The organism is Pseudoalteromonas sp. Of7M-16 (genome assembly GCF_022347805.1).
GTDB classification, from domain to species: Bacteria; Pseudomonadota; Gammaproteobacteria; order Enterobacterales; family Alteromonadaceae; genus Pseudoalteromonas; species Pseudoalteromonas luteoviolacea_F.
In genome coordinates this window covers 1-42,603 of the sequence record NZ_JAKRFY010000040.1, presented here as the reverse complement: position 1 = coordinate 42,603, position 42,603 = coordinate 1, and the positions used below count along the sequence as shown (strand labels likewise).

Genomic DNA, 42,603 nt, shown 5'->3' with positions numbered 1-42,603 from the left:
CCGTAATACCGTAATACCGTAATACCGTAATACCGTAATACCGTAATACCGTAATACCGTAATACCGTAATACCGTAATACCGTAATACCGTAATACCGGAGTCTAAAAATTTCAACTTCGCAGTTCCGTTATGCTTGCAGCCGTAATAATATGTCTTGGCGGAAACTTCGCTAAATTATCTGTGAACAAGATCGCACTACCGTTAGAGAACTATTTAAAATTGAAAGGTTAATTTTTAACAGGAGCATACATGAAGTTTGCAATTTTTATTCTTTTATTATGTTGTATCTCTACTCCCGTATTGGCCTGTGAACCGACAGCTGCTGAATTTGCACAAGAGCTCAAAGCCTCTAGAGAGCTAGAAGAACAATTTGCGTTAAGGGTGGCGAAAGAAGCAGACTTTATCGCAATTGGTCGCGCCGTTAATGTGAGTGATGTGGATGAGTCAACTGGATATTACTACCGGGTGCACTTCGATGTAGAGCGAGTATTAAAAGGGGAACACCGCAAAACAACATCAGCACTAAAGAATAAAATTGAAACGCGCCCGGTTGATGAGATCATAGAAGAGATTTATGTTTGCGGTCAGCCAGTTGAACCGCGCATCGATGACGCGGATGCGGTTAAAACCTATAAATACCTTTTTTATATAAAAAATGATATTTTGCTCAGAACATCAACCTACCCAGAAGCGCCATTTCCCATGAGACCGCAAGAAGAAATAGACTTATTAATACGCGAAGAACACGTAGCAAGTTATTAAAGCACAGGCGTATATTTAGTGGTAGTGATAAACGTATATGCTAAAAAGCGCCTTTCAAGACAAGCTTAGGGTTTGCTGCGCTACTTGCCATGCACTTTTATTATTCAGGCGCAGATTGCCAATAACCTTGGCTGGAATTTGACCATGCCAAAGGATTTTAGAGCAGAGCTTTATGATGCTTTGGCTTTTTTATTTTTGGATATCGCAGCGATTTAAATGGCTTGAGTACGAGCCAGCGCCAGAGTGGGGTTTAACACGACGATGATTTATCTTGGAGTCTAATAAAGAACTATGAAAATAGCAGTAGCGCAAAGCAGCTCAGTTAAAGGTGATATAAAATTAAACATCGAGAATCACCTTAGGTATATTGAAAAGGCAAGTTCTCTAGGCGTAAATTACTTAGTTTTTCCTGAGTTGTCACTGTCAGGGTACGAGCCTCAATTGGCTGCTGAGATGGCTATGGCGGTAGATGATACTCGTCTTGACCCTCTTATCGCAGCTGCAAAAAAATATAATATATCGGTTGGTGTTGGTGCTCCGTTGCTCTCAAATGGGCTACCAAAAATTGGTTTAATCATTATTCATGATAATGGCAATATTGAAACTTACGAAAAAATATACCTTCATGCAGGCGAAGAACAATATTTTAGCAGCGGCGATAAATATCATTTATTGGAAATAGAGCAAACACTGATCGCCAATGCAATTTGCGCGGACACCATCAATCCACAGCATGCAAAAACTTGTGCTGAATCTGGTGCAATAATTTATGTAGCCGGTGTTCTGATAACACCACAAGGGTATGGGAATGATGCAAAAAAATGGTCTACCTATGCGTCGGAATACAGCATGCTGGTCGCCATCGCCAATTATAACAAGCCTAGTGGCGGTTTGCCTTCGGTGGGTAAAAGCGCCATTTGGCATGAAAATAAACTATTGGCCCAAGCTGGGATCTCTGAAGATGCGCTGGTAGTTGCAGAAAGTTGCAGTGGTGTTTGGATTGCTAACGTGTACCAGCTTTAAAGCTTTTTCATTGATTTACACGTATTTTCGAGTTGGTTGAAAAAATAACAAAAGGAGTGGCCGTGTCTTCGATTCAAATTGCCCGCTATGTCATTAGTTTTGCTTGGTTATATCATGGTATTTTTCCAAAGCTAGTCCATGTCGCACCAATAGAGCAATTGATTATGTCTAGTGCTGGCTTCCCAGACGACATATCGACGCTGATCACGAAGATAGCCGGAGTGGGCGAGGTCATGTTTGGTGTTTTGTTTTTTGTGTTTTATAAATACAAAGTCATGAACATACTCAATGTCATTGGGCTAACACTATTGTTGATTGCAGTTGCTGTTTTGCAGCCGCAACTATTGATTGAAGCTTTTAATCCTGTAACGACGAATATTCCTCTTATCGCGTTTAGTTATTTGCTGCTCAAAGATAGCCAAAGAGGTTAAAATGCGCAGGTTTGTTGCTGGCTTACTCGTTATACTAATCACATATAGTATTGGCAGTTTGGCTGATTCAAGGAGTGAGTCTTCGGCGCTAAAATCAGCACAAGGTTGGGTTAAAGACCAAGGATTTGTGCATAAAGAGCTGGCTTTCGATGCAAATTGCGACCATACAAGTTGTCAGATCCATATTTACCCACAGGCATTCGCGGCAAGTTTGCGCAATATGTATAGAGGCTGTCCGTCAACATTATGTGTCACCTTGACGTACGATATTAAGAGTCAAAGTATTACAAAACATGTTTTTTGGCGGTAGGGGTATATTTGAAAAGTGTGTTTGTTTTAATTGATGATTTCTATTTATTTCCATTCCCTTGTATTGGTAATTACACCATGGTGACCATATGAAACTTATCTACAGTGCGGTGTTCTTATTGCTTATTGGGTGCAACCAGCATGAAAATGCTGATGATGAAATTGATCGAGCGATAGCAGAGTTCTCGTCTAAAAATAGTTATGTAGGTTTGGCTATTTCGGCGGTTAAAGGTGAGCGGACGATAGCGAGTAGACAATATGGGTTTGCGGACAAAGCACTTGGCTTACCATTCAGTCAAAGTAGCCTTATATCGCTCGGCTCTAACGCCAAAACAGTGATCGCAGCAGCGATTCTACTGTTGGAGGAGCGTGGTTTATTAAAAACAACGGACACAATACAACAGCATTTTCCTTTTGAATTAAAGCACTTTGAGCAAGTTACCGTAGAAGACCTACTATGTCATACATCTGGAATACCAGATGTATTTAATGAAGAACAATTCCAAAACTACCAATGGCAAAAGTCTGTATCTCAAAAAGAGTTTGTAGACAAACTCAACGAAAAGCCAGTCGTGATTCAGTCGGGAACAAGATATAGCTACAACAATACTGGTTTTTTTCTATTGGGCATGGTTATTGAACACTTATCCAATCAACCTATCGGTGACTTCTTAAGGGAGAAGATATTCCCACAGGCTAACGACCCTAATTTGTATTATTTAGGCGATTCGTTTTACCAACCTGCATTGGTTACAGCTTATGAGCAAGGTATATTCGGCAGTGCTGTATATGAGGATCCCGTTGAATACCGTGTAGTAGGTGGCGCGGGAGCGTTGGGAGGGAATTTAACGTCTTATATCAAGCTGTTCAGAGCTATATTTTCTGGGAAAGTGCTCACTACAGCATCGCTTAATAAAATGACTACGCCTTGCCGTTACAAGAACAAAGATATTGTTCGTAATGACCAAGGTCAACAAGTGGGACTTGGCATAGAAATTACCCAATTAGGAGGTCAACTTGCTTTCACAAGAGGTGGAGCTTTAAATGGCTATGTTTCCACTATCTATCATATCCCGTCAAGTGATACGACATATGGTATCACGGGGAATACTTGGTCCCCTTTAGCGCCACTATTGGAAGAAGTCATTCTCATACAAAAAGCAGAGTGAGCGGGTTTCCTAGGCGTCAAAATGTTACTTGGCACCTGAAGTTCAGGTGTGATGAACAAGAAAAGTACAAAAATACATGCTTTTAGGAAAAATCAGCGTTGTATCATACTCGCGCAAAGTATTTCAAAGCTGCGCTATCTACAGTCATAGCTCATTGACATCAAAAAAGTAGTTTATTAGCCGCACTTATCACCCCATTTGTGTTGTATTGGCAATGGTCAGTGAGGGTTGCAATAGTAAAGCAGGCCCCCAGCAAAAAGCCGTGATTACTTTGAAGTGATGGTAGCAATATGATATATGGGGGTCGACTCTACAGGCTACGAACACAGAGAGGTTGGTCGAAATCAATTGACTAAGGCGCATTTTGAAAGAGAAATTATGCGTTATTAAATATCTGATATTAAAGCTTATAATCGAACTATTGAGATTCAAGAAGGTTAATTGTCGCAATCAGAACTCACTTTCAGGAAAAATCATTTAGAAGTCATAAGGACGTAAGGTAATTAAAGGTCGGTTGGATTAATTTGGTTGTAAATTAGCTCAAACTAAATCGAATAAATTGTCGATTGAATAACTAAGGAATAAACACCATGAAATCCACTTACCTATCAAAAACCATATTGCTTTCTGTGCTGATGATCGGTGGCGTAAGTCATGCTCAAGATGGCTTAGCAGGATTAAAGGGGCCTTATATTGGACAAACGCCGCCAGGCTCTACACCGGAAGTTTTTGCTCCGGGTATCGTTTCCAAACAGCATCATGATTGGACAGGTCGATTTACTCCAGATATGAAAGAGTACTACTTTACGCGATATAACCGTAAAAAGAGAACAAATACTGCGATTGTTTTCAGGCATGAAAATAACCGCTGGAAAGAGGTGGTGTTAGCACCTCAAATGGGCGGCTCGATTTCCCCAGATGGTAAAACAATGCATGATGGCAATAAATATAGAGAGCGCACAGCAAAGGGGTGGTCGGAACTAAAAAGCTTAGGCGCACCATTTAGCGAAATTCCCATTATGGTGTTAACCGCATCTGCGAATGGAACATATGTATTTGATGAGCGGGAAGAAATTGGCACCATTCGCTATTCAAAGGTCATTGATGGTAAACGACAAGCGCCTAAAGCGTTTGGTAAACAAATTAATTCAGGTAAGTGGACAGCACACCCTTTTGTCGCGCCGGATGAAAGCTACATTATTTGGGACAGTGAACGGGAGGGCGGTTTTGGTGCAACTGACCTGTATATTAGTTTTCAAATGGACGATGGTTCATGGAGTAATGCAATTAATTTAGGGGACAAGATAAATACAGCTGGTCCTGATACTGGTGGAGTTGTGTCGCCTGACGGCAAGTTCTTTTTCTTTAATCGAAAGTTTGGTGATGGAGACTCCGACGTCATGTGGGTAGATGCACAGTTTATTGCAGAGCTTAAAGCCAAGCTTTGAGCAAAGTTACTGTCAATGCACTGTTGGTGAGCGATGGCTATATAGCTTAGCTCACATTGTTTTAAGACGTATTAATTTCAGGTGGTAAATATGAAACGTGCTTATTGTTTGGTATCCCTGCTTATTACATTCGCTGTTAGCCAAAAAAGCCTTGGTCATCAAAGTACGGCTATCCTAGAAGGGCCCTACCTCGGTCAAAAACCGCCGGGCTTAACGCCAGAAGTATTTGCTCCAGGTGTTGTTACGACACAAGGGTGGGAATACGGGGGGGTTTTTACCCCAGATTTAAAGGAGTTCTACTTTTTACGAGAGGGAAAAATAAATAAAAGCCAAGAGCTTGTTGTTTTTCAATATAAGAATAACCGCTGGCATGAGTCGGTTGTTTCCAAAAGAGTAGGGCAACCATTTATCTCGCCAGATGGAAAAAAGATGCATTTGGGGAAACGATATAAGGAACGAACAAACAGTGGGTGGTCTGAAATAAAACAGCTAGCGCCATCTTTTAAGGATATTCCTATCATGCGCCTGACCGCATCAGCAAAGGGCACTTATGTATTTGACGATGCAGATAGAAGTGGTAACGGCGTTTTGCGCTATTCACGCTTGGTGGACGGAAAGCGCGAAGCGCCCAAACCATTGAGTAAAGTGATCAATACAGGGAAATGGAACGCACATCCCTTTATTGCACCCGATGAGTCTTATATTCTTTGGGATGGAGAGAGACCCGGTGGATATGGTGATGCCGATATTTACATTAGCTTCAAGCAACCAAATGGAGCTTGGGGAGCTGCAATTAACTTAGGGGATAAAGTAAACACAAAGGCTTGGGAAGCGGCGGCTGGCGTGACATCTGACGGTAAATATATGCTGTTCAATAGAAACTCGGGAACAGAAGCAAATACCAATATAGACATATATTGGGTTGACGCAAAAATTATCGAGGATCTTAGGCCTAAGCTTTAATTTATTCTAGCTTAGTTTGCGACATCCATTTTAGCCTATATACACACCTAACTGGTTAACTTACAGCTTAAAATGGATGTTTTATCGCTTTCATTATCATGCTTTAAACAAGGCAAGTTTTGAATTAGGGGTTCAGGTGGTTGGCTGCTAGATTTTCGCTCTCCTAGCAGGGTTTTTTGCTGGAAAGGAGCGACTTTAGTCTCCTTTTTATAAATTTGCGTGACAGTCGTGGCACTGTCGGGGAAAATGAGCGCTCAACCCTCCTAATGACTCTATCAACAATCGAGTTCAAGTGAATTAGGGTGACGTGTATGCAAATAATTTGAGCGAGGAGAAGAGTTTGGCAAAAAAGTACTATGTTGTTTGGAAAGGTCGAGAGACAGGTATCTTTACGACTTGGGCGAAGTGCCAGTCGCTCGTTGATGGTTTTGCTGGTGCGAAATTTAAGTCATTTCCAACACTAGAAGAAGCTGAATTGGCATTTGGGAAAAAATCTCAACTCAAAGAGTCACAGGCGAGAAAGACTGCTTCTAAATATAGCAAACCAAAGCCTCAACCTCTTTCACAAATGCAAATTGACGCTATGCCTTATAATGTCAAAATATTTACCGACGGCGCATGTGAGCCTAACCCGGGAGAAGCAGGCACAGGATTGGCCGTATATGAAAACAACCAACTCAGTGCACTTTGGTATGGGTTATATCAACCTGTTGGGACAAATAATACCGCAGAACTCCATGGCTTGAATCAGGCCTTGCGTATTGCTAAAGAGGTGCTCGCAAGTGGTAAAAGTGTGGGCATATTTTGTGACTCGAAATATTCCATCGACTGTATTACCAAGTGGGCAATGGGTTGGCAGAAAAAAGGTTGGACTAAATCGGATGGCGAAATCAAAAACTTGGATATCATCAAACCCACCTATGAACTGTATCAAGACATAGCTGCGCAAATTTCAATTCACCATGTTAACGGTCATGTTGGTATTGAGGGGAATGAATTGGCTGATAGGATGTCAATTGTGGCAATTGACTCAAAAGATAAAGATCTTGTTCAATTTCAAGAGACAAATAATATTTCGGAAATTTTAGCGTTACGAACAGGTTGATATGTCATTATTTAACGGCGTAATAGTCGAGCAAATGGAGCACTAATACGAGGCTCCATTAGGCACTAAAAACGAGTATAGTCAGTGTGTTAGCCTTTTTTATGTGAAAGCAGTGACTTCATCCCCAAAGCGGTGATCCGCAACACTTCTTCTGTATCAGGTGTCGGATGAATTTGCTGCATCCCCAGAAAATTAGCATACGCCATCATGGCATGATCAGCAGCGGCTTGTTCCTCGAGCCCGAGTCCTAAGTAACATTCAGCTAAGTAGGCAATACGTTGTTGATCTATTTTTTCTAGGTGAACTTTTATGCTGGGGGTTTTTAATGCCCATGCACGGATATGTAACTCGGCCTCTGTATTATGGCTCGCAATGACCTTATCTAGCTTTTCAAGTCGCTCAATAGGGGTAGCGGCTTGATTGGCTTGCTGAATAAAGTTAACCGTCATCGATTGATACCAGTACTCCATCAACTGCTCGATAAAGTCCGACCTTGACGCAAAGTGATGATAAAAAGAACCCTTTGATACCCCTTTTTTATCACACAAAGGTTGTATTTTTAGCTGCTCAGGCCCATTTTTCATTAATACTTTGAGCGCAAATTCTAACCAGTCCTTTTTGGTCTCAGAAATGTGATAGTTTGTCATATTCTGCCTGCTTTACGAGCACTATTTATCACTACCCGAGCAATGACATAATGAAAAGGTAAGATGGCATTGACATAGGCTTTACCAAGTAAGGTTTTTTTATTCACTAGCGTAGATACGATGATGTTGTTTGTGTCTAACCTAACCGAGATATAAAAGTGCATATGTCTATCTTCGGCACCACAAATAATCTCATCTGCAAACTTTTCTAGAACAGTTACAAAGCCAGCTTGATCACCAACTTCCAATTCTGTTTTGCTTGTTGTGAAGTTGGCTTGTCCAACTTTAAAGCCGAGCAGTTTTACTAGTCTATTTCGCAAACGCATGAGCATTGTGATCCAACTAGGCATGTAATTGAAAATGGCGTGTTGTGTTTCGCTTGGCGAAAGGGCGTGTTGCTTTCTTGAAATAACCAGTGCATCTCTAAAATGGTTACTCTGTGCCTTGTTAGCTAACCGATCATTAAAGGGGGCAACGAGGGAGGAAATTGCTGAAAACATATGTTTTACCTAAATGTGATTAAACAATACACAAACCATACCATGCGGTATGGTTTGTTGTGAAGCACTTTTGGTTAGTGATTTGGAAGTTAGTACGAGAGTATGACTAGATTTGTGAAAGGGTTCATTACTGGTTTTGACTAATACATGAAGTTATTAGTTATCAATACAGCTAGTGTTGAAGGTTTTACATTAGTTTACACGACTGTGCCGCCTGACCTGATATATTAGTGTCAGTTTGTTAAACGCATTAGGTGCGGAAATTATTATATGTTACATTGCTAAATTAATACTGAATGCCTCAATGAAAAGCATTGAAAATTAATAGCAAACAACGAAAGTGATTAACTGTTTGATGATGAAATTCAAAAGGTGTTACTTTCCAAAAATGCTTTTATATTGAGAATTATAATAATTATAACTTTTTAAGTATTTAGGGCTGAGACCCAGTTTATTGAGAATTAAAGGACAAAATCATGAAAAAAATAAAGTCACTTGTTAATGCTGTATGTGTTGCCATTACACTGGCAGCCAGTGCCAGTGCCAGTGCCAGTGCCAGTGCCAGTGCCAGTGCCAGTGCCAGTGCTACAGAAACTTTTCCTGTGTTAAAGGGATATTGGTTTGGGCAACAAGCACCAGGGTTGACTCCAGAACTTTTTGCACCAGATACCGTTTCAGTGAATGGCCGATATGAATTTGGCTTAACGTTTTCACCAAATCTGGATGAAATGTATTTTACAGCACTGGATGTAATTGAAGGGGTAGATACACGTCCAAAAATTTTATACTCAAAAATTGAAGATGGTCGATGGACAGAGCCCAAAACAGTGAATTTTACCAACGGAAAAATGAGCTATGAGTTAGTACCCTACGCGAGTCTAAATGAAGATCGAGTATATTTTACAGCTCGCTCGCCTCATGAAAAAGGCTCAGGTATCTGGTATGTATCGCGAGAAAATGGAGAATTAACAAAGGCTAAAAGGTTTGATTCGCCGATAAACAATGGCAAGTTGTCCGATCTAAACCAAGGTAAAAGTGGAGATCTCGTTTTTACCAATATGTCTGAACGCCAAATGTATTATGCAAAAAACGAAAATGGCCAATATTTAGAGGCTAAACCAATGGATATCGATTTTGGTATTCATGGTTTTATCTCGCCATCTGAGGACTATTTGTTGGTAAACTCTCGAACAAGAAGTGGTAAAAACAGAAGAGATAGTGACCTATTTGTTTATTTTAAAGAGCAAGATGGTTCGTGGTCAGATCCTATCAATTTAGGCGACACAATAAATACGACTTACTCCGAGACTGTTGCAAGGGTATCACCAGACGGAAAATACTTATTCTTTGCAAGATATAATGAGCCAGACAGCGTATCGAATATTTACTGGGTAAGTACTGATGTAATCGCCAAGCTAAAAAAAGATTATTTCAATAAATAAGTCCCAAGTTAGTGCCATCCATAAGCGTTCTTTTTGAACGTTAAATAACCAGAATGCTACTCAAGCGTAGATAAAAGACATGAATGTCGCTTATCTACGCTCAGTTGGGATAAAAACTGTGTAGGATCGAGCCGGTGTTTATTTTATTTCAATAAAGTCAATCCAAGCTAAATACCAGCTCTCAAAGCCTTCACGTTTAACACTGACTTCTAGATGGTGATAGCCGGCCTCTAAAAACACTTTTTGGTGGCTGGCTGTGGTTTCATCAATTTCTGGGTCATAGCTGATTTCTCCAGCCAACTTGTTTCCTTGCCATAGCCTGATAAATTTTCCTTTTTGTCGTACTTGAGCTCGGTAATTTACGCTGTACCAGCCCGTTTTCTGTATTTTGACGTCGAATGTCGCTGTCACCTTTGGCTGCACCAATCCATGACTAAATGCAGATAAGTAGTACAGCTCAGGTTTTTCAGGCGTTGCAGCCCTGTGTCCCAACAAAGCGTTTTCAAGTTTTATGGCCTCTTGCATGTTTAGCCGCCCCGGTATATTTACCACCTTCGGCGTATAATTGGCAGCAGCTACGCTTGGCAGGCTGGTTAAATTGGCGGATTTAGCGACCACCCGAAAGCTGGCCCCACTTTTTGGTAACACAAGGGTAGTGGTGTTTTTAGTTGCCGCGACTGTTTTTAATTTATTGTAGTGATCTTGGTAAAATCCTCCTAATAAATGTGAATAGCGGCTTTTGGACTGGTATATATCATACTCAGTGACAGTAGGATCTATGGCTGAATGCCAGCTCAACTCATAGGTATCGGCGTTCATACGGCTAAGTTGCAGACCAACGGGTCTTTTAGGTAGGCGGTTGCGTTTGGCGAAGTGGGCACTTTGGGCTTTAGCCAAGTCTGCTTCGAACTGTGTTGTCGAGCCGTCTGTGTGGGCTAACTTGTCATCAGCAGCTAAGCGAAAGCTCATTGAGGCACCAGGAGAGTCATCTTTTTTAGCGACACGCCACCCATAGGCATGCGATTGAGGCGGGTAGTGCCAACTTGGACCTTTGTGTGCGATATATTCACATTTTTCGATGTCGTTATCTTCTTTGCTGCGAGTTTGATAGCCGTGGCTAAAGCAGCTCGCAGTTATTTCTGATGTATTGCCAGACATGTCATAAAGCCCAAATGGATTTGGTCGATATAGACCTGCGATTGCAATATAGGCTTCGCCGTCATCACAATTCGCGTAACCTAAAAAGCCAACATAACTGGCACCGTATTGTTTAGATGCAATGTATTCTCCTGATTCGTCTGCAAAATTGCCGTACAAACATGCTTGAGTCATGTTTAGATCATCACCCCAAAAAAAACGGCTTGTGGTATTAGCTTTTGCAGCATATTCGAATTCTTGTAGGGTAGGTAGTCGATAAGTCCCGCCTGTTTTTTGGTTAAGCCATGTTATGTATGCGACAGCGTCGCGGTAGGTAACACATGAAACAGGCTGATATTCGCTTTGATAAAATCTGTGGTTATCCCACCGTGCTGTACCAATACTATCTGGTCCAGAAAGCCAGTTTTTACCTATATAGTCATTACAATTGGCTTTTGGGGTATACCCAGAGTCTTCAACAAATTTTCTGAATTCAGCGACTGTGACTGGATATTTCGCCATCTGAAAAGCTTTAATAGACACCTTGTGTGCGGGTTTAAAAGCGGGGTCACCGCTATTACTGCCCATTATGAAATCACCGGCGGGGATGCTAGCCATGGGAGGCGCGATATAGTCTGTTGCCATAACTGAGCTTGGAATACTCAAAAGTAAATAGGTGAATACTTGAAAAGTGGGGGCTTGTTGAATCTTCATTGTTTTACCTCTTAGTTAATTCGTGACTAAGTTAAAAAATGAAATTGGTTGCGTCCTCAAAACCGACTATTGTATTTCTATTTTCTTATCTATTAATTTTATATCCAGTTTATTCAATGTCTTGTAGGGTATCGTGAGCTGGGAACCGAACGCGTTTTTAGCGTTTTAAAGTATTGTTTGCTGATGAGTAGGTTTATTACTCAAGAAAAAGTTGTACCTATATCAGTTGTAAAATGAACTTTATCATAATTTAAAAATTTATAATTGAGTGTTAAATAGCGTAAATAAAAATAATAAATCAAGGAGATAATTTGAAAGTGTTTAAAGTCGTGTTGTGGTTGTCACTCATATTAGTCGCTAGTGTCCAAGCGGGTGATGACTTTAGTATTGCCAAAAGTTACGAATTCAAATCAAAAACACTCAATGAAAATAGAAAAATTGTCGTTTCCCTTCCTGATGGTTATGCGTCTTCAGATGCTCGATATCCAGTCATTTACCTGTTGGATGGGGTGCAAAACCTCAAGCATGTGGTTGGTAGCGTTGATGTATTGACCCGCGTAGGTAACATGCCGCCAAGCATTATTGTTGGTATAAAAAGTGAAAACAGGATGAAAGACTTCACACCTTCTCATGTGGCTGAGATAGAAGAGAGTGGTGGTGCAAAGCAGTTTTTAAGTTTTCTAGAAAATGAATTAGTTCCTTTTATTGATAGTAAATATCGAACCAATAAATTTCGAGTTTTAGAGGGGCATTCGGTTGCGGGTCTGTTTACTGCCTATGCTTGGATGCAGTCACCTACGCTGTTTGATGCATATATTGTGATGGCCCCTGCGTTTTGGTGGAATAATGAACAGCTCACACGCGACGTTAAAGCATTTTTAGCTGATAACCCGACGCTAGAAAAGACATTATATTTTGGTGTCGGTAAAGAAGATGGAAATAGACATTCTCAAAAACGTTTTGTAGAAGAGATAGCAAGGGCGAGTCAACACAAGCTTCGCTTGGCGCATAAAGAGTTTGATGATGAAGGCCATATGTCGGGGCCTCTTTTAACCAATTACTTTGCTTTGAAGTTTATTTTTTCTGATATGAAACTACCCCAAGCAATTCGTGACAATTACAGTGACGCTAAATTTCTGGCCCATGAAACTACTATCATGGAAAAATACGGAGAATTAGCAAGGCAAGCTCAAGAAGTGTATGTGCCACTTGCAATGGAACTGATGAAACAGAAAAACTACCAAGGGGCAGTCACTGTTTTTAGGCGTAATGCACAAGCGTATGAAATGAATAACTACCCGCAAAATTATGTCTGGTTAGCCGAAGCACTAGAGAAAAATAACGAACTGGCGGCGGCAATGAAGGTCTATAAGCAGGCGTATGAATTATCGCAGAAAACAGGTTATGGTGAGTCAGAGAAGTATCTAATTAAAGCTAACGAACTAAAAGACGCATTGAAATCAAGCGACAATCAAGCGAACTAAATCCACCTGTCCCATTTGGCCATGCAAATGGGACACTCCTATTACGTGAGCCCACTACGGTGCAGCCACCGTCGATAAAAAATGCTCGGCGGAACAATCAGAGTAGCTGAGTTTAACTATATTGGGTACTTGGTTTATAATACCTGACTGTTGTAGTGAGAGTGACGAATATGGGTAACAAATGAATTTTGTTGTGTCTACCATTGTTGTGTTCTTTGTTTTAATTTTCAGTTCTAGTAGAGTTTGGGGTCGGATAAATTCATGTGTTGGTGAATGTGCCGAGGTGCTCAATGAGTTATCTGGCGGCAGCACAGAGGGGCTACTTTTTAAAACCATTATGTTCGTCTTTATCGGCTTATACCTCATTGTTAAAATCCACGATAAATGGTTTAAGTAATGACACTTTTATTAGATAGAAAGCTAAACCCTTAAAATTCAATATAAACAATGGGTTGGTTCATCCTGCTGAGGTGTCACTATGCTAAAGCTTTGGTGTTTTGAGTTGTTGAACACTTCTTGGCGCACGCAAATCAGCTTGGCGCCGAATAGTATTTTCTATCCAGCGCTCGGTGATAATGGTGTAAAACTCAGCTGATATTAATGATGTTTTGAAGTGCTGTAACATGGCTTTCAAATGCTGATTGGCCCTTATCAGTTAATGAAATCCAAGTTCGAGGCCGCCCATTTTGATTGCGTTTTTTGGTCTCTATATAGCCAACTTCTTCAAGGGCTTTCAGTTGCTTTGAGAGTACAGAGTCGCTCACATCTAGCTGTAATTTAATCAGTTTAAAATCTAACTCGGCACTGGTTACCAGCATGGCACAAATTCGCAACCTATTGGGAGCATGAATAACAGGGTCTAATTGTGACATACTATTTACCCTCAACCATCACTTCTCCTGTAGGCAGCTTCACAAGCAACCAAAACATTGCAATGCAGGCTGCTAACGCACAAAAGTAAGGGGCCCAGTTAATACCCAATTCGGTACGTAAAAAGCGGCTACAAAACCCAAGGCCAGCAAAGCCAAACGTGGCATAAAGGTTGATTTTTTCAGCGGTTTTGGAACGTGGGAAAAGTCGAATTTTAATGCCTTGAAGCCGATACAGGTAAAAATACAATGTGCAAGAAAGGGCAAACAGTAAGGTGCCGACAATAATTGCCAGCGCCCAATTGTTTTCATGCTCAGTCATACCATAGCCAAAGAAAATAGCTGCGTAGCTCACGCTCATTATGAACCGTAACCAAATGGGGGGCGCATATTCAACGAGTATACTCTGCTGAGAATTACGGACGGCATCCAATGCATCTTTAGCTTCGGATCCCGAGGGCATATTTTCATTCATTGTTTCATTCCTTAACTTTCCAGTATGGAAACTTAGTGTAGATTATAACTTTCCACTTTGGCAAGTTAAAACTTTCCATGATGGAAAGTTATCTGTGTGCTTTGTAATAAGCGTTTATAGAGCAATAACTCAGATAATTACCTGTGTGATCTTGTCAACTGGTAATACCACTTGTAAGCTAAAGTGAGTTTGCCTTCAATTCAGATACACTTATGCAGAGCTTTTCGAGTCAAGAAATAACAATAAATTGTGAAGATGGCTACCCTTTGGCCGCAACCTTGTATAAACCGAAAAATGTCACTAAAGGTGCTGTTTTACTGGGACCTGCGACGGGAATAAAACGTCAATTTTATACGTCGTTTGCCGAGTTTTTAGCCGAACATGGCTATGGTGTTTTGAGCTACGATAATCGTGGCATAGGTCAATCGTTGCACGACTCTATAGATAAGCACACCGCTAGCTTGCAGTGTTGGGGCCAGCTCGATCAACCAGCCGCCATTGAAGCGCTAGCGAGCGCGTTTCCTCAATCTAGTTACCACCTTGTAGGTCATAGTGCAGGAGGTCAGTTGATTGGCCTAGCCCCAAATGCAATAAAATTATCGTCGATGTTTAACTTTGCAAGTTCTTCTGGCCGACTTCTCAATATGAAGTTGAAGGATCAGTTTAAATCTCACTTTTTTATGAACATGTTCATTCCCTTTTCCAACTTTTTATTTGGTCATACGAAATCTCAATGGTTTGGTATGGGAGAGCCGCTGCCATCGGCGGTTGGTGCGCAGTGGCGGTCGTGGTGTAATGGCGGTGGTTATGTAAAAACGGCATTTGGAAAATCGGTTGAAAAGCACTATTTCGACGAGCTTACGTTTCCTGCTATGTGGGTCAATGCAGTGGACGATTTCATTGCGAATGATAAAAATGTCCAGGACATGATGGCGGTCAGTCCAAATATTAAAAGCCAAACTCTCACACTAGACCCAATAGAATATGGGCTAAAAGAAATTGGTCACATGAAGTTTTTTAGTCGAAAGTCCAGTGTGTTGTGGCAAATTCCTTTGCAGTGGTTAGATAAACACACTGGTAGTAAATAATATTGGTTATTGTTAGAGTGAGATGAAGGTAACCGGGTTATTTATTGCGCTTATATGCCTTGATAAATGACATCAATCGCTGGTACAAAGCAAAGTGAATGGGAGATAGATGAGCATGAGTGACTGTTATCTAGGTTCTTGTTTGTGTGGTGGTGTACGGTACTCTGTTACAGGTTTTAGCGATCAAGTAGCGAACTGTCATTGTTCGATGTGTCGTAAATTCCATGGCGCAGCATATGGCACTTTGGTAGGCGTCCAAGGCTTAAAGTGGCTATCTGGAACCGCGCTAATTAAAGAGTTTGTAGCACCTAATGGGACTATACGGACATTCTGTTCTAACTGTGGTTCAAGTCTGGGGTTTAGAGTCCATGGTGCGGTACTTGAAAACATTGAATTAGCAATATCAACATTTGATGTCGATATTCCAGTCGCAGTAGACGCTCAAATTTACACAGATTATAAAGCTAATTGGTGCGAGCTACAGCCTGGAGTACCCGCATTTTCTGAAGGGCGAAAAGGGTAATCGCGTATTAACGTTGCTTAATTTGTTTTGTAGACAGTACTCACATTTCTACACTCGTCACAAAAGGATATATAGATGGAACTAAAAAGTGATAATGAATCAGACAAAAAATTGCAGGGCAAGTATATTGGGCTAGGGGTTGCAATTGGCGCAGGTTTTGGATGTGTTGTGGGTATTTTAGTTGGGGTCTCCTTCGACTTGCTGCCATTCATGGGCGTCGCTACTGGCGCTGGAGTCGCCATTGGTGTTGCTGTAGGCCTTGCAATTTACCGCTCAAAGCTTGACTCATAAACTGACACTAAGCGGTTAATAGTATGGTTTTATATGAAATTCCGCTCATTTTTAAGCTTTGGAGTGTGTTATAAAGTTAGTGTTGATTAGACTTTGATATGCCTTGTAGTTTAAGTATGATGGATATTCGCCGTTGTCTTTTATGGTATAGAAGAATGTGCTAACTGCTGACCAAGCCATTATGAAAAAGACATTGTTCACATTGAAAAAAAGTGTTTAGTGGAGTTAATAATAAATTTCTTGGAGATGGAATATGGATTTTACAAGCGCAATAGATGGTCTGACCCTATTGTTAAGCGGTGTTATGATTGTTTTGTTTAGTAAAGGGGTAGTATTCTCTGGACTAACGCAACAAGAGCAGAGCTACGGTCTAGAAAAGCCCACGTTTATTGTTGGAGCAATTATGGCTGTTATTGGGTTTGTTGCAATAATTATGGGTGTTTTGTAGGTCTTTAGGCTGTTTTCTGCTGCTTCAGGTATTCGAGCATTGGGTCTTAAAGTGTAGTAGCGAGAAAACAGTGATATCTATGACAAAACTTTAAACAGGCGCTTTGAGCGCCTGACATTCACATCAATAATTATGCTTCATGAACTGTTTTTGTCGGATCACAAAGCGTTGTTGGTAGCGTAATTCTTACTGTCGCAACCGTACCCCATGCGCCATTTATTTTTTTTGTTTGTGTTGGGTTTAATTGATTGGTTGTAGAGAGTATTTTTAGATTAGTCTTTTTTAAATTCATTTTTATTTCCTTTGTCTTTTTTCGTTGTTAGCGGTATTGAAAGGTAACCTATTCTTCGGCCTTGTTTCAAATGGAATATATTTTCAGCTTATTTTGAATATTAATATGTCTAACAAATTTGAGAAGAATTTTTCCGGCCTGTATTTTTTTAATGCAATTCTTGGAATGGTTGAGTAAAAATCTACCCGCAGTGAGCGTTTGGGCTTGAATATTTTTCGGTATTCAAATGCTTTTTAGCGCGGTAAAAGCTGAATTATCAATTTATGTCTGTATGTAATTTGTTTGCCTGCTATGTTTGTGTCATATGCTGCGTGCGTTTTAATTGGTTTTTGGGCGAGTTGAAAGCGATGATCTTTAATATTTGCGTTAACTCAGGTTTATGTGACAAGTTTATTACCTTAATCTCTTTTAAGCGCCTGCTGATTTATGTAGTCTAGACGCGTTTTTATTTTTGGAGGCATTTCGCCATGTTGCGAGTTCTTTTATCTGCAAGCATAGGCCTTGCAGTGAGTACAGGTGTGTCAGCTCAAGAGGTGATGACCCCTGAAAAACTTTGGCAAGTAAAACGTGTGACAGCGTTGGGACTAAATAAAGAAAAAACACACGTCATCTACAGCGTCACAACACCAAGTGTTGCTAACAATGATTTTGCCAGTAAAGTGTACCAAGTTCCTGTGAAAGGTGGTAAATCTCAGTTACTAAACGCCTATCAAGGCCTATTAGTCGATAGTAATATCTCACCTGATGGCAGTAAGAAGTTATTTCATGAAAAAGTTAATGTGGAGTCTGTTTTAGCAACTCATCGACACAAAGACTTGTCACAAGCAAACGCCTATGTATTTGACGACTTAAACTATCGCCATTGGGATACATGGAATGACGGCGGCTTCAAGCATGTATTTTACCAAGATCTAGTGACTGAGAAAAAAGTCGATATCATGGAAGGCAAGCCATACTCTAGCCCGACTTCTCCTTTTGGTGGCTCTAGTGATTATATTTGGGGTCCTAAAGGCGAAAACATTTACTACGTGAGTAAAAAGCTAGAGGGCACTGAATACGTTACCAGTACCAATACTGATATCTATCGTTATAATCTAGCAAGTAAAAAAACCACTAACCTTACACAAAACAATTTGGGTTACGACAAAAGCCCTGCGTTTTCTGCAAAAGGTCATTTAGCTTGGTTGCAAATGGACAAGGCTGGCTATGAGGCTGATAAAAACGACATCATAGTTCGCATCAAAAATAAAGAAATCAATTTGACTGAACACTGGGATGGCACTGTAAACAGTTTTAAATGGAGCCCTGATGGCAAACGTATTTACTTTGTTGCCCCAACAGACGGCACCATTCAGCTGTTCCAAGTATCAGTAAGCGCCAAATCTAAACCAAAGATCAAACAGCTTACTAAAGGCCAATATGATGTAAATGGTATTGTGGCAGCACTAGACAAGCAGTTAGTAGTGACTCGCAGCAGTATGAATCGTGCGTCAGAGATCTTCCGTTTTGATTTGCGTAAGAAAAACCTGACTCCACTAACAAAGGTCAACGACGCGTTTTACGCTGAACTCGACCTGCCAACAGTGAAAAAACATATGGTGACCACTAAAGATGGTCAGGAAATGTTAACTTGGGTGATCTATCCTCCAAACTTTGATGAAAGTAAAAAGTACCCAACACTTCTTTACCTTCAAGGTGGACCTCAGTCTGCACTATCACAGTTTTATTCGTTCCGCTGGAATTTCCAGGTCATGGCATCACAAGGTTACATTGTTGTTGCGCCAAACCGTCGCGGGATGCCGGGTCACGGTGTGAAGTGGAATGAAGACATCACGCAAGATTGGGGCGGTAAGGCAATGCAAGATTACCTTGATGCCATTGATGATGTTGCAAAAGCGCCCTATGTAGACAAAAAGCGTATTGGTGCAATTGGCGCAAGCTTCGGTGGTTATTCAGCCTTTTACCTAGCGGGCAACCATGATGGGCGTTTTAAAACCTTTATTTCACACTGTGGTATTTTTGACCTTCGCAGCATGTATGGCACAACTGAAGAGCTATTTTTTGTAAACCATGAGTTTGGAGGCCCATATTGGGAGCAAAGTAATGCATCGATTAGCCAAACTTACAATGAGTTCAACCCGATAAACTTTGTAGACAAGTGGGATGCCCCAATGTTTGTGATCCATGGTGGTAAAGATTACCGAGTACCATTGGGCCAGGGCATCCAAGCGTTCCAAGCAGCAAAACTGCGAGGGCTAGAAAGCCGCTTCTTGTACTTCCCAGAAGAAAACCATTGGGTACTGACGCCACAAAACGGCATCGTGTGGCAGCGTGAGTTCTTTAAGTGGTTGGAAGATACGCTATAAACATTCGTTTAAGGTGATTTTAAAAAGATGCTAAAAAGACCTGAGTGCTTCACTGTACTCAGGTTTTTTTATATATAGCGCTGCATTATTAGCTTAATAGTTAACTTTGTTGTGCGCCAAGCTGGTTTTTATCCATTCAAGTATATGATTTATAGAAATTGATTCTATTTCGACTGTAGGGAAAACTGAGTGAAGTTTAACTGGGGTAAAAGGCACTAGGAAAAATGATAATAATGAGGTGCACTATGCAATTATCTCTTTCTCGAAACCCTTATTTAATTTGTATTGTGCTCGGTGCAGTTACTGCAATTGTGTTCAGTTTTTGGGTTATTGCCTACCATGCGATATCAGGGAAAACACATGACAGGGTTAAAAAGCAACAGAGCATTTGGTTGCACAAGCAGCCGGTGAGTTATAGTTATACAGCCTATGCAGGGTGTATGCACACGATTATTTCCAAAGTGCTAGTGATTGATGGCAACACTTTTTTTGAAAATGTCGCGCCAGAGGAGGATAGACTGGTGATAGACAAGCTATTTAAAGCTGCATCGAAAGGGCTCTATGAGGCGTCGAGTATCGAAATAAAGTACCATTCTGAGTATGGCTTCCCTGAGCTTATTGAAGTGGATTGGAATAAGCACGTTATTGATGATGAGTGCTTTTACAAGATTGAAAACTTTAAACTTATTGAATAGTAGTTAGCGTAATTTTTGTGAGTAAATTTAAATCTGCTGTTGTTATACCGTAAGTGGTTTATGCGATATATTGGCAATTGGATATAGTCACAGCGAATTTCTAAACTACGAAAAAAGGCCTGTGATCTCATTAGGGTAACATTGTGTTGACTTAAATGAGGTACAATTGCAAAAAGAGAACATACAAATAGATAGCGACATTGCCAAACATAATACGGTAGATTGGGTGTGTTGCTGGACAGAAAAATACTTACTAAAAACTTAAAGGAACCAATTATGCGCAGTGTCATTGCTATCTTTTTTATGCTTATTTTATTGCCAGGGTGCGATATAGGTGAGGGGATATCTGGTATGTTGGAAAAGCAGAAATTGGCAGAGCAACATATAAAATCAAAATATGGCTGGGAGTCTAACTTTGGCTATAGCATTGTCAATGGGGAGCTTCAACAAGTCACTTTAGTGGTGTTTTCAAATGAAGTACGTCAGACAACTGTGGAAGACTTGGAGCTGGCCGCTGCTGAAGCTGTTACTTTGGCTTTTGATGAAAAACCTCAGGCCATTTTTATCCAAATTGTTAGTCAACCAGAGCTCCTTAAATAGTTACATAGTTCACCCCAAGCGCATTTAATTATTTGCGGGGTTGAACGATCTTACGCTCAAATTGCAACTTTTTTGAATCATTCAATTAAGTTATTGCAATTTGAGTGGGTAAATAAACTTAAAGCCTTTCCCAAATGCAACTCATGTTGACTACCGTGCAGGACGATAATCGCCAGAAGGATTTAATGTCGTAAGTTTACATGACTAAACTTCTACTCAAAATTGTGTCATCGCATTTTGTTCATATACTAAATAAAGTGGTGTGTGCAAACGACACATGTAAATACCTAAAAGTATTGAATGGTGGAACGACAGCAGAGGCTGATGAGCAATGCAAATATCTGAAAGTATAGACATCAAGAGTTCTAAAATGAGAGTTTGGTCGGTGATCACAGATATAGAAAATGCGTCGACCTGGCTATCAAATATAATAAGCATAGAAATTATTGATAGTCCTGATAATGGGATCAATGGGTTGAAATGGAAAGAAGTCCGCAATTTTTGTGGTAAAGAAGCGTCCGAGGTTATGTGGATAACAGATTCCATCGAAAATGAACATTATCGCGTAAGGGCCGAAAGCCACGGGGCGGTGTATTTATCTCAATTAAGCCTTGCAGAATCAGACGGGACAACAACACTAACTATGTCATTTAGAGCTGAGCCACAAACATTTCTTGCAAAGTTACTTTCCAAAATTATGACCCGCTTCGTTCTAAACTCAATGATAAAAGAAATTCAAAAAGACCTCACAGATATAAAAGAGTATGTTGAAAGCGCAAGTGGTTAAAGGAAAGTGGTGATGTAATATCTAGCGCTTTGGCAAAAGAAAGCACTATGCGCTGCACTGTTGAGCACTAAAAAGGCTGCACAAGCTCAGCCTACTGTCAGCACTGTTGAATACCCTTGGCAGGGGTTTTATATCAATGAATATACCAACAGAGTGAAGAGTTTGCTTTGTTGGCAACTGAGTTAAAGAGCAGCGCCCGTGAAGGCACAATTTACAGGCTAAGCTCATAAATATCCTGATTCAGTTCAATCAACTGTTCAAGTAGTACTTGCTGGCCTTTGACATCCGATATTTTCCAAGCAAATGGCTTGAGCGGTTTTAGTCGATTGAGCAGCTCGCCGTTTAAGTCATACCTAGACAGGTATTCAGAGCGGCTGTCATAACTATAAAATAGGTCTTGGTGTAATACTAAGCTGTTGCCATTGAGTGTCGGTATCGGTGTCGGCTTTTGTGGATCTGAGTTCAGTGAGCGCTTTACAACACGACCTGCGAAGTTACTAATATAGAGGTTTTGCTCATTGACCCAAGCGGCTTTAACGTCTGAAATCGGGTATTGTGTGAGATCAGCGGTGTCAATATCGAGTTCCCACATTGTGCCTCTCGATGGTTGTGTGGACGTCACTAAAAGACGCGAGACATGATGCCAGCTCAGTACCTGTGTCAGTGGTATTTTTGTCTCAACTTCTAGGGCCTTGCCCTTTAAATCAATGATGCTAAGTGTTCCATCATTTACCACTGCGATTCTTTTTCCGTTAGGGGACCAGGTTAATTGCTCAATATCAATATGACCGGTAAATCGGCTTAGTTGCGTCGCTAGCTTGCCATCCCATAACCAGATCTGATCACGGCCACTGCGTGCCGAAATAAAGGCGATAAGTTCGCCCTGAGGTTGATACTTTGCAAACTTTTCCCGACTCTTAGAGCGCGCAAAGCTTGGGTAAGGTTGAACATGTTGGTTTATTCCACTCTGTGCAGGAACTGAGCGCTGCTCATGAAGAGGAATATGCGAAATATCAGTATCCTTATTGCCTGCAATCGTTAGAATATGGCTGTTTTTAGGATGATGTTGAGCACTGACAACCCCCTGAACTGTGGTGCTGTATGGAGTAAGCTTACCCTCTAAGCCTAATCGATAGAGTTTGCCTTGTTTTATTGCCAGAAGCGACTCTCCCGTTGATGAGAAACGTATAAAGAGTGGATCTTCGCCAGTTACGGTGCCATCTAATTCAACTGGATTTTGCTGTGTAATTTTGCCTGTTGAATCAAGAATGGCTAAAACGTGTTCGCGTTGCTGAGTATAGTAGAGTGCAGCAAAGTGATTGCGCTGTGGCGCGTAATCATAGGTGTAAATTGTGTCCGTTGATGACGTGAAGACTGCCGTGGTTTTTTGCTCTATGGCATTGTAGTTAACTAAGGCAGGTCGGTCTTGCACTGTACTTAAAAAGGTGTAGTTGTGATTCGCCAATGCGATGGGCCGTTCAATGGGTCGTTCTTGGCATTGATAGCGTACCGATGAGACCTGTGGTGCTACTAATGATTCAGCAAAATCTAACATGTTGATTTGCCAGCAATTGGCTTGGTGAGGCTCTGGGCTCTTTGTATCTTGTTGCGTGCAGTCTCGCTGTTTTGTATAGATCACACTGCGGCCATCCGGGGTAAATCGTGTGTCGCGATAAAACCCTGTGTCGGCGCTTAAACGTGTTTCAACACCAGTTTGAATATTTCTCGCCCAAATATGGCTTTGGCAGGATTGAACATGGCGATTAAACACGATGTATTGACCATCCGGGCTGTATGTTGCTTCACTTTCAAACGCGTCAGTAAAGGTTAATTGCTTTAAGGCTTTGATATTGAGCGCTTGCAGCGGAGAGTTTGTCAGGATAAACAGCCCTGTTAGTAATATGATGCAGCCCAATATGCCCCAGGTGACCTGTTTATTGTGTAACACTGAAAACGGTTTGCTCTGTGTGGCTAATGGAGGGGTGTCCATATCCCAGCGCACTTCGGTCATCAATCGGTAACCGATTTTGGGGTGTGTCGCAATGATCCTTGGTGACTTGGCGTCGTCACCAAGTACTTTACGTAGGCGTGCGATACAGCGCTGAAGCGCATTGGGGACTACCTCGGTGCCTTGCCAAACTTGCTCCATGATGTCTTGATGGCTCACCACTTGTTGTGCGTTTTGTGCAAGTAAGAGAAGCACTTGTAAAACCTTCGGTTCTACTTTAACGCTGTGGTCTGCACTAATTATTTCTGAACGTGATAAATCAATGAGGTGATCTTCAATAAAAAAACGCTGTGGTGATGGCATAAATCTAAGACTGCGGCTCTGAATATGCACGAGTATATGAATATAATTTGTTGCTGTCGAGCACGGTGTTTTTTATAACCTATTGTAAAGTATAGATATCAGTTATTCATCATGATTTCATCAGCGTGCCATTGTTGTACTCTTTGCTGCCCAACGCACAGTAGAGACTCTGATTTTACACAAGTTAAGGAGTCATGCTATGTGTTTACTTTCTTCGAATAAGTCGCTCAAAAAATTAGCCGCCTCTCAGTATATTGCCAGTGGTTTATTGGCTTTTTATAGTCAGTATTCTATTGCTGATGAAATCGCCAGCAAGGCAATTGAGAAAGCTATTTCGGCATATGGCGCTGAGGCATTGATTACAATGCCGCAGTTAAACATAAAAGAACAGCAGTTGCGCTATACCAAGGGTCAATCAGGTCACGCAGGGGAGGGCGCACATGGCATTGCGCTGCATAAGTACAATCAGCAACTAAACATCGACTTTGTTAAAAAGAACAAGGTATTTAGGCGAAGCGATCAGAACTTACTTGGTAACTATGGTTATCATACTCTGATCACCCTAGATAGGCGTTTTATCGAAGGTAAAGGCGCATACATTGATCACTGTTTGCAAACCTTTCAGCCGAGCGAACGAATACGTTGGAATTCGGTTGGACTGGACATGGAGCAAGGTGTCGATACGCTGATTGTCAAACAGATTGCAATGCTTAAAAAACATGTCAGCAGCGAGGGGGTGGCGTATATACATGGTCAGGCCCATGATGTTCTCAAGTATCAACAGGGTAATGAACTGTACACTGTGTTCATCAATACTGATTCGGGGTTGGTATCCAGAGTGGTCCGTAAAACAGGTGAACAGCCAACACGGTATGACTTTTTAGCACATACAAAAAATCGAATTGGTATTGCATGGGCGACTGAGGTTATGGTGAGTCGTGAACAGCATCCAATTGCGCATGTCACCGAGCGAAGCTTAACAATGGAGCAGCCCCTTTTTTCAGCTGAATTAATACCTGCCAACTACAAACGCCGACAGCCTGCGACATTCTTAGATTTTGAGCAACCCAGTGTTAATCAACTTGCAGACGACGTCTTTTTAGTTGGACAGGGCTGGAGCTTCACGCTATTTGTAGATATTGGCAAGTCATACGTATCAATGGGGGCGTGGCAAATGCCCGGAGATAAATTTACGTGGCGAAAACGCTTAGAAAAACTACATCAATTTACCGCAGAGCAAAAGCCAGTTTCACATTTTGTTGTCACTCACCACCATGACGACCACTTAATGGGGCTTTCAGAAGTGGTAGAGCATGGTGCAAAGCTATTGATGCTTCCCCAGCATGTCGATGCAGTAAAGGCGAGCCTGAGTATACCGATTGACTCCAGTAAGTTGACCTTGGTGCGAGATGCGTTAAAGGTCGCCAACGACAAGATACAGGTGTTTGATGTGCCAAGTAGCCATGCGGATCATAATTTGGTGGTATACCTGCCTGAGCAGGAGATTCTTTTTGCTGAAGATATGTTTGGCAGCAGCTTGGCACAGGGCTTTCACTCTCCCAATAGCTGGCCGAGTCGCGATGTATATTATCGCACCGAGACCTTAAACAAAAAGCTTCAATCGGCGGGGGTAGATGTGGCTCAATATGTATCGTCACATCATGGTCGGGTGCTATCAAAAAATGAATTCAATCAAGCTTTGACGTTAACTTGCCCAAGCGATGACGTTTTAAAACAACGACTATTCGGTAGTTAAGCGCCGCTTCGATATTTTTGTTAAAAGTGTATAAAGAGCCTTTACAAATGTTTGCCAAGATACATTTATCGCAGCGAACAAGTGAAAGGCTTTATATTGGCGTGTTTTCCTTCTTCGGCTGCTATTTGACAGGCGTTTCATTTGTTAAATAACAACCGAAGAGTTATTTTCTGAATAAAAGAACAGTTTGCTGGTTATATTTTCAATTGGTATGTTTATGACTTCCTAATCTTCTTTTAATTTCATGGTGTTGAAATATAATAAGCCCAACAATAACTAAAGCAAAAAATACTCGGAGAGCACGTGAAATACGTTTTTTCAATTCTGTTATTACTATCTCTAATCGGCTGTGACATGTCTGATGAAGTATCTTCACTGGATACGGTAGATGACGTGGAAAAGGTTTGGGTTTTTGCCCAATTTAATGTACCTCAAGAGAATGATGAAATTGAGTCGTACTATTACTATGGCGAAATATCCAAGCGGCTTTACACATCTATTTCTGGCAACAAAATTGAGTCGGGCTTCATTTTGATGTCACAGGTAAAGTATTGGGGAAATGATGACCTGATCCATGATTACAAAAATGTCGAAAGCTCAGGTGAGATAGTGTTTCGTATAGAAGATATTGCAACGCTCAATTTATTGAATATGGCACCTACCGTAGGCAAAGGGTATGAGCAATTTGACAACGAGGAGCAGACTAACCAGATAAGTGAACCGGCCCAAACAGAAATATCTAACCCTTAATTAAGGTGATTTTATGGCAGGTTTCTCGGTTAAGTTCATCATCAACTTGAGGAACCTACCGGTATTTTAAGTGAGTGGGTTAACAGTGTAAAAAAGGGAACCAATGAAAGTAGTTGTAGTTGAAGCGCATACTTCAGATTTTCCAGCGCCTTTTTATTTAAAACAAGGTGAACAAGTTACTATCGGGAAAAAGGACGAGGAGTTTCCTAACTGGGTGTTCATTACAACACCGTCGGGTGAGCAGGGGTGGGCACCTGTTCAGTATATTGATAGATCTCAAAAAGGCTCATTGGGCACTTTACTTCAAGACTACGATAACTGTGAATTTAATACTACAGTTGGTGAAAGGTTAACAGTACTTTTTGAACTTAACGCATGGTACCGTGTTGTAAGAAAAAATCAGTCGGTTGGCTGGGTTCCTGCCCATACGGTCAAAGTTACCCGTTAAGTTTAGATTGATGTCGAAGTGCGAGGTTGGGCGTTTGAAACTAGACAGCAATATAGAATTAATCATAGGAGATATCACTTCCTCTGAAGCTGATGCCATTGTCAATGCAGCTAATCCCAAAATGTTGGGTGGTGGCGGAGTTGATGGCGCAATTCACAGGGCCGCAGGCACTGGATTGCTTGATGCATGCCGAAAAGTGAAAGCAGTCAATGGTATTCGATGTCCGTTTGGTGAAGCTCGGATCACCAGTGCGGGAAATTTAAGGTCAAAATATGTGATCCACACAGCGGGACCCATATACAGAAACGAACAAAACCCGGCCAGTGTCCTCGAGTCTGCTTATCGCAGTGCATGTGAGTTGGCGATAAAAAATGATTGCCAATCGGTAGCTTTTCCTGCGATATCTTGTGGCGCATATGGTTACCCCTATGAAGAAGCTGCACAAATAGCAATTGATACCTGCCGCCAATATCCACAACTGAAAGTAGCATTTTATCTGGTTGATAAAGCGCTGGCGGACGTATTTCGAAGTATCATCTAAACCCAGAGATATGCGTTTTCATGAGCCATCGAGTAGGAAAGCTGGACATTGTTTTATACTTGGATTAGAAGTTTTTGCACCGGCTTTTAAGATGTGTTTGATGATAGGTTATTCACTAATTATGAGGGAGTGATGAATTTAAATTCCGCAAGTTTGCATTACTACATCATGAAGCACTTTGTTGAGTTTTCGACAGCACCACAGATAGAGAAGCTGTCCACTGTTTTTGGTGTTGCAAGGCAGGATGTGATTGATGCACTCAAAATGCTACAAGATGATCATGGTGTTGTATTGCATCCAGTGTCCAGTGAGGTATGGGTAATGCACCCTTTTTCAGCCGCGCCAACTAATTTTTGGATTCAATCTGGTCAACATGGCTGGTGGGGAAATTGTGCTTGGTGTTCATTGGGGGCCGCGGCACTGTTAGATCGCGACTTGACAATCACCACGACTTTGGGCAGTGAATCAAAGCAAGTGAACATCGAAATTAAAGATGGGAACATTAACAATGATAACTTATATATTCATTTTCCAATCCCAATGGAAAAAGCGTGGGACAATGTGATTTACACATGTAGCACTATGCTCATGTTTGAATCAAAATCCGATATCGAACAGTGGTGTGCGCGCCACGGATTGGTACAAGGTGATGTGCAGCCGATAAGTCATATCTGGGAGTTTTCCAAAGTGTGGTATGGTAATCACCTCAACCCTGATTGGGTAAAATGGTCAGTTGCTCAAGCGGCGGAGATATTTGAGCGGTTTAATCTTGCTGGCCCAATTTGGCATTTGCCTGTAGGCCCACAACGGTTTTAACTATTGTCGTTATAGGACAATAGAGAATACATGCAGCTGATTGGATTTTACCAATCAGCTGTTTGCAAAGTCTACTTTGAACAGATTGATGATAAAGCGATATCAACCCAAACTAATCGGTGGTCTGATGAAGCTGCTCTATCGGCAACAAGCTCAATGCCTTGTTCATCTTTTGCGGGCCAGAAAACCCCGCTATTGACCACTGCTAAATTGCTCGACGGCAACACATAATCAGCCCTCATTCCCCAGTGCGCAGTGTGTGTGGCTGCATTTGGATTTTGCGGTTTATTCAGTTGTCCGCCTCTAGATTCGGGGGCTGCATAATTGTTGACTCTCTGGTGTGTCAGCAATTGTCTTATGGCGTTTGGATGAGCGTCTCCATCTACATCACTGGCATTTAAGTCGCCCAAAATAACAAACGACTGATTGCTAATACCGCCGGTTATACCTGCGTCGTCATATATGTAGCTATTCCCTGAGTCAGAAATATAGTCTTTCCAAAGCCTAAGCTCATCGTGATTTCTTTTTCCATTTCTATCTTCCGGACCATCGAACACAGGCGGAGTAGGGTGGCTTGCTAACACGTTGAGTTGTTGATCGCATACTTTGACGGGGATATCCCAATGCGATTTAGAGGAAAGCCTCATGATGTCACTTTCTGACTTGGCGTACCAATGACTGCCGTCTTGGTTTGTAGGCATTAAGTTGTCAGGCATATCTTTCCATAAAAACTTTTGAAAAGTACGCACTTGGTTTGAGTTTATCGGATACTTTGACAGCACTACCATGCCGTATTGACCCGGATATTTCCCAAAACCATAGTGCGTTAATTTACTGTCTTTTCCAGTCAGCGGTGTTTTGACCCCCGTATTAACTGGCGCAAGGTATACGTATGGGTAGGTTATTGGCTCAAAACCATTTTGAGCGACTTCTAAATATTGCTGCTTAAACAAGTTAATACCAAGCTCGGCGTCGGCAATATAGTCGAACTCATTTAACAATATAATGTCAGGGCGAGTTTGTTGAATGATTTGTGCGATGTTGTTGATTTGTTGCACTTCACCACTTTTCAGAGCGTTAGTCAGCACATTTCCTGATGTATCTAGCTTGTCTTCAATCTGGTAATTGGTTGCTTCCATACTCACATTGAATGTTGCGACTCTAATGGTCTTCTGCTCGTCGGGCTGTATATTGCCCGGTTGGCTTGATGTTTGTTGACAGCCTGTACCCAGCAGGGTCGCTGTCAAAATAATAGATAATAGTGATGGTTTCATTACTAACCTAGTGAAATATGTTATTGCCCATAGTCTACAGCTTTGTGAATAAAAGAGGGTTTAAAAGTATGTTAATTATTTGATTTGATAAATTGTTCAGAATATTAGTGTAACTACTTCACAATTGCCCTTTGGCTTGTTAGTTTCTTTATGGGGACATAGGGTTTAATGGTCGATTTTGATTAAAACTTGGTTCCTTTTTTATGTGTTTTTGGTGCTATCAACAAGGAGAAAAATTGTGGTTAAACTCGAGGTAAGTTGTGGGTTAAGTGTTAAGTTACTTGATATTTCAGATGCGCAAACGCTGTTTTCTTTAGTCGAGGCAAATAGGTCTTACCTAAAAGAGTGGCTTCCTTGGCTCGATTTAACTAATTCTCACCTAGATTCAGAAGCATTTATACAATCAACACATCAACAGTATCATGATGGCCTCGGTATTATGGGCGGAATATATAGTAATAATTCGCTAGTAGGAATGTGTGGCTATCATCCGATTGATAAAATCAACCGCTGTGCCAATATCGGGTATTGGATAGCAGAAAAATCCCAAGGACAAGGCATAGCGACGAGGTGTGTTGCTTACCTTGTGGATTATGCTTTTACTGAATTGCAATTGGAGCAAGTCTCTTTGTCAATTGCGGAGCATAATTATAAAAGTCAGGCGATTGCGACACGCTTAGGGTTGGGCCGCAAAGATATCAAACGAGATGCAGAGTATTTGTACGACCATTTTGTGAACCATATTTGCTATTCAGTGAGCCGTACCAATTGGCTGGAGCGCAAGGTAATCGATTAAAAAAACGAGCAAATGGGATAAGTTTTTCTGTGTAAAGTAATTTAAGGTTACACTTGGCTTTTTAATATTGGACACTGTTATGTCAAAAATTACACAGCAGCAAATTGGCAACGTGGCCCTCGTTGTTGATAACTACGATGATGCTATTGATTTTTATACGCAAAAACTACAATTTACGCTGGTAGAAGATACAGACTTAGGGGGAGGGAAGCGCTGGGTGCAAATATCGCCTCCTAACTCGAATGGCACTAATTTACTCTTAGCCCAAGCAAGCTCTGATGAGCAAAAGTTGGCGGTGGGCAATCAAAGTGGCGGGCGTGTTTTTTTGTTTTTACACACCAACGACTTTTGGCGTGATTATGAGTTGATGAAAACAAATGGTGTTTTATTTAATGAAGAGCCGCGTGTGGAAGAGTACGGTACCGTGGTTGTTTTCCAAGATTTATACGGAAATAAATGGGATTTATTGCAATTGAATCAAAGCTAAATTTACGCAATAAAGATGAAGATGTAATGGCTATTCTGGTTACCAATAGGCCCGCATAGCCAATATCGCTGTCTATTTATAAAGGTGGGCTTAAGGGAGTATATCAGCCATTAAATAAATAGGTGCATTCACATTCAAGCTAAAAATCCGTTATTTATAAATTGAGCTTTAGCAAATTCAATGCTAGCATCAAAAAGAATTTAAACTTATCGTTCAACTAATGCGTAAACTTACTCTCATATTTATCATGTTTTGCGTTCTGAGTACTCAGGTATTCGGAAGCGTTGTGCATGAAGGAGAGCATAAGTCATTAGGAGATGAGCATAGTCTACTCCATGAAATTGGCCAACCACACAGTCATGAGCATGAAGACGACGGTGAATTTACCCTATCATTCACAAAAGAAGCTGTAGAGCACATTAACCAAGATCTGGAATGCTGTGTTACCGCTATTGTTGAAGTTTCTCAAACTACAGAACCTGAAATTAAACCAACTGGCCCGATTGCCTCGTTAGATGCCAATTGGTCTCCCCCTTTTATAAAACATACAACACCGCCCCCTAAGGTTTAATCCAAAATTACATTGTTACGGTCAGTGCATATTAGCTCTGGCTGGTTTTGTCGTTTATTGGATTTATTATGTTTTTAAAAATATTTTTGCTGCAAAATTGGCAGCGGACAGCGTATAGATTGCTATTTGCTGTGTTTTCATCGCTATTTTTTCTATCTGGTGCTTATGCTTCACCGGGAGCCCACGGTCCAAATGGAGAGCACTTGGATACCACAAAGCAAGTTTCGGTTTCCAACAAACCTAAGTTTGAAAGTTTCACCGAAACGTTTGAGCTTGCTGGAGAACTATCTGAGAACCAGCTGCTCATTTACCTTCATGATTTTAAATCAAATGCACCAATATCGGGGGCGTCGATAGAAATAGAACTTGGCGACCTAAGCGCCAGCGCCACGTATTCTGCGCAAATGAAAGCCTACACCCTAAGCAACGAGGCAATCGTCGCTTTACTGAATCAGCGCGGAACACATGAAATAGTGCTGACAATCATGACAGAAGATCTTGGTGATCTTTTGGTTGCATACCTTGCAAACGAAGCGCCTCAATTGGTGAAAGAAAATCACAACACAGCTCATCACCATGAAACGCCTTGGTGGGGTATTGCTATTGGGTTAATGGTGTTTGTCATCGGTTTTTGGATTGGTCGTCAATTTAAGGAGCGTAAATAATGAAACTAAAACACGCTTTATTGTGCGTATTTTTCTTGCAAGCTGGACATGTAATGGCTTCACCCGGTGCCCATGGCCCTAATGGCGAACACCTAGATCAGAAAGCTAATCGCGCAGAAGGTGGGCTTGGCCGACAATCAGATGGTTCAGTCATTATGCCAATGAAACATCAGGCTCTGCTCAATATTAGAACCCACTTTGCAACAGAATCTATGGCGGCCAAACACGTTCGTTTAGATGCGATTGTAAAGCCTCACCCAGCTGGTTATGCCAAAATTCAATCTAGCCGTGATGGTCGTTTGGATGCACCAGAAGCGGGGGTTTTGCCAAGTGGCAGCAAAGTAGTCGCAGGTGATGTGTTGGGGCTCATTCGATATCAAGATACCGATTACGAGCTTGCCAGCCAAACTAGTGAGTTAATCGCGATTCGAAATCGCATAGAGCAAACCAAGCGTGACGTGAGCCGTTTAAAGAAACTGGGTGAGCTGGCATCTAAACAAGCTTTAGAGCAACTTGAAACCGAGTTATTGAGCTTAAAGCAACAGGCACAAGCATTGCAAAAAGGCCTCGAAAAACCTGAAGTGTTAATTTCACCTGTTTCAGGCGTCTTGATCAACCACGCAGTCTCTCGCGGGCAATGGGTGGAAGCGGGACAAACTCTGTTTGAAGTAATCTCACCTGAGCAGCTCATTGTTGAGGCGAGCACTAATGACAGTCATCTACCTGCGAAGTTAACAACCGCTAAGGCAATAACGCAGCCATCACTTAACTTTAATTATATTGGTCACACCCCTCTGCGTGTAAACGGGCTGATCCATGTTAACTTTGAACTTGAAAAAACTATTGAAGCTCCGGCGCTGTTGGTTAACCAACGAATTACGATTCAAGCTCCTATAAATGAGCAACAGCGCGGCATAGTGTTACCTGCTGATGCCATTGTTCGCAGTCAAAACAACTTGCCTCAAGTGTGGATCAAACTCTCGGCTGAACGGTTTTTGCCTCAACTGGTTAAATATGAAAATTTGCAGCCGGGTTTTGTGTTGGTAACTCAAGGATTAGGTGCAGACAACCGGGTAGTGGTAACCGGTGCGTCGCTACTTAACCAAGTGAGGTGAGCCAATCATGTTTAATGTCTTAGTGAGAACTAGCTTAAAGCACCGACTGGTGGTTTTGCTTATCGCTTTTGTGATGATGGCTTATGGGGTCATACAAGGGCAAAAGCTGCCTGTCGATGTCTTTCCCAACCTGAACAAACCGGTTGTTACCGTGTTGACTGAAGCTGGAGGAATGGCACCTGAAGAAGTTGAGCAACTGGTTACATTCCCTTTGGAAAACTTACTCAATGGTGTCACAGGGGTTACGCGTATTCGCTCTACTTCAGGGATCGGGTTATCCATCATTTATGTCGAATTTGAGTGGGATACGGATATCTATCGAAATAGGCAATTGGTCTCGGAACGACTGGATTTGGCATCGGAACAACTTCCTAACGGGATCAATTCAGTTATGGGGCCCGTATCGTCTATCATGGGAGAAGTGATGTTAATTGCTTTACCCATTAACGATCCCGGCAGTATAAACGCAATGGCGGCGCGAGAATATGCTGATTTCGTATTGCGGCCAAGACTATTGTCGATCCCCGGTATTTCTCAAGTCATCCCCATTGGAGGGCAAGTTCGTCAGCTTAGAGTTGCACCAGACACCGTGAGAATGCGCCAATTTAATATCGATGTAGATACCCTCCAAGGTGCACTGGAAGACTTTGCTGCGAATTTTGGCGGCGGTTTTATCGACTTGAATAATCAGGAGTACTTGATCCGACATCAAGGGCGCACTCTCGATGAAAGTCACCTACAAAACCTGGCAGTTGGGTGGCAAGCAGGGCGTCCAATTGTGCTTTCACAAGTGGCAACGGTCAGTTACGTGGAAGCCGAAAAGCGAGGGGATGGCGGCTTCAATGGCAAACCCGCCGTGATCGTCAATATTCAAAAGCAACCTAGTGCTGATACTGTGCAGCTGACAACACAAATTGAATCAGCACTTGCGGAGCTAAACTCAGGATTACCTGCTGGTTTGGCTGCGCCACAAGTACTCTTTAGGCAAGCGGACTTTATCCAATCCTCAATTGATAACGTCACCGAAGCCCTGCGAGATGGTGCCATTATGGTGACCATCATCTTGTTTCTATTTTTACTCTCGGTAAAAACCACGGCCATATCGCTGCTTGCTATCCCATTGTCGTTGGCTTTAACAGTCCTTGTATTTCAGTGGATGGGGCAAAGCATTAATGTGATGACTTTGGGAGGGCTTGCGATTGCAATTGGTGAACTGGTGGATGACTCTGTTGTGGATGTGGAGAATATTCTCAGGCGTTTAAAGTTAAATGCACAATCACAAGAACCAAAGCCTATTTTTAATGTGGTTTGGCAAGCGAGTGTTGAGGTGCGTTCGGGTATTGTATATGCAACCGCGATAGTGATTTTGGTATTTCTTCCTCTATTTGCCCTACCGGGCATAGAGGGGCGGTTATTCTCCCCGCTTGGTTTAGCGTATATCGTTGCGATTCTCGGGTCATTACTGGTGTCAATGACAGTTACGCCAGTACTTTGCTACTACTTGCTGCCAAAATCCAAAGTGATCCATCAAGGAGATAGCTGGTTAGTGACGCAGCTGAAATATATGCAAAGCTTATGGATAGAGTGGGCAATACCTAAGTCAACCCAGTTCATTGCCATAGCAGGTTTAGTCGCGGTGATCTCAGCTGCCAGTATTACTCAGTTTCCACGCGCTTTTTTACCTAAATTTAATGAAGGGTCATTGGTGCTTGGTGTTATTTTTGAACCGGGTACTTCGCTCGAAGAATCAAACAAGATGGGACATTTGGCAGAGTCTATTTTGTTATCAGTACCCGAAGTTACACAAGTAGGTAGGCGTACAGGTCGGGCTGAGTTAGATGAGCATGCGGAAGGTGTACATTCTTCGGAAATTGATGTCGATCTTATTTCATCTGCGCGTAGCCGCGAAGAAGTACTGGCAGAAATTCGTGAGAAATTATCTGTATTGCCAGGGCAAGTTGCAATAGGTCAACCGATCTCGCACCGACTCGATCATTTACTATCAGGTGTTAGGGCACAACTGGCGATAAAGCTTTTTGGCGATGATTTAGAAGCTTTGCGAATTAGTGCGCAGGCTTTAAGCAAGAAGCTAGAATCAATCCCCGGCTTAGTGGACATTAATATTGAAAAACAAGTATTAATTCCTCAGCTTAGTGTGCGTATAAAGTATGAAGAATTGGCAAAGTATGGACTGACACCCGGGGCAGCACTGCGTCAGCTAAGTGTTTTAACCGAAGGCACGCACGTTACAGACGTGATTGATGGGGTAAAACGTTTTGCTTTGGTATTGCGCTTAGATGATACAGGTCGAACACCACAAGCGCTTGCGAACACTCTAATTGACTCGCCTGCGGGAGCCATTCCCATATCCTATATTGCTGATATTCAATTGCTTGATGGGCCCAACCAAGTGCTTAGAGAAAATGGCCGTCGTCGCCTTGTGCTCTACGCTAATAGTGAAAACGTGGATGTAAAAGCGCTAATGGTTGCTATACGTGAAGTTGTCGAAAATCATGCATTACCAGATGATAGTTTTGCGAGTTTAGAAGGGCAATTTTTGGCCCAAGAACAAGCAATGCGGCTGCTCATCGGTCTGTCAGCGTTGTCGTTTGTGCTGATTTTTTTAGTCTTGTATTTACGTTATCAGTCTTGGGCTTTTGCAGCCATTATCATGTGTAGTCTGCCTATGGCATTAATTGGTGCAGTAACAGCCATGTGGCTTACCTCTACGTCACTGTCGGTTGCGTCTGTGGTGGGCTTTATAACACTGACTGGCATTGCGGCACGTAATGGTATTTTAAAAATAAGCCATTACCTTAATTTAATTCGGTTTGAAGGAGAGTCATTTGATAAGGCACTGATTGTAAGAGGAGCAAAAGAACGTTTGTCTCCTGTCTTAATGACTTCCATGGTCACGGCATTTGCTCTAATTCCACTGTTGTGGGCGGCGGATCAACCGGGGAAGGAAATACTTCACCCAGTAGCCATTGTGATTTTTTCTGGGCTGATAAGCTCGACCTTGTTGGATACTTTACTGACCCCTTTGCTGTATTGGAAGTTTGGTAAAAAACCCACAAAAGCGTGGCTTAGAAAAAATTCAAACGAGTTGGTTTAAACAGGTTTGTGCAGCAACACCTATATAACCACCAAGTTTGCTGCTTTTAATTATTAATAAAACTATGAGAACTAAAATATGAAAACATCAATCATAATCGTTATTTTGCTTGCATTAAAAACCCTTGTTTTTGCACCATCGGTCAGCGCACACGGGAGTACTCAGCCACTTCACGGGGGCGTAGTTAAAGTAGAGCATGAAATGGTCTTTGAACTAGTCCGTGAGGAAGCGGGCACATGTCTGTACTTGCGCGATCACGGTAAGCCTTACCCTACAGCTAAGGTAACCGGATCGGTAACAGTGCTTGCTGGTGGCAAAAAATCTGACGCCACATTAACTTCAGCTGGAGACAATAAGTTGACAGCGGCGGTAAGTATTCCTGATGGGGCTAAAGTTCTGGTAAAAGTAAAAGAAGCTGGGCACCATTCTGTGACGGTGCGTTTTACTTTTTAAGTAAATAGGATTGGAATACCTAGAAGCTTCTTCTAGGTATTCCAAAACCATGTGGTGCACTAAAAACGGTTTTTTGTTTAAAACTTGTTCTACCTCAAATTAACTATCAATAAACACCACTTCTGTAACTTTCTGATTAATAACACAGTCTACGAAACGTATTCTATATGGGGCCACATTTTGTATCGCCGTTGAACTGGCGACTGGGTTTTTGGCAACGCATAGTGTAACAGCGTATTGGAGTGGCGGCGCAAAGGTAGTCAGACAGCTTCGGTATGCTGAGTTATTTTTTATCTAGATTTGAGTAAATTAATATGGATATACGCCTTTTCTCTCCTTATTTCCTTGGTTCTTATGGTGAAAATAATCATGAATTTGAGGATATTTTTTTAGAATTTTTCCGTGATCATGTTTATTGGCGGCGAAGCTTTCACCCAGAAGATTTGCCGCCGGTTTCTATTCTTGAAAAGCAATCTTCTCACTACCTTGAAACCATGGCTAAAACTAAACAGGAGCTGCATAAACTCAGTGCCGATCTAAAACAGTCAGTGCCATTTTCAAACCCTCGTTATATCGGTCATATGGCATCTGATGTTTTGTTACCAGGTATGTTGGGGCAATTTATCACAGCCTTATATAACCCAAACAATGTAACCGAAGAAGCCGCGCCCGTTACAGTTAAAATGGAGCTTGAAGTTGGTAATAACCTAGCAGCCATGTTTGGCTATAATTTAGACCATCGCAATGGCCCGGTTGCATGGGGACATCTGACCTCGGGTGGCACTGTGGCCAATTATCAGAGCCTTTGGATGTTTCGCTCTGTTAAGTATTATCCGCTTGCCGTAAAACGCTGTGGCGAGCTGGCTGATATTGACTTTGTTGATGGAAAAGGTCGCTCATTGCATCATATGTCAACATGGGATTTGATGAACCTCTCAATAGATGAAGTGATACAAGTACGCGTTAACTGTTTGAACCAACTCAAAGCGATGGGGGATGACAAGTACGATGAACTGATCCAACTACTGAGAGAGCAGCGCATTGAACATCAAGGACATATCGACTTCTTTGAGCAGCATAAAGAGTTAAAACAACCTGTTGTGTTAGTTCCTGCTACAGCCCATTACTCTTGGGTAAAAGCAATGAAAATTCTAGGGTTCGGCAGTAAAAATTTATGGCATGTACCAACTGACGATAAAATGCGACTTGATCCTGAAGCGCTGAGATTACTGTTACTCAAAGCAAAGTCTGAAAATCGAACGGTATTAGCAGTAATAGGTGTCTTGGGAACAACAGAATTCGGCACAGTAGATCCGATTTCCGATATTGTTACCTTACGTGAGCAGATGATCCGTGATGAGTCGCTTAATTATTACATTCATATAGACGCTGCATGGGGTGGGTATTTATCCTCTGTTTTTAAAAATGAAGACAACAATCTGCGTTCACATGATGAAGTAAAAGCCGGATTTGAACATTTTCCATCAGTCAAAGTGTACGATGCTTTTGCGGCACTCAAAGATACAGATTCAATTACCGTTGATCCACATAAGCTAGGTTATATGCCTTATGGTAGTGGTGCATTTATTGCCAGAAATAAGAATATGTGTGGATTTGTTGTGCAAGAGGCCGCTTATGTATTTGATAAAAAGAACCGCTTTGTTGAGCCTGAGCCAAAGCTAAACCAGCTTGGACAGTACATAATGGAAGGCTCTAAACCAGGAGCGGCCGCAGCTGCGAGTTATGTCGCGCAAAACGTTTTGCCATTAAATGCTGAGCAGTTTGGCAAATTACCCGCCAGCACAATTCGGACTACCGAATTGTTTTACCATAAAATATCTACATTGAGTGATAAGCTAAAGGGCAAGGCAACGCTCATCACACCGATGGAGCCTGACACGAATCTGATTTGTTTGGCGATAAACCCAGCTGGAAATGCCAGTACTCGGGTTCTAAATGATTTTACCCGTAAGGTATTCGAGCATATAAAAATTGAGAAAACGACTCCCTTGTTTAACAAGGAGTTTATTGGTTCATATACCTCTATTTTCAGGAAAAATATCGATGACTCAGTTGCACAAAGTTTGTGTAGTAAATTGGGGTTAGACTCAGGCTCTTTTGTAACTGATATTGAAAAGGCTGAATATCAAGACAACGCGTTGTTTGTATTGCGTCATACACTAATGAATCCTTGGTTGTCAGATGATAAAAATGGTGAAACCTATTTAGATATGTATCTAAATTATCTGGAGGAAACAATTGTAAGTTTGATTGAGCAGTAAATAAGAATGGCCTTTGTCGGACTGTGGTCTTTTACCCAAACAAGGGCACAGCCCTAAAAAATGTGCGTTTGACACGCTTATATGGGGGTTATCTGTTTTTCGCTCTTGGTATTTCAAGAGTGTATAAATTGATTGGTGTACCCAGTTTTATATTTTTCATAAGGAGAAAAAATGAAAAAAATATGTTTTGGAATATTACTTTTAATTTTGTCTGGTGATGCTTTTGCAAAAAACATAGCGTACTTGTGCGCTGATCCAGACTTCAAAAAAGGGCATGAGTACAGAGAAGTTGCCTTAAGAAAACTGATTGCTGATAGAAGTGTTGATGCGATACAAATTTGCTGGGCGCAAATAGGTCTAACAGAACCGCTTTGGATCAATCGACCCCTAGAGATCATGGGGGTAGGTGAAAACACACGCATATATGCCAAAACTAAATTTGCAGATAATGCGGCGATGATTAAATTCACACACAATGCCGGTGGCAGCAAAGTTTACAATATGCTTATTGATGGTAGGTCGCGCGCTGCGAAAGGAATTGAAGCCATTGGCTTAAATGGTTTTACGGTGGAGAGGGCCTCTATTCGAAACTTCTTAGGCACAAATTTTAAAAACGGATCTGTTGGGCATTACACGGAGATTTACCCAGCACGTGCGATCCAAATCAAAAATAGCGGGAATATTGATATTCTATTCAATACCATAGAAAACATTGGAGGATATGATACAAGCGCTGATAAGTATTTCAATGGCACGAGTTTGGTTGGAAAAATTCATTTGGCACATAGAGGGATTGTGATTTACGGTTCTTTCATAGGATCAGTCAATGTAACTGGCAATACCATTAATAATGTATTTGGTTATTTAGATGCTGATGCGATTCATTTACAGGATATACATTGCAACACGGCTTGTTATCCCGGCGTTGTGAGCAACAATACGATTAACAACTTTGGAAAAAGAGCCATAAAAATCCAAACAGGAAATACTACCGTTAATCGTAACAAGATTACTTCGAGTGGGTTGAGTGACTCTGTAAACAATAAAACAATTGGTACAACTGGGGCAGCGATATCTTCATATTGTCTTATTTACCCTTGCGAAGGGAATGTTATTTCTAACAATACCATTGATTTGCAAAGAGCCTTTAGAGGGATACAGGCGAGAGGTCCTCATTTTATAGGCAATAATCAAGTAACGATCCGCAGTAGCCACAAAACTGGTAGAGGTCACCCGACCTACGAGTTTTCGATGCAGCTATATGGTGGCATGACGCATTTTGCATCTAACCGTATTGTTGGAAGTGCAAAGAATCCGCACTTCGGTACGACGAACTACGCCGATGGTTATTGTGTGAAAAGTGTACCGCTAACCGACATCGGGGATATTAAATACGACTGTGATGCTCGCTTACCTGCTTCGGTAATTATTAGGTAGTTACTCATACCGCTCATTGTGAGCCTCTTTGGGGCTCACACCTGTGGAGTATCATTTTCAAATTTATCTGTGCTCCATGTTTATTAATAGGCGCAACAAGCATTTTTTTACGATAGCCTTAAGGGCATACTACTAGACTTATCCATTCACTTTTGATTAAATTTCCGGCTTGGTTATGCGTTGGTTGTGATTGCGGAGAAAGCTGTGCATCTATTCATATTGCTTATATTAATTGCGAGTATCTATTTATACATTGTCTATCTAAATAGGTCTAACAAGCCAACCGATGATAGAAGTGTTACTGAACTTTTTAGCATCGAACCAGGTAGTGTTGATGTCGTGAATATCGATAAAGTATTTATTACAGATCCTCAAGCTGAGTACATTTATCACGCAGAAATTGATACCAATGCTGTTAATCGAGATGGGATTGGTGAGTTGTACAAGGCGCGTTATTTCGCCCAAGTCAGTGTGAGTTTTGAAGACGACTTTCGAGAGGTTGCTTTGCACAGGCTGGAATACAACCAAGAAAATGAGTTCTACGCAGAAGATGAATCTGTGTTAAAAAGTTTCTACCCATTGAGCCCAAGCGCATTGATTGAACAAGCGGCTAGTTCTGGGCCTTGGTTGTTATATGTTGATGATGATTGGTTTATTGAGCTACATATCAATTTGGACGTAAATAACGTTTACTTTATATATACTGAAATTAATGGTGAACGATGCACGTCAATCAAAGTGTGGGCTGAAGGGGACTTTTTAACGATTGGCGATATGCACAGCAAGCTAAATCAGCTGATCCGTAAATACGAAGATATGCCATACCAGCATTTCAAAGGTGCAGTGCGTGTGTAAAGTTCAACCTACAAATTAGCGTGTTCACCCGCCTCTAAATTCATTTTTATTGCTCAAATAATATTCGTTTAGGCCGATAACCTATGCGCATGGATGGGCTTGGAGGAGCTATGAAAATTGAAAATGCACAAATCGAAATGGCCAATAAACATGAAAGTCGGCTTCATGTTGTTGAAAAGCGGACAGATATATCTCAGCCTGTAGAGGCACGAGCACAAATGGCAGAAGAGAAAGTTCAGTTGTATCAAACTGAGGCTGAGAAAGCGGATATTGATATAAACAGTGATGCCAAGATGTATATCCTTAAGTTGTTGGTTCAAAAGTTAACTGGCGAAGAGGTCGATTGGTATGACGATACTATTGGAAAAGATATTGCTGATTCAGAAGCGAATATAAACGGCGTAGAAAATGTAGCAGAGCAGACCGAGCAGCCAACCCACGTTATTGTTGAGCGCTTAACTCATGAACAGCAATCTAATAGCTTTAAAGCTGGCGGGCAAATCCAACTTGAAAGCGGTGAACAGATCACCTTTGCATTTAAGTCTGTTTTCGCGCAATCACACACTAGTTATCAACGCACAATTGAAGACGTTAATATGAAAGACCCGCTAATTATCAGTTTTACAAACAAGGCAGTAGAACTTGATAAAGAGCATATGAACTTTGATATTGACGCTGACGGGAAAGCGGACAGTGTGGCCCATTTAAAAAAAGGCTATGGATTTTTGGCGCTTGATTTAAATGACAACAATAAAATCGACGATGGTAAAGAGCTGTTTGGTGCTTTGAGCGGTAACGGTTTTGCCGACCTAGCGAAGTATGACGAGGATGGTAACGGGTTTATTGATGAAAATGACGCAGTATTTGAAAGCTTAAAAGTTTGGGTGAAAAACAAAAGTGAAGATAAGCTTGTGTCTTTGTCTGAGGCGAATATTGGGGCGATTGCACTGCAAAATGTCGACACGCCACTCAATATCAGAGAGGAAGGCGAGTTAAAAGGTGTCATTCGCAAGTCAGGCTTTTATCTGGATGAGCAGGGTAAGCCAAAGTTAGTACAGCAGATAGACTACGTTGTTTAATGTTTAAGTGTTTTTTTGGGGAACCACGACTAGGTATACAAGTATTGAAGACAGGGTGCAACCTTAAGCGTTAATACGTCACCCTGAACCTAAACCCGTCACCCTGAACTTGTTTCAGGGTCCACAACATTCATCACAAAACATGGATTGCAGGGCAAGCCCACAATGACGGATAGGCAGGGGTGTGTATAGTTAGTTTGAACTTAAACTCGCCACCCTGAGCTTAAACTCGTGATCCTGAATCCAAACCCGTAGCCCTGAACCTAAACTCGTCACCCTGAA

Annotated in this window: 43 protein-coding genes; 35 read left to right on the top strand and 8 right to left on the bottom strand. The window is 41.6% G+C overall.

What is annotated here, in order from left to right; genetic code table 11:
• Nucleotides 1-251 precede the first annotated feature (251 nt).
• From MHN81_RS26695 to MHN81_RS26660, 8 genes are all read left to right on the top strand, one after another.
• Complete coding sequence (locus tag MHN81_RS26695) at nucleotides 252-764, top strand: hypothetical protein (protein WP_023401038.1); 513 nt, start codon at nucleotides 252-254, stop codon at nucleotides 762-764.
• Between the two features lie 291 nt (nucleotides 765-1,055).
• On the top strand, nucleotides 1,056-1,787 hold the full coding sequence (locus MHN81_RS26690) for a carbon-nitrogen hydrolase family protein (protein ID WP_023401037.1): 732 nt from the start codon (nucleotides 1,056-1,058) through the stop codon (nucleotides 1,785-1,787).
• A 62-nt stretch (nucleotides 1,788-1,849) separates the two neighbouring features.
• Nucleotides 1,850-2,218: a DoxX-like family protein gene (locus MHN81_RS26685; RefSeq protein WP_239427216.1), complete on the top strand. Its 369-nt coding sequence runs from the start codon at nucleotides 1,850-1,852 to the stop codon at nucleotides 2,216-2,218.
• 1 nt (nucleotide 2,219) lies between these two features.
• Entirely contained in the window at nucleotides 2,220-2,528 is a 309-nt protein-coding gene (locus MHN81_RS26680; protein ID WP_239427215.1) for a hypothetical protein, read from the top strand.
• Between the two features lie 88 nt (nucleotides 2,529-2,616).
• Nucleotides 2,617-3,696: a serine hydrolase domain-containing protein gene (locus MHN81_RS26675; protein ID WP_239427214.1), complete on the top strand. Its 1,080-nt coding sequence runs from the start codon at nucleotides 2,617-2,619 to the stop codon at nucleotides 3,694-3,696.
• 590 nt (nucleotides 3,697-4,286) lie between these two features.
• On the top strand, nucleotides 4,287-5,144 hold the full coding sequence (locus MHN81_RS26670) for a hypothetical protein (RefSeq protein ID WP_239427213.1): 858 nt from the start codon (nucleotides 4,287-4,289) through the stop codon (nucleotides 5,142-5,144).
• A 90-nt stretch (nucleotides 5,145-5,234) separates the two neighbouring features.
• A complete protein-coding gene (locus tag MHN81_RS26665) occupies nucleotides 5,235-6,107 on the top strand; it encodes a hypothetical protein (protein ID WP_239427212.1) in 873 nt (290 codons plus the stop codon).
• Nucleotides 6,108-6,447: 340 nt separating this feature from the next.
• Nucleotides 6,448-7,212 carry a ribonuclease H family protein gene (locus MHN81_RS26660; protein ID WP_239427211.1) on the top strand — a complete coding sequence of 255 codons (765 nt, stop codon included), beginning with the start codon at nucleotides 6,448-6,450 and terminating at the stop codon, nucleotides 7,210-7,212.
• A gap of 89 nt (nucleotides 7,213-7,301) precedes the next feature.
• On the opposite strand, the gene MHN81_RS26655 is transcribed toward MHN81_RS26660, so the two are convergent.
• Both MHN81_RS26655 and MHN81_RS26650 read right to left on the bottom strand, forming a co-directional pair.
• Nucleotides 7,302-7,859 carry a TetR/AcrR family transcriptional regulator gene (locus MHN81_RS26655; protein WP_239427210.1) on the bottom strand — a complete coding sequence of 186 codons (558 nt, stop codon included), beginning with the start codon at nucleotides 7,857-7,859 and terminating at the stop codon, nucleotides 7,302-7,304.
• Nucleotides 7,856-8,359 (bottom strand): DUF2867 domain-containing protein, encoded by a 504-nt coding sequence (locus MHN81_RS26650; protein ID WP_023401029.1) that lies wholly within the window; start codon nucleotides 8,357-8,359, stop codon nucleotides 7,856-7,858. The genes MHN81_RS26655 and MHN81_RS26650 overlap by 4 nt, the downstream gene beginning before the upstream one ends.
• 476 nt (nucleotides 8,360-8,835) lie before the next feature.
• Here MHN81_RS26650 and MHN81_RS26645 point away from each other — a divergent pair, with 476 nt between their 5' ends.
• Nucleotides 8,836-9,801 (top strand): hypothetical protein, encoded by a 966-nt coding sequence (locus tag MHN81_RS26645; RefSeq protein ID WP_239427209.1) that lies wholly within the window; start codon nucleotides 8,836-8,838, stop codon nucleotides 9,799-9,801.
• A 138-nt stretch (nucleotides 9,802-9,939) separates the two neighbouring features.
• Here the strand turns inward: MHN81_RS26645 and MHN81_RS26640 are convergent, their stop codons facing one another.
• Entirely contained in the window at nucleotides 9,940-11,652 is a 1,713-nt protein-coding gene (locus tag MHN81_RS26640) for an SUMF1/EgtB/PvdO family nonheme iron enzyme (RefSeq protein WP_239427208.1), read from the bottom strand.
• Between the two features lie 317 nt (nucleotides 11,653-11,969).
• Here MHN81_RS26640 and MHN81_RS26635 point away from each other — a divergent pair, with 317 nt between their 5' ends.
• Both MHN81_RS26635 and MHN81_RS26630 read left to right on the top strand, forming a co-directional pair.
• The gene (locus tag MHN81_RS26635) at nucleotides 11,970-13,136 is read left to right on the top strand and encodes an alpha/beta hydrolase-fold protein (RefSeq protein ID WP_239427217.1); all 1,167 of its coding nucleotides are present in this window, start codon (nucleotides 11,970-11,972) and stop codon (nucleotides 13,134-13,136) included.
• Nucleotides 13,137-13,317: 181 nt separating this feature from the next.
• On the top strand, nucleotides 13,318-13,533 hold the full coding sequence (locus tag MHN81_RS26630) for a hypothetical protein (RefSeq protein WP_036976979.1): 216 nt from the start codon (nucleotides 13,318-13,320) through the stop codon (nucleotides 13,531-13,533).
• A gap of 190 nt (nucleotides 13,534-13,723) precedes the next feature.
• On the opposite strand, the gene MHN81_RS26625 is transcribed toward MHN81_RS26630, so the two are convergent.
• On the bottom strand, nucleotides 13,724-14,008 hold the full coding sequence (locus tag MHN81_RS26625) for a transcriptional regulator (RefSeq protein ID WP_023401024.1): 285 nt from the start codon (nucleotides 14,006-14,008) through the stop codon (nucleotides 13,724-13,726).
• 1 nt (nucleotide 14,009) lies between these two features.
• A complete protein-coding gene (locus MHN81_RS26620; protein ID WP_023401023.1) occupies nucleotides 14,010-14,480 on the bottom strand; it encodes a hypothetical protein in 471 nt (156 codons plus the stop codon).
• Between the two features lie 212 nt (nucleotides 14,481-14,692).
• On the opposite strand from MHN81_RS26620, the gene MHN81_RS26615 reads away from it, so the two are divergent.
• The 4 genes from MHN81_RS26615 (at nucleotide 14,693) to MHN81_RS26600 (ending at nucleotide 16,830) form a co-directional block, all read left to right on the top strand.
• Nucleotides 14,693-15,568 carry an alpha/beta fold hydrolase gene (locus MHN81_RS26615; protein WP_239427207.1) on the top strand — a complete coding sequence of 292 codons (876 nt, stop codon included), beginning with the start codon at nucleotides 14,693-14,695 and terminating at the stop codon, nucleotides 15,566-15,568.
• Nucleotides 15,569-15,683: 115 nt separating this feature from the next.
• The gene (locus tag MHN81_RS26610) at nucleotides 15,684-16,091 is read left to right on the top strand and encodes a GFA family protein (protein ID WP_023401021.1); all 408 of its coding nucleotides are present in this window, start codon (nucleotides 15,684-15,686) and stop codon (nucleotides 16,089-16,091) included.
• Between the two features lie 75 nt (nucleotides 16,092-16,166).
• Nucleotides 16,167-16,382: a hypothetical protein gene (locus tag MHN81_RS26605; RefSeq protein ID WP_023401020.1), complete on the top strand. Its 216-nt coding sequence runs from the start codon at nucleotides 16,167-16,169 to the stop codon at nucleotides 16,380-16,382.
• 253 nt (nucleotides 16,383-16,635) lie between these two features.
• Complete coding sequence (locus MHN81_RS26600; RefSeq protein ID WP_239427206.1) at nucleotides 16,636-16,830, top strand: hypothetical protein; 195 nt, start codon at nucleotides 16,636-16,638, stop codon at nucleotides 16,828-16,830.
• A 130-nt stretch (nucleotides 16,831-16,960) separates the two neighbouring features.
• Here MHN81_RS26600 and MHN81_RS26595 read toward each other — a convergent pair whose 3' ends face one another.
• On the bottom strand, nucleotides 16,961-17,122 hold the full coding sequence (locus MHN81_RS26595; RefSeq protein ID WP_023401018.1) for a hypothetical protein: 162 nt from the start codon (nucleotides 17,120-17,122) through the stop codon (nucleotides 16,961-16,963).
• Between the two features lie 467 nt (nucleotides 17,123-17,589).
• On the opposite strand from MHN81_RS26595, the gene MHN81_RS26590 reads away from it, so the two are divergent.
• The 4 genes from MHN81_RS26590 to MHN81_RS26575 all read left to right on the top strand — a co-directional run bounded on the left by MHN81_RS26590 (nucleotide 17,590) and on the right by MHN81_RS26575 (nucleotide 21,570).
• Complete coding sequence (locus MHN81_RS26590; protein ID WP_023401017.1) at nucleotides 17,590-19,488, top strand: S9 family peptidase; 1,899 nt, start codon at nucleotides 17,590-17,592, stop codon at nucleotides 19,486-19,488.
• Nucleotides 19,489-19,733: 245 nt separating this feature from the next.
• Nucleotides 19,734-20,183, top strand: a complete 450-nt coding sequence (locus MHN81_RS26585; RefSeq protein ID WP_239427205.1) for a DUF6174 domain-containing protein — start codon at nucleotides 19,734-19,736, stop codon at nucleotides 20,181-20,183.
• 276 nt (nucleotides 20,184-20,459) lie between these two features.
• Nucleotides 20,460-20,783, top strand: a complete 324-nt coding sequence (locus MHN81_RS26580) for a hypothetical protein (protein WP_023401015.1) — start codon at nucleotides 20,460-20,462, stop codon at nucleotides 20,781-20,783.
• A 331-nt stretch (nucleotides 20,784-21,114) separates the two neighbouring features.
• Nucleotides 21,115-21,570 carry an SRPBCC family protein gene (locus MHN81_RS26575; RefSeq protein WP_023401014.1) on the top strand — a complete coding sequence of 152 codons (456 nt, stop codon included), beginning with the start codon at nucleotides 21,115-21,117 and terminating at the stop codon, nucleotides 21,568-21,570.
• A gap of 211 nt (nucleotides 21,571-21,781) precedes the next feature.
• Here MHN81_RS26575 and MHN81_RS26570 read toward each other — a convergent pair whose 3' ends face one another.
• Nucleotides 21,782-23,881, bottom strand: coding sequence for a winged helix-turn-helix domain-containing protein (locus tag MHN81_RS26570; RefSeq protein WP_239427203.1), 2,100 nt, complete (start codon nucleotides 23,879-23,881; stop codon nucleotides 21,782-21,784).
• 199 nt (nucleotides 23,882-24,080) lie between these two features.
• Between MHN81_RS26570 and MHN81_RS26565 the strand changes: the two genes are divergently transcribed.
• The 5 genes from MHN81_RS26565 to MHN81_RS26545 all read left to right on the top strand — a co-directional run bounded on the left by MHN81_RS26565 (nucleotide 24,081) and on the right by MHN81_RS26545 (nucleotide 28,192).
• A complete protein-coding gene (locus MHN81_RS26565; protein WP_239427202.1) occupies nucleotides 24,081-25,637 on the top strand; it encodes a hypothetical protein in 1,557 nt (518 codons plus the stop codon).
• A 303-nt stretch (nucleotides 25,638-25,940) separates the two neighbouring features.
• On the top strand, nucleotides 25,941-26,387 hold the full coding sequence (locus MHN81_RS26560; protein WP_239427201.1) for a hypothetical protein: 447 nt from the start codon (nucleotides 25,941-25,943) through the stop codon (nucleotides 26,385-26,387).
• Nucleotides 26,388-26,490: 103 nt separating this feature from the next.
• The gene (locus tag MHN81_RS26555) at nucleotides 26,491-26,835 is read left to right on the top strand and encodes a hypothetical protein (protein ID WP_239427200.1); all 345 of its coding nucleotides are present in this window, start codon (nucleotides 26,491-26,493) and stop codon (nucleotides 26,833-26,835) included.
• A gap of 10 nt (nucleotides 26,836-26,845) precedes the next feature.
• Complete coding sequence (locus MHN81_RS26550) at nucleotides 26,846-27,376, top strand: macro domain-containing protein (protein ID WP_239427199.1); 531 nt, start codon at nucleotides 26,846-26,848, stop codon at nucleotides 27,374-27,376.
• Nucleotides 27,377-27,508: 132 nt separating this feature from the next.
• Nucleotides 27,509-28,192: an alkylmercury lyase family protein gene (locus MHN81_RS26545; protein ID WP_239427198.1), complete on the top strand. Its 684-nt coding sequence runs from the start codon at nucleotides 27,509-27,511 to the stop codon at nucleotides 28,190-28,192.
• A 71-nt stretch (nucleotides 28,193-28,263) separates the two neighbouring features.
• On the opposite strand, the gene MHN81_RS26540 is transcribed toward MHN81_RS26545, so the two are convergent.
• Nucleotides 28,264-29,466, bottom strand: coding sequence for an endonuclease/exonuclease/phosphatase family protein (locus MHN81_RS26540; protein ID WP_239427197.1), 1,203 nt, complete (start codon nucleotides 29,464-29,466; stop codon nucleotides 28,264-28,266).
• A gap of 238 nt (nucleotides 29,467-29,704) precedes the next feature.
• On the opposite strand from MHN81_RS26540, the gene MHN81_RS26535 reads away from it, so the two are divergent.
• From MHN81_RS26535 to MHN81_RS26485, 11 genes are all read left to right on the top strand, one after another.
• A complete protein-coding gene (locus tag MHN81_RS26535; RefSeq protein WP_239427196.1) occupies nucleotides 29,705-30,262 on the top strand; it encodes a GNAT family protein in 558 nt (185 codons plus the stop codon).
• Nucleotides 30,263-30,341: 79 nt separating this feature from the next.
• On the top strand, nucleotides 30,342-30,749 hold the full coding sequence (locus MHN81_RS26530; protein WP_023401000.1) for a VOC family protein: 408 nt from the start codon (nucleotides 30,342-30,344) through the stop codon (nucleotides 30,747-30,749).
• 286 nt (nucleotides 30,750-31,035) lie between these two features.
• A complete protein-coding gene (locus tag MHN81_RS26525) occupies nucleotides 31,036-31,320 on the top strand; it encodes a hypothetical protein (RefSeq protein WP_239427195.1) in 285 nt (94 codons plus the stop codon).
• A gap of 68 nt (nucleotides 31,321-31,388) precedes the next feature.
• Complete coding sequence (locus MHN81_RS26520; RefSeq protein ID WP_239427194.1) at nucleotides 31,389-31,985, top strand: hypothetical protein; 597 nt, start codon at nucleotides 31,389-31,391, stop codon at nucleotides 31,983-31,985.
• Nucleotides 31,985-33,100: an HlyD family efflux transporter periplasmic adaptor subunit gene (locus MHN81_RS26515; RefSeq protein WP_239427193.1), complete on the top strand. Its 1,116-nt coding sequence runs from the start codon at nucleotides 31,985-31,987 to the stop codon at nucleotides 33,098-33,100. The genes MHN81_RS26520 and MHN81_RS26515 overlap by 1 nt, the downstream gene beginning before the upstream one ends.
• Nucleotides 33,101-33,107: 7 nt before the next feature.
• A complete protein-coding gene (locus MHN81_RS26510; RefSeq protein ID WP_239427192.1) occupies nucleotides 33,108-36,215 on the top strand; it encodes an efflux RND transporter permease subunit in 3,108 nt (1,035 codons plus the stop codon).
• Nucleotides 36,216-36,293: 78 nt separating this feature from the next.
• The gene (locus MHN81_RS26505; protein ID WP_239427191.1) at nucleotides 36,294-36,668 is read left to right on the top strand and encodes a hypothetical protein; all 375 of its coding nucleotides are present in this window, start codon (nucleotides 36,294-36,296) and stop codon (nucleotides 36,666-36,668) included.
• A 314-nt stretch (nucleotides 36,669-36,982) separates the two neighbouring features.
• A complete protein-coding gene (locus MHN81_RS26500) occupies nucleotides 36,983-38,950 on the top strand; it encodes a pyridoxal-dependent decarboxylase (RefSeq protein ID WP_239427190.1) in 1,968 nt (655 codons plus the stop codon).
• Nucleotides 38,951-39,121: 171 nt separating this feature from the next.
• A complete protein-coding gene (locus MHN81_RS26495) occupies nucleotides 39,122-40,387 on the top strand; it encodes a hypothetical protein (protein WP_239427189.1) in 1,266 nt (421 codons plus the stop codon).
• A gap of 204 nt (nucleotides 40,388-40,591) precedes the next feature.
• Complete coding sequence (locus tag MHN81_RS26490; RefSeq protein ID WP_239427188.1) at nucleotides 40,592-41,242, top strand: hypothetical protein; 651 nt, start codon at nucleotides 40,592-40,594, stop codon at nucleotides 41,240-41,242.
• Nucleotides 41,243-41,352: 110 nt separating this feature from the next.
• Nucleotides 41,353-42,321: a hypothetical protein gene (locus MHN81_RS26485; protein WP_239427187.1), complete on the top strand. Its 969-nt coding sequence runs from the start codon at nucleotides 41,353-41,355 to the stop codon at nucleotides 42,319-42,321.
• The last annotated feature ends 282 nt before the right edge of the window (nucleotides 42,322-42,603 follow it).

Coding starts and splice junctions, on each gene's coding strand:
- MHN81_RS26695 (WP_023401038.1), top strand. CDS start 252: ATGAAGTTTGCAATTTTTATTCTTTTATTATGTTGTATCTCTACTCCC.
- MHN81_RS26690 (WP_023401037.1), top strand. CDS start 1,056: ATGAAAATAGCAGTAGCGCAAAGCAGCTCAGTTAAAGGTGATATAAAA.
- MHN81_RS26680 (WP_239427215.1), top strand. CDS start 2,220: ATGCGCAGGTTTGTTGCTGGCTTACTCGTTATACTAATCACATATAGT.
- MHN81_RS26675 (WP_239427214.1), top strand. CDS start 2,617: ATGAAACTTATCTACAGTGCGGTGTTCTTATTGCTTATTGGGTGCAAC.
- MHN81_RS26670 (WP_239427213.1), top strand. CDS start 4,287: ATGAAATCCACTTACCTATCAAAAACCATATTGCTTTCTGTGCTGATG.
- MHN81_RS26665 (WP_239427212.1), top strand. CDS start 5,235: ATGAAACGTGCTTATTGTTTGGTATCCCTGCTTATTACATTCGCTGTT.
- MHN81_RS26655 (WP_239427210.1), bottom strand. CDS start 7,859: ATGACAAACTATCACATTTCTGAGACCAAAAAGGACTGGTTAGAATTT.
- MHN81_RS26650 (WP_023401029.1), bottom strand. CDS start 8,359: ATGTTTTCAGCAATTTCCTCCCTCGTTGCCCCCTTTAATGATCGGTTA.
- MHN81_RS26645 (WP_239427209.1), top strand. CDS start 8,836: ATGAAAAAAATAAAGTCACTTGTTAATGCTGTATGTGTTGCCATTACA.
- MHN81_RS26640 (WP_239427208.1), bottom strand. CDS start 11,652: ATGAAGATTCAACAAGCCCCCACTTTTCAAGTATTCACCTATTTACTT.
- MHN81_RS26630 (WP_036976979.1), top strand. CDS start 13,318: ATGAATTTTGTTGTGTCTACCATTGTTGTGTTCTTTGTTTTAATTTTC.
- MHN81_RS26625 (WP_023401024.1), bottom strand. CDS start 14,008: ATGTCACAATTAGACCCTGTTATTCATGCTCCCAATAGGTTGCGAATT.
- MHN81_RS26620 (WP_023401023.1), bottom strand. CDS start 14,480: ATGAATGAAAATATGCCCTCGGGATCCGAAGCTAAAGATGCATTGGAT.
- MHN81_RS26615 (WP_239427207.1), top strand. CDS start 14,693: ATGCAGAGCTTTTCGAGTCAAGAAATAACAATAAATTGTGAAGATGGC.
- MHN81_RS26610 (WP_023401021.1), top strand. CDS start 15,684: ATGAGTGACTGTTATCTAGGTTCTTGTTTGTGTGGTGGTGTACGGTAC.
- MHN81_RS26605 (WP_023401020.1), top strand. CDS start 16,167: ATGGAACTAAAAAGTGATAATGAATCAGACAAAAAATTGCAGGGCAAG.
- MHN81_RS26600 (WP_239427206.1), top strand. CDS start 16,636: ATGGATTTTACAAGCGCAATAGATGGTCTGACCCTATTGTTAAGCGGT.
- MHN81_RS26595 (WP_023401018.1), bottom strand. CDS start 17,122: ATGAATTTAAAAAAGACTAATCTAAAAATACTCTCTACAACCAATCAA.
- MHN81_RS26590 (WP_023401017.1), top strand. CDS start 17,590: ATGTTGCGAGTTCTTTTATCTGCAAGCATAGGCCTTGCAGTGAGTACA.
- MHN81_RS26585 (WP_239427205.1), top strand. CDS start 19,734: ATGCAATTATCTCTTTCTCGAAACCCTTATTTAATTTGTATTGTGCTC.
- MHN81_RS26580 (WP_023401015.1), top strand. CDS start 20,460: ATGCGCAGTGTCATTGCTATCTTTTTTATGCTTATTTTATTGCCAGGG.
- MHN81_RS26575 (WP_023401014.1), top strand. CDS start 21,115: ATGCAAATATCTGAAAGTATAGACATCAAGAGTTCTAAAATGAGAGTT.
- MHN81_RS26570 (WP_239427203.1), bottom strand. CDS start 23,881: ATGCCATCACCACAGCGTTTTTTTATTGAAGATCACCTCATTGATTTA.
- MHN81_RS26565 (WP_239427202.1), top strand. CDS start 24,081: ATGTGTTTACTTTCTTCGAATAAGTCGCTCAAAAAATTAGCCGCCTCT.
- MHN81_RS26555 (WP_239427200.1), top strand. CDS start 26,491: ATGAAAGTAGTTGTAGTTGAAGCGCATACTTCAGATTTTCCAGCGCCT.
- MHN81_RS26550 (WP_239427199.1), top strand. CDS start 26,846: ATGTCGAAGTGCGAGGTTGGGCGTTTGAAACTAGACAGCAATATAGAA.
- MHN81_RS26545 (WP_239427198.1), top strand. CDS start 27,509: ATGAATTTAAATTCCGCAAGTTTGCATTACTACATCATGAAGCACTTT.
- MHN81_RS26540 (WP_239427197.1), bottom strand. CDS start 29,466: ATGAAACCATCACTATTATCTATTATTTTGACAGCGACCCTGCTGGGT.
- MHN81_RS26530 (WP_023401000.1), top strand. CDS start 30,342: ATGTCAAAAATTACACAGCAGCAAATTGGCAACGTGGCCCTCGTTGTT.
- MHN81_RS26520 (WP_239427194.1), top strand. CDS start 31,389: ATGTTTTTAAAAATATTTTTGCTGCAAAATTGGCAGCGGACAGCGTAT.
- MHN81_RS26515 (WP_239427193.1), top strand. CDS start 31,985: ATGAAACTAAAACACGCTTTATTGTGCGTATTTTTCTTGCAAGCTGGA.
- MHN81_RS26510 (WP_239427192.1), top strand. CDS start 33,108: ATGTTTAATGTCTTAGTGAGAACTAGCTTAAAGCACCGACTGGTGGTT.
- MHN81_RS26505 (WP_239427191.1), top strand. CDS start 36,294: ATGAAAACATCAATCATAATCGTTATTTTGCTTGCATTAAAAACCCTT.
- MHN81_RS26500 (WP_239427190.1), top strand. CDS start 36,983: ATGGATATACGCCTTTTCTCTCCTTATTTCCTTGGTTCTTATGGTGAA.
- MHN81_RS26495 (WP_239427189.1), top strand. CDS start 39,122: ATGAAAAAAATATGTTTTGGAATATTACTTTTAATTTTGTCTGGTGAT.
- MHN81_RS26485 (WP_239427187.1), top strand. CDS start 41,353: ATGAAAATTGAAAATGCACAAATCGAAATGGCCAATAAACATGAAAGT.